The following is a 54,960-nucleotide window of genomic DNA, read 5'->3' as shown; positions in this document are numbered from 1 at the left end:
CCGCCGCCGCGGCGGCGCCCGCCATGGCACAGACCAAGCTCAAGTGGGCCCACGTCTACGAGACGTCCGAGCCGTACCACAAGTGGTCGGTGTGGGCCGGCGAGGAGTTCAAGAAGCGCACCAACGGCAAGTACGAGATCCAGGTGTTTCCCGCCTCCAGCCTGGGCAAGGAGAGCGACATCAACCAGGGCCTGCAGCTGGGCACGGTGGACATCATCCTGACGGGCGCCTCGTTCGCCGCCACCTCGTTCCCGCGGCTGGCCGTGAGCTACTACCCGTTCACCTTCCGCGACGCCGACCACGTCGTCAAGTACAGCAAGAGCGACGTGTTCAAGGAGCTCACCGAGGGCTACAAGAAGGCCACCGGCAACACCGTCACCGCCCTCACCTACTACGGCGCCCGCCACGCCACCAGCAACAAGCTGTTCAAGAACTGCGACGAGATGAAGGGCATCAAGATGCGGGTGCCCGACGCGCCCGCCTACACCGCGCTGCCGCGCGCCTGCGGCGCCAACCCGACGCCGATCGCCTTCGCCGAGGTCTACCTGGCGCTGCAGAACGGCACGGTGGACGCGCAGGAGAACCCGCTGCCCACCATCGAGGCCAAGAAGTTCTTCGAGGTGCAGAAGAACATCATCCTGACCGGCCACATCGCCGATTCGCTGCTGACCGTGGTGTCGCCCGGCCTGATGGGCAAGCTGTCGCCGGCCGAGCAGAAGATCCTCGCCGAGGTCACGCAGGAAGCGGCGGAGAAGGCCACCAACGACATCCGCAAGCGCGAAGGCGAGCTGGTCGAAGAGTTCAAGAAGAAGGGCCTCAACGTGGTCACGGTGGACCGCAATGATTTCCAGCAGCGCGTGCTCAAGGCGATCAGCTTCGAGTCGATGAAGCTGGACAAGAAGGACTGGGACCGGGTGGTCGGCCTGAAGTAAGCGCAGGACGGCCGGTGAGGAGGAGAAAGCCGTCGTCCCCGCGGAGGCGGGGACCCAGGGCTTCCTCCTCCTCGCCCGGACCCGATGAAGACGGAAGCACTGGATTCCCGCCTTCGCGGGAATGACGAAAAAAAAGCCAACCCGCTCTCCGCGGGATGACGAACTCAGAACTCTCCAACCCCCAGGAGCCGCCATGTCCGCCCATCTGGACCCGACGACCCGAAGCACCATCGACGACATGGCCCCCGTGATGGGGGCCGATGGCGAATTCCACGCGCAGGACGAGGCGGTGGTGCTCTCGGGCACGCCACCGGAGGCCTGGGTGGCCCTGGCCTTCTTCTGGATCCTGGGGAGCGTGGTCTTCTACCAGTTCATCACCCGCTACGTCTTCAACGACTCGGCGGCCTGGACCGAGGAGATCGCGCGCTACCTGCTGATCGCCACCGTGTTCACCGGCGCCACCATCGGCGTGATCAAGAACAACCACATCCACGTCGACTTCTTCTACCGCTTCATGCCGCACCGGCTCGGAAGGGTGATGTCGACGGTGGTGGACGTGGCGCGCATCGCCTTCTTCTCGGTGGCCACCGTGCTCACCGGGATGATGATGCTCAAGCTGGGGAGCAACTCCCGCATGACGATGGTGGACCTGCCGATGAACTGGGTGTACGGCGTCTGCCTGCTCGGCTTCGCCGCCATGGCGGTGCGCTCCGTGGGCGTGATGCGCATCCACCTGCGCCGCGGCTACTCCGTGCTGGAGCGGCCCGAGACCACGATCGACGACCGCTGATCCCCGCACCGGACCCCACCCCATGCTCAAGCTCATCTTCCTCGGCCTCATGGGCACCGGCCTGCCGGTCGCCGTCGCCATGGCCGGCTCCGCGCTGCTGTTCATCATGCTGTCCGACAGCACGCTGCCGCCCTTCGTGGTCATCCACCGGATGGTCAGCGGCATCGACAGCTTCCCGCTGCTGGCGGTGCCCTTCTTCATCCTGGCCGGCAACCTGATGAACAACGCCGGCATCACCAACCGCATCTACAACTACGCGCTGGCGCTGGTGGGCTGGCTCAAGGGCGGGCTGGGCCACGTCAACGTGGTGGGCTCGGTGGTCTTCGCCGGCATGAGCGGCACGGCCATCGCCGACGCCGCCGGCCTGGGCACGATCGAGATCAAGGCCATGAAGGACCACGGCTACGACACCGAGTTCGCCGTCGGCGTGACGGCGGCCTCGGCCACGCTGGGCCCCATCATCCCGCCCTCGCTACCGTTCGTGATCTACGGGATGATGGCCAACGTCAGCGTGGGCGCGCTGTTCCTGGCCGGCATCCTGCCCGGCGTGCTGATGGCGGTGCTGATGATGCTCACCGTCGCCTGGTTCGCGCACCGCAACGGCTGGGGCGGCGACATCCGCTTCGAATGGCCGCGCGTGCTCAAGGCGCTGTCCGAAACGCTGGTGGTGATCGCCTGGCCGACCGCGCTGTGGGTGCTGATCACCAAGTTCGGCCTGCCGGCCCAGGCCACCGTGGTCGCCGGCCTGGTGCTGCTGTTCGGCATGGACCGCGTGTTCCGCTTCCAGGCCGTGCTGCCCATCATGACGCCGGTGCTGCTGATCGGCGGCATGACGACGGGCCTCTTCACGCCCACCGAAGGCGCCATCGCCGCCTGCATCTGGGCCATGGTGCTGGGCTTCGCCTGGTACCGCACCCTGACCTGGAAGATGTTCGTCAAGGTCTGCCTGGACACGGTGGAGACCACGTCCACGGTGCTGCTCATCGTGGCCGCCGCCAGCATCTTCGGCTGGATGCTGACCGCCACCGGCGTCACCGCCGCCATCTCGCAGTGGGTGCTGGGCTTCACGCGCGACCCCTGGGTGTTCCTGCTGCTGGCCAACCTGCTGATGCTGTTCGTCGGCTGCTTCCTGGAGCCGACCGCGGCGATCACGATCCTGGTGCCCATCCTGGTGCCGATCTGCCAGCAGCTGGGCATCGACCTGGTCCACTTCGGCCTGGTGATGGTGCTCAACCTGATGATCGGCCTGCTGCACCCGCCCATGGGCATGGTGCTGTTCGTGCTGGCGCGCGTCGCCAAGCTCTCGGTGGAACGCACCACCATGGCCATCCTGCCGTGGCTGGTGCCCCTGCTCGGTTCCCTGGTCGTCATCACCTACTTCCCGAAGCTGGTGCTGTGGCTGCCCAAGATGTTCTATTGATCCCATGACACCCTTCATCCGACTCCATCCCCAGGACGACGTGCTGATCGCGCGGGCCCAGCTCGTGGGCGGCGCGATGGTCGAGAGCGTGCAGGCCAAGGGCCTGATCCCGCCCGGCCACAAGATCGCCATGCGCGACATCGCGGCCGGCGAACCGGTGCGCCGCTACAACCAGATCATCGGGTTCGCGAGCAAACCCATCGCCGCAGGCGAGCACGTGCACACGCACAACCTCTGGATGGGGCCCGACGGGGGCGCCTTCGAGCGCGACTACGCCTTCGGCGCCGACGTGAAGCCCGAGCCCGAGAGGCGCCAGGCCACCTTCATGGGCATCCGCCGCGCCGACGGCCGGGTGGCCACGCGCAACTACATCGGCGTGCTCTCCAGCGTCAACTGCTCGGCCACAGCGGCCCGCGCCATCGCCGATCATTTCTCGCGCCAGACGAATCCTGGCGCGCTGGCCGACTTTCCCCACATCGACGGCGTGGTGGCGCTCACCCACGGCACCGGCTGCGGCATGGACACGCAGGGCCTGGGCATGCAGATCCTGGAGCGCACGCTGGCCGGCTACGCCACGCACGCCAACTTCTGGGGCGTGATCGTGGTGGGCCTGGGCTGCGAAGCCAACCAGATCAACGCCTGGCTCGCGCACAGCAGCCTGCGCGAGGGCGAGACGCTGCGCGTGTTCAACATCCAGGACACCGGCGGCACGCGCAAGACCGTGGAGAAGGGCATCGCCCTGGTCAAGGAGATGCTGCCGCAGGCCAACCGCGTTCGGCGCGAGCCCTGCCCTGCCTCCCACATCACCATCGGGCTGCAGTGCGGCGGCTCGGACGGCTACTCGGGCATCAGCGCCAACCCGGCGCTGGGCGCGGCGGTCGACCTGCTGGTGGCGCACGGCGGCACGGCCATCCTGTCGGAGACGCCTGAGATCTACGGCGCCGAGCACCTGCTCACGCGCCGCGCGGTCAAGCGCGAGGTCGGCGAGAAGCTGATCTCGCGCATCAAGTGGTGGGAGCAGTACACCCGCGTCAACGAAGGCGAGATGAACAACAACCCCTCGCCCGGCAACAAGGCGGGCGGGCTGACCACCATCCTGGAGAAGTCGCTGGGCGCGGTGGCCAAGGGCGGCACCACCAACCTGCAGGCGGTGTACGAGTACGCGGAGCCGGTGACCGCGCACGGCTTCGTCTACATGGACACGCCCGGCTACGACCCGGTGAGCGCCACCGGCCAGGTGGCGGGCGGCGCCAACATGATCTGCTTCACCACCGGCCGGGGGTCGGCGTACGGCTGCGCGCCCTCGCCCTCCCTCAAGCTGGCCACCAACTCGGCGCTGTGGCAGCGCCAGGAGGAAGACATGGACATCAACTGCGGCGAGATCATCGACGGCAGCGCCTCCGTGCAGGCCATGGGCGAGCGCATCTTCCGCCTCGTGCTGGCCACGGCCTCGGGCGAGGCCAGCAAGAGCGAGAAGCACGGCTACGGGCAGAACGAATTCGTGCCCTGGCAGGTCGGGGCGGTGATGTAGCCATGGCCATCACCCTCCAAGCCCAAGAGATCGAGACGCGCGTCACCGCCATCCTGCAGGCGGCCGGCAGCTCGCCGCAGGAGGCCGCCCAGGTGGCGGCCAACCTGGTGCTGGCCAACCTCAGCGGCCACGATTCGCACGGCGTGGGCATGGTGCCGCGCTACGTCGACGCCGTGCTGGAAGGCGGCCTCAAGCCCAACACCTCGGTCGGCACCACGCTGGACGGTGGCGCGCTGCTCACGCTGGACGGCGGCCACGGCTACGGCCAGATCGTCGGCGTGCAGGCCATGGAACTGGCGATGGACCGGGCCCGCGAGCACGGCACCTGCGTGATGGCGCTGGCCCATGCGCACCACCTGGGTCGAATCGGACACTTCGCCGAGATGGCGGTGGCGCGCGGCCTGGTGTCGCTGCACTTCGTCAACGTGCTGTCGCGTCCCATCGTCGCGCCCTGGGGCGGCGGCGACGGCCGCTTCGGCACCAACCCCTGCTGCATCGGCATCCCGCTGGCGGGAGCGGAACCCTTCGTGCTGGACTTCGCCACCAGCCGCGTGGCGCAGGGAAAGATGCGCGTCGCGCACAACGAACGCAAGCGTGCGCCGGAAGGCCTCCTGATCGACGAGACCGGCCACCCGACCACCGACCCCGGCGTGGTCGTGGTGCAGCAGCCCAAGGGCGGCTTCGGCGCGCTCATGCCATTCGGCGAGCACAAGGGCTACGGCCTGGCTCTGGCCTGCGAGCTGCTCGGCGGCGCGCTCACCGGCGGCGGCACCTGGCACCGCCCGCCCGACAGCGCGCGGGCGGTCTACAACAGCATGCTGACCGTGCTGGTCGACCCGGCCAAGCTCGGCACCGCGGCGGCCTTCGAGCAGGAGGCCACGGCCTTCCTCGCCTGGCTGCGCCAGAGCCCGGCGGCGCCCGGCGCCGAGGGCGTGCTGATCGCCGGCGAGCCGGAGCGCGCGGCCCGCGAGGCCCGGCGCCGCGAGGGCATCACGATCGATGGCGCCACCTGGGGCGAGATCCTCGCCGCGGGCGAGAAGCTGGGATTGAAGACCGCCTGAAACCCGTCTGAGCCGCGGCGCTCAGGCCACGGGCAGGGGCGGCAGCGCCCGCACCACGCCCCCGGCCACCGGGAAGATGCGGTCGCCCGCGCCCGGATCGATCCGGTGCATGCCGGTGAAGCTGCCGAAGGCCGGCAGCACCCCCACCGCGCGGTCCGGCAGCGCCCCGCTGTCGTCGCCCAGCCAGAAGCACGGCAGGCGCAGCCGCTCGAAAGCGCGGCCGCTGACGCTGATGCAGGGGTGCCAGTGGCCCGCCAGCACGTAGGCGCCGGCGACCGGCCGCGGGTGGTGGCACAGGGCGAACGGGCCCATCGCCAGCGGCTCGTCGACGACCCGGATCAGCAGCGACCCCGGCGGATCGCCGGCGCGCGCATCGTGGTTGCCGCGCACCAGCGTCAGCCGCAGGCCGGCGTGGCGCTCGCGCCAGCCGTGCAGCGTGTCCAGCGTCTCGCGCGCGTGCGAACGGGCCGAATGGAGGAAGTCGCCGAGGAAGACGACCTCGCGGGCGCCGGTCTGGGCGATGGCATCCGTCAGCGAATCGAGGGTGGCCGTGGTGGTGGCCTCGGGCACCGGCACACCGAGCTTGCGAAAGCTCACCGCCTTGCCGAAATGGGCATCGGCGACGAGCAGCGCGTGGTGGGAGGAGAGGAACAGGGCGCCGCTCGGATGCAGCACCGCATCCTCGCCGGCCAGCGAAATTCTCAGCAAGTCACAACATCAGGGCGAGGCTGGCTTCCAGGTGCTCCGACGGGCTGCGGCGAAAGCCCGAGCGGGCAAAGCGCTGCAGCCGGCCGACCACGAAGGCGGTGAGCATGGAGGCGCGCACCTGGGCGTCCAGCGTCGGGGTGGCCGAGGCCTCGTCGACTTCGCCACGCAGGCACTGCTTGAAGGTGGATTCGATCTTGTCGAAGAACTGGTTCATCCGCTGCTGCAGACGCTCGTTCTCGTAGACCAGGGCGTCGCCCACCATCACGCGGGTCATGCCCGGGTTCTTCTCGGCGAACTGCACCAGCATGGTGGCGATGCGGGCGGCCTGGCGGCTGCCGGAATCGGCCGCGCCGTTGCCCGGGCCTTCGCGCTCCTGGATCTGGTTGACCAGGGTGAAAACGCTCTGCTCGATGAATTCGATCAGGCCCTCGAACATCTGGGCCTTGCTGGCGAAGTGGCGGTACAGCGCGGCTTCGCTCACTTCCAGCTTGGCGGCCAGCGCGGCGGTGGTGATGCGCTCGGCGCCGGGCTGCTCCAGCATCATGGCCAGCGCCTGCAGGATCTGGACACGCCGCTCGCCGGGCTTGGGCCGCTTGCGCGCGGGCGTCGCGGCCTCGGCGGCTTCTGCAGCTTCGGGGGTGGCGGGCGTGCTCAGGTCGGCTTCGGGCATGGCTTGGCAATGGATGGGTTGCAGGTCATTCTCGCATACCGTGACTTCGGGTTCACCCGTAGGAATGCACGGAAAGTCGCGGCCTGCAGGCCAAGTGCGCACTTACAACGTCAGATCGCCAGAGGCAGCGTGACCCGCAGCCCGCGGCCGCCCGCGCCGCTTCGCAGTTCGAGTTGCGTGTGGTGCACACGCGCGATCTCCTGCGCGATCGGCAGGCCCAGGCCGTTGCCCTCGCCGCCCGTGCCCTGCACCCGGTAGAAGCGCTCCAGCACCCTGCCGCGCTCGGCCTCTGGCACGCCCGGCCCGTCGTCCTCGACCTCCAGGAAGGCCTGGCCGGCGCGCAGGCCGCAGCGCAGCGTGACGGTGCCGCCGTCGGGCGTGTACTTGACGGCGTTGTCGACCAGGTTGGACAGCAGCTCGCGCAGCAGCCACTCGTGGCCCATGACCTGGACGGGCTCGGCCTCCAGCCCCAGGTCGATGCGGCGGGCGGTCGCGGCATCCAGGTGCACCTGCAGCAGGTCCTCGCACAGGGCCTTGAGGTCCACGCGCTGCCGCGGCTGCGCCTCCATCGTGCGCGCATCGGCGCGCGACAGCGCCAGCAGCTGGTTGGCCAGCTGCGAGGTGCGCCGGGTGGCGCCGCGCAGCTTGTCCACCTGGTCGGCCCGCAGCTCCACCCGCCCCTCGCGGCCGGCGCTGTGGGCCGCCTGCGCCCAGGCCTCCACCTGCGCCTGCAGGCCGGCCAGCGGCGTGCGCAGCTGGTGCGCCGCGTCGGCGATGAAGCGCCGCTGGCTCTCGGCCTGCGCGTTGACCAGCCCGAACAGCTGGTTGAGCGACCGGACCAGCGGGCGCACTTCCTCGGGCGAGGCGGCCTCGTCCAGCGCGCCCAGGTCGCGCGGCGAGCGCCGCTCCACCGCGTCCTTGAGCTCCAGCAGCGGCTTGAGCGCCCGCTCGACCGCCCAGCCGACCGCGAAGGCCGCCGCGGCGATCAGCACCAGGTTGGGCAGCAGCACCTTGAACAGGATGGAGCGGGCCCACTGCTGGCGCGGGTCGGACCCGTCGGCCACCGCCACCACCACCGGCCCGATGACGGTCTGCTGGCGCTGGCGGGCGATGCGCCAGGTGGTGCCGCCGTTCTCCTCGCTGTGGAACTCCAGCTCGTCGTCCGGCGGCGGCAGGCCGGCCAGCCAGCCCTCGCCGAACAGCAGCTTGCCGTCCGGGTCGGTGAGGGCGAAGACGCGCTGGCCGTCGAAGAATTCCGCGGCGGCCGGCGGCATGAGCACCACCGGCGGATCGGTCTTGAGCAGCCCCTCGCCGATCACCGAGTCGGCCAGCAGCGGCACCACGGCGGCGAGCTGGCGGTCCTGCTGCAGGGCGACGTTGTCGGCCGAGCGGTAGTCGAACCAGGCGTTGAGCAGGGCCAGGCCGACCAGCGGCACCAGCAGCATCACCAGCAGGCGCCGTCGCAGCCCCGAGAGCATGCGCTCGCCGGCGGCGCCCCGGCTCGCCGGGCGGCCGGGGCGAAAGGCGATCACGGTGCGCCGGCGCCCTGCAGTTCCAGCCGGTAGCCGAAGCCGCGGATGGAGCGCAGCGCGACGCCGTGCGGCTCCAGCTTGCCGCGCAGGCGCGAGATGTAGACCTCCACCGCGTTGGGCGTGATCTCCTTGTCCCAGCCGGTCAGGGCCTGCAGGAGCTTTTCCTTGCTGGCGGGCTTGGGCGCGTGGATCAGCAGGTACTCCATGACCGTCCACTCGCGCGGGCCCAGCTCCAGCGTCACCTTCTGCGTGCCGCGGTGCGCGGTGGCGCGCCGGTTGGCCGTGTCCAGCTCGATCGGGCCGAAGCTGAGCACCGCGCTGGTGGCCGCCTGCGACCGGCGCAGCAAGGCGCGCAGGCGGGCCAGCAGCTCCGGCAGCTCGAAGGGCTTGACCATGTAGTCGTCGGCGCCCAGGTCCAGGCCCTGCACCCGGTCCTGCAGCGCGTCGCGCGCGGTGAGGATCAGCACCGGCAGCTTCTGGCTGGCCATCTCGGGCTTGCGCAGGCGCCGGGTGAGCTCCAGGCCGTCCATGTGCGGCAGGCCGATGTCGATGATGGCGGCGTCGAACACCTCGGTGCGCAGCACCTCCTCGGCGCGCTCGCCGCTGCCGACCCAGTCGACCGCGTAGCCGGCGTCGGTCAGGCCCAGCTTGATGCCGCTGGCCACCATCACGTCGTCTTCGACGAGCAGCAGTCGCATGTCGGACCCGCCGTCATTCCCGCGGAGGCGGGAATCCAGTGCTCCCGCCTTCGCGCCGCGCCGCCTGGATCCCCGCCTTCGCGAGGATGACGAACCCCTGGCTCATTTCGAACGGATCATCGTGCCGTAGGCCTGATCGGTCAGGATCTCCAGCAGCATGGAGTGCGGCACCCGGCCGTCGATGATGTGGACCGAGTTCACGCCGCTGCGGGCGGCTTCCAGCGCGCCGCTGATCTTGGGCAGCATGCCGCCCGAGATGGTGCCGTCGGCGAACAGGTCGTCGATCTCGCGCGCGCTCAGGTCGGTGAGCAGCTCGCCCGACTTGTCCAGCACGCCGGGCGTGTTGGTCAGCAGCACCAGCTTCTCGGCCCGCAGCACCGTGGCCAGCTTGCTGGCCACCACGTCGGCGTTGATGTTGTAGCTCTCGTTCTCGTCGCCGAAGCCGATCGGGCTGACGACGGGGATGAAGTGGTCCTCCAGCAGCGCGCGCACCACGCCAGGGTCGATCTCCACGATGTCGCCGACCTGGCCGACGTCGTGCTCCTTGTTCGGGTCCTTGGTGTCGACCATCTTCAGCTTGCGCGCGCGGATCAGGCCGCCGTCGCGCCCGGTCAGGCCCACGGCCTTGCCGCCGGCCTTGTGGATGAAGCCCACGATGTCCTGCTGCACCTCGCCGGCCAGCACCCACTCCACCACTTCCATGGTCTCGGCATCGGTGACGCGCATGCCCTGGATGAACTCGCCCTTCTTGCCCAGGCGGTTGAGGGCCTGCTCGATCTGGGGGCCGCCGCCGTGCACCACCACCGGGTTCATGCCCACCAGCTTGAGCAGCACGATGTCCTCGGCGAAGTCGGCCTGCAGCTCCGGATCGGTCATGGCGTTGCCGCCGTACTTGATCACCATGGTCTTGCCATGGAACTTGCGGATGTAGGGCAGTGCCTGGGCAAGGATCTCGGCCTTGTCGCGCGCGGCGATGTGGGAGGTGTCGGTCATGGCGGCAGCGGATGGGGAGCGCAAATTGTAGGGTGGGCCCCGGGGCCTCTCAGCCGGCGCGCAGCCCCTGCGCCACCGTCGGGTAGCCCAGGCGCAGCCGCAGTTCGCGCTTGAGCCGCGAGTTGTCCAGGCGGCGCGACTCGCCCATGAAGCTCAGGAGCGCCAGGGGCAGGCTGCCCTGCGCGGTGGCGCGCGACACCCGCGGCGGACGCGGCAGGCCGTAGAGGTCGGCGGCCAGGTCGAACCAGTCGCCCATCTTCAGCTCGGTGTCGTCCACCGCGTTCACCACGCGCTGGGGCCGGCCGCGCCACAGCGCCGCCACCAGCGCGCGCGCCAGGTCGTCGGCATGGATGTGGTTGGTGTAGACGTCGTCCTGCGGCTGCAGCACGGGCGTGCCCTTGAGCAGGCGTTCGCGCGGCGTGCCGCCCTCGCGGTCGGGCGCATAGATGCCGGGGATGCGCAGGATGCTGGCGCGCACGGCGGCGGAGCGGCCGAAGAATCGCACGGCAGCCTCGGCATCGACGCGTCGCGCGGCGCGCGGGGTGCGCGGCGCCACCGGCCGCGACTCGGCCACCTTCTCGCCGGCGCAGTCGCCGTACACGCCCGTGGTGGAGCCGTATGCCAACGCCGCGGGCGGCGTGCGAAGGCGCAGGGCGCGCAGCAGGGCCGTGGTGCGCGGGTCGTGCCAGGTCGCGCCCGCGCCCTCGCCCGGGGGTGGCGCCAGGTGCACGACGCGTGTGGCCAGGCCGGCCAGCCGCGCGAGCGAGCGGGGGTCGTCCAGGTCGCCCTGCAAGGGCGTCAGGCCGCGATCGCGCAGCAGGGGCACGCGCCCCGGCGAGGAGGTCAGCGCCAGCAGCCGCACCCGGCCGCGCAGCGCCTGCGCCACGCGCAGGCCGACGTCGCCGCAGCCGACGACGAGGATGCGCTCCCGCCGGAAGCGGGCCGGCAGCGCGCCGAGGGGCATCGCGTTCGAGGGCAAAATAGGCCGTTCGTCGAGTGAAAAACCAGCTCCCGAGGATACCCAACCCATGACCACCGCCGAGGCCGCCGCAGGCCCTTTCCAGGTGACGGTGCAGCCCAGCGGGCGAGCCTTCAGCGCCGATGCCGATGAGGCCCTGCTGGCCGCGGCCATCCGCCAGGGCATCGGCCTGCCCTACGGCTGCAAGGACGGCGCTTGCGGCTCGTGCAAGTGCAGGAAGCTGGAGGGCCAGGTGGTCCACCGCATGCACCAGAGCAAGGCCCTGAGCGCCGAGGAAGAAGCCAACGGCTACATCCTCACCTGCAGCGCGACGGCGCTGAGCGACGTGGTGCTCGAGTCGCGCCAGGTCACCGACGAGTCGGCCTTCCCGATCAAGAAGATGCCTTCGCGCGTGATGTCGCTGGAGAAGAAGTCTCACGACGTGATGATCGTGAAGCTGCAGCTGCCCGCCAACGACACGATGCGCTTCCACGCCGGCCAGTACATCGAGTTCATCCTGCGCGACGGCGCCCGCCGCAGCTACTCGATGGCGAACGCGCCGCACATCGGGCCTGGCGTGGAACTGCACATCCGCCACATGCCGGGCGGCAAGTTCACCGAGCACGTGTTCAACGCGATGAAGGAAAAGGAGATTCTGCGGGTGGAAGGCCCGTACGGCAGCTTCTTCCTGCGCGAGGACTCGGACAAGCCCATGGTGCTGCTGGCCTCGGGCACCGGGTTCGCGCCGATCAAGGCGGTGATCGAGCACATGCAGTTCAAGGGCATCACGCGTCCCGCCATCCTGTACTGGGGCGGCCGCCGCCCGGCCGACCTGTACCTGGACGACTGGGTGCGGGCCCGCTGCGCCGAGATGGGCAACCTGACCTACGTGCCGGTGATCTCCAATGCCCTGCCCGAGGACAACTGGACCGGCCGCACGGGCTTCGTGCACAAGGCGGTGATCGAGGACTTCCCGGACCTTTCCGGCCACCAGGTCTATGCCTGCGGTGCGCCCATCGTGGTCGAGTCGGCGCGCGACGAGTACAGCGCCAACTGCAAGCTGCCGCCCGAGGAGTTCTACGCGGACGCCTTCACGACCGAGGCGGACAAGCACAAGGATCCGGGGACCTGAAAGCTCGCCGTCGCCACGGCGGCGTGCGGCTCAACGGATGATGAAGTCGGGCTCGCCGCGCGGCGAGCGCCGGCTGGCGCCTTCCAGGTCCATCATGGCCGTCGGGGTCTCGTCCAGCCCTTCCGGCGGGGGGGACAGCGTCTCGTGGATGCGATGCGCCACGTACCAGCTGGCCCGCAGTTGCGCCTCGCGGGTCTGCGAACCCAGCCGCGGCGTGAGGAACAGGTTGGGGCACTCGTGCAGCGGCGTGCCGCGCGCGGCGAAGCCGGCATCCGCCCCGTCGAGCAGCGCCGCCTCGATGCGGCCATCGCGCAGCGCCCGGGCCAGGGCCTCGGCCTCGAACAGCTGCGAGCGGCTGATGCCGACCCAGACCTGCCCGGGCCGGCAGTGCGCCAGCAGCTTCTCGTTGATGAAATTCCGGTACCTCGACGCGTACATCACCTGCACGCTGACCGCGTCGGAATGCGCCAACAGCTCCTGCAAGCCGACCGGCTGGATGTTCAGCCGCGACCAGATCGGGGCCGTGTGGTGCACGGCCGGGTCGTAGCCGATGAGCTTGGCGCCCAGGGCGTGCAGCATCCCCGCCAGCGTATGCGCGGTGGGGGCCAGGCCCAGCACGCCGATGACGCTGCCATTGAGTTCGCGGCCGAGCCGCAATTCGGCGTGGCGATCACCGTTGAGCGCGGCGCCGATGCCGCGACGGAACAGCATCAGCAGGCCGCCCAGAAGGTACTCGGCGTTGGACCGCACGCTGGCGGTGGTGGCCTGGATGACACGCACGCCGCGGTCGCGGCAGGCTTCGAGGTCGGTGTTGTCGGTGCCGCCGTGCATGCGCGCGATGGCCTGCAGTCGTGGAGCGAAGTCGAGGAATTCCCGCGTGACCACCACCTTGCGCGGCAGCACGACGGCCTGGGCCTTGTAGAGGGACTTGCGCAGCGCGCTGGGATCGGCGGCCAGCTCGGGGCGGCTTTCGACGGCGTGGCGCTCCTGGAGCCAGCCGAGCGCCTCGGGGACCACACGTTCGACCAGTAAGATGTCCACCGAATTGCGACCTTGTCCGACAGCGTAATCAGCCGATGCGAATGGTTGAGACGCCGGGCTCGTGAAACACTTCACGGACTTTAACGAAGAACATCTTTCCAGTCGATGAAAAATGTCACGAGGATCAACAAGGCCGTTTTTCCTGTTGCCGGCCTTGGCACTCGATTCCTTCCGGCCACGAAGGCCATTCCCAAGGAGATGCTGCCGGTCGTCGACCGGCCGCTGATCCAGTACGCCGTCGAAGAGGCCTACGAGGCCGGCATCCGGCACATGGTGTTCGTCACCGGGCGCAGCAAGCGGGCCATCGAGGACCACTTCGACACCTCGGTCGAGCTCGAGCTGGAGCTGGAAAATGGCAAGAAGAGCGCGCTGCTCGATCTGGTGCGCTCGATCGCGCCGTCCGACATGTCCTGCTCGTTCGTGCGCCAGGCGCGCGCGCTGGGCCTGGGCCATGCCGTGCTGTGCGCCGCCCCCATCGTGGGCGACGAGCCCTTCGCGGTGCTGCTGCCCGACGACTTGATGATCGGCCCCGCAGGCGGCTCGTCGGTGATGGCGCAGATGGTCCGCCAGTTCGAGCAGACGCCCACCTGCATCATGGCTGTGCAGGAAGTTCCTCGCGAACACGTCAAGCGTTACGGCATCGTCGCGGGCAACCCCGCCGGCGAACGCCTCACGAAGGTGAGCCGCATGGTGGAAAAGCCCGACCCGGACAGCGCGCCCTCGCGCATGGGCGTGGCCGGCCGCTATGTGCTGACGCCCGCGGTGTTCGACATGATCCGCACCAACCCGCGCGGCGCGGGCGGCGAGATCCAGCTCACCGACGGTATCGCCCGGCTGACGGACACCGAGGGTGTTCACGCCTACCTCTACGAAGGCCGCCGCTACGACTGCGGCAGCAAGGACGGCTTCCTCGAGGCCACGGTGGATTTCGCGCTGAAGAATCCGGAGCTCGGCCCCGGTTTCCGCGAGTACCTGAAGGGCCTCAAGCTCTGACGGGGCGAACTGCCGCAAAGCAAAAGGCGCCCGTGGGCGCCTTTTGCTTTATCGACGCGGGCGCGCCGGCTCAGCGCCGCCGCAGCACGTGGATGATCTCCTCGCCCTCTTGCTGCTGCTCGACCAGCTCGTTGCCGGTCTGCCGCGCGAACGCCTGGAAGTCGCGCAGCGAACCGGGGTCGGTGGCCACGACCTTGAGCAGCTGGCCCGACTGCATGTCCGTCAGCGCCTTCTTGGCGCGCAGGATGGGCAGCGGGCAGTTCAGGCCGCGGGTGTCGATTTGCTTGTCGATGTTCATGGTCCGCTCCCGGATGTGCTCGATTCTAGGCAGGTTGGCCCGGCAGCGCCTCGGGGGCATTTGCTATCGTTCGAGCCTTCTCCTGCGGAACCCATGATCCTCGTCACCGGCGGCTGCGGATTCATCGGATCCGCCTTCATCCTCGACTGGCTGGACCAGGTGCGCGAGCCGGTGCTCAACCTGGACCTGCTGACCTACGCCGGCCATCTGGGCAACCTGCGCGACCTGGACGGAAACCCCGCCTACCGGTTCGTGCGAGGCGACATCGCCGACATCGATCTGGTCTCGCGACTGCTGCGCGAGCACCGGCCGCGGGCCATCGTCCACCTGGCCGCCGAGAGCCACCTGGACCGATCGATCGCGGCGCCCGAGCCCTTCATCCAGGCCAACGTGGTGGGCACGTGCCGCCTGCTGCAGGCGGCCCACGACCACTGGCGCACGCTCCCGCCCACCGAGGCCGCGGCCTTCCGCTTCCTCAATGTGTCCACCGATGAAGTGTTCGGCTCGCTGGAGCCCGGCGAGGCGGCCTTCGACGAGGCCCACCCCCACCGTCCGAACAGCCCCTACGCCGCGTCGAAGGCGGCAGCGGATCACTTTGCCCGCGCGTGGCACCGCACATTCGGCCTGCCGGTCATCACCACCAACTGCTCCAACAACTACGGCCCGCGGCAGTTCCCCGAGAAGCTCATCCCGCTGATGGTCCACAACGCGCTGGCCGGCCAGCCGCTGCCGGTGTACGGCGACGGCCGCCAGGTGCGCGACTGGCTGCACGTAGTCGACCACTGTTCGGCCCTGCGCGCGGTGCTCGATCGCGGTCGCGTCGGCGAGACCTACAACATCGGCGGCCGGTCCGAGCGGACCAACCTCGAGGTGGTGCACGCGATCTGCAAAGTGCTCGATGAAGCAAGGCCCGGTGCCCACCATGCGGACCTGGTCCGGCATGTGGAAGACCGGCCGGGACACGACCGCCGCTACGCGATCGACGACACCAGGATCGCCACCGAACTCGGCTGGCGGCCCGCCATCGCCTTCGAGCAAGGCATCCGCGACACCGTGCACTGGTACCTCACGCATGCCGACTGGGTCGCCTGCGTCACCAGCGGCGCCTATCGGCATTGGGTCGAGCAGCAGTACCCCTCAATCCACGCGGCCGCATGAAGATCCTGCTGTTCGGCGCCATGGGCCAGGTGGGCTGGCAGCTTCGCCGCAGCCTGGCGGCCCTGGGCGACGTCATTGCGCTGGAGCGGTCGAGCCGGCCGCTGTGCGGCGACCTGTGCGATGCGCGAGGCGTGGCGGCTTCGGCGGCCGAGGTCGCGCCCGACGTGGTCGTCAACGCCGCGGCCTTCACCGCGGTCGACCGCGCGCAGGACGAGGCTGACCTCGCCTTTGCCGTCAATGCCGCCGCACCCGAAGCGCTGGCCCGGGCCGCGGCGCGGCAAGGCGCCTGGATGCTGCACTACTCGACCGACTACGTGTACGACGGCAGCGGCGAGCGGCCCTGGCAGGAGACGGACGAGCCGGGGCCGTTGAATGTCTACGGCCGCAGCAAGCTCGCGGGTGACGAGGCCGTGATGCGCGAGGCGCCGCGCCATCTGGTGTTGCGCACGGGCTGGGTGTTCGACAGCCGGGGACGCAACTTCGCACGAAGCATCCTCGATGCCGCCATGACGCGCGACTCGCTGACGGTGGTGGACGACCAGTGGGGCGCACCCACGCAAGCCGCCCTCATCGCCGACGTCACGGCGCAGGTCCTGCGAACGGTCGCGAGCACACCCGGGTCCGAGCGGCTGGCGGGCCTGTACCACGTGGCGGCGGAAGGCTTCGTCAGCCGCCACGGTTACGCGCAACAGCTGCTGCACGAAGCCGCAGCGCGCGGCTGGCCGCTTCGCGCCGGCGCCGATCGCGTGCAGGCCGTCGCCTCCATCGACCACCCCACCCGCGCCCTTCGTCCGAAGAACTGCAGGCTGGACACCCGCCGGCTGCGCGAGACATTCGGCGTGGCGCTGCCGCCCTGGCAGGACGGCGTCCGATCGGTCGTTGCCGAGCTGGCGCCGCAAGGCCCGACGGGCCCCTGAGATGACGGCCCCCCTCCTCGCCCGCAAGGGCATCGTCCTGGCCGGCGGCGCCGGCACACGGCTGCACCCGGCGACGCTCGCCATCTCCAAGCAGCTCCTGCCGGTGTTCGACAAGCCGATGGTGTACTACCCGCTCACCACGCTGATGCTGGCCGGTATCCGCGAGGTGCTGGTGATCAGCACGCCGCAGGACCTGCCACGCTTCGAGCAATTGCTCGGGGACGGCAGCCGCTGGGGCATGAGCATCGCCCATGCGGCGCAGCCGCGGCCGGAAGGCCTGGCCCAGGCCTTCCTCATCGGCCGAACGTTCCTGGACGGCGCGCCCAGCGCCCTGGTTCTGGGCGACAACCTCTTCTACGGCCACGACCTGGTCAAGCTGCTCAAGCAAGCCAACGCGAGGCGCGAGGGCGCCACCGTCTTCGCCTACCACGTGCGAGATCCGCAGCGCTACGGCGTGGTCGGCTTCGACGAGCAAGGCAATGCCACCTCGATCGAAGAGAAACCGCAGCGGCCCCGAAGCAGCAGCGCCGTCACCGGCCTGTACTTCTACGACGAAGAAGTCTGCGACATCGCCGCCGCCGTCCAGCCTTCGGCGCGCGGCGAGCTGGAGATCACGAGCATCAACCAGCACTACCTGGCACGCGGCCGCCTGCACGTCGAAGCCATGGGCCGCGGCTTCGCCTGGCTGGACACCGGCACCCACGAGAGCCTGCTGGAGGCCACGCAGTTCATCCACACGCTGGAGCAGCGCCAGGGCTTGAAGGTGGCCTGCCCCGAAGAGGTGGCCTGGCGCAACGGCTGGATCGGCGAGACGCAGTTGCTCGCCCTGGCGCAGGCCTTCGGCGAGGGCGGCTATGGCGCCTACCTCGCCGGGCTGCTCGAGGGCTGACGAGATGCAGGTCACGCCCACCCGACTGCCCGAAGTGCTGCTGGTCGAGCCGCGCGTGGCGAGCGACGCGCGCGGCTTCTTCATGGAGAGCTGGAACCAGCGCGACTTCGACGCTGCGCTGGGCACCAGCGTCGGCTTCGTGCAGGACAACCACTCGCGCTCTTCACGCGGCGTGCTGCGGGGCCTGCACTACCAGCTCACCCGGCCGCAGGCCAAGCTGGTGCGCGTGGCCAGCGGGCGGGTGTTCGACGTGGCAGTGGATGTGCGCCAGTCCTCGCCGCGGCGCGGCCAGTGGGTCGGTGTGGAACTCAGCGCCGACAACCGGCGGCAGCTCTGGGTGCCCGCGGGTTTCGCGCACGGCTTCCTCGTGCTCTCGGAGCAGGCCGACGTCCTGTACAAGGCCAGCGACTACTACGACCCCAGCGACGAGCGCATCCTGGCCTGGGACGACCCCCACGTGGGCATCGCCTGGCCTTTGCACGAGATCGGCGGCCGCCCCACCCTTTCGGCCAAGGACCAGGTGGCGCCGCGCTGGGAGGCGGCGCAGCTTTATCCCTGGTGAGAGGAGCGTCGCGCTATTCCGAGCGGCGCTGCCACTCGACGAACTCGGGCTCGTAGCCCTTCCCGCGCAGCCAGTCGGCCAGCGCATAGCCGGTGCCCGCGGGCCAGCACTTGACCTGGTCGTAGTCGTACAGGCGCCAGTCCACCAGCTCCGGCGACAGCTGCACCTCGCCTTCGGCGCGCACGTGGTAGGCGATGATCACCTGGTTCATGCGCTGGAAGTCGTAGACGCCGATCAGGTTGACCTCGAGCGCATCGAGATTGGTTTCTTCCTTCAGCTCGCGCCGGATGCCGTCCTGCGGCGATTCGCCGGCCTCCATGAAGCCGGTGATCAGCGCATAGACCTTGGCCGGCCAGGCGGCGTTGCGCGCCAGCAGGATGCGGTCCTGGTACTGCACCACCGCCGCGAGCACGGGCGTCGGGTTGTTCCAGTGGGTCCAGCGGCAGGCCGGGCAGCGCAGGCGCTCCCGGGGGCCGCTGTCCTCGATCTCGGTGATGGGCTGCAGCGCGGTCGCGCACTGCGGGCAGAACTGCCAGTCGGTGCTCACGCGGGGAACACCCCGGTGGACAGGTAGCGGTCGCCCCGGTCGCAGACCACGAACACGATGGTGGCGTTCTCCACCTGCGCCGCGACCTGCTGCGCGACCCAGAGGGCACCCGCCGACGAGATACCCGCGAAGATGCCCTCCTCGCGCGCGAGGCGCCGGCACATCTCCTCGGCGTCGTCCTGGCCCACGTAGACCAGCTCGTCGACGTGCGAGGGGTCGTAGATCTTGGGCAGGTACTCCTGCGGCCACTTGCGGATGCCGGGGATGCGCGAGCCCTCGTTCGGCTGCGCGCCGACGACGCGCACCTGCGGATTCTTCTCCTTGAGGTAGCGCGACACGCCGGTGATGGTGCCCGTGGTCCCCATGGCGCTGACGAAGTGGGTGATGCGCCCGCCGGTCTGCTCCCACAGCTCGGGACCGGTGGTCTCGTAGTGGATGCGCGGGTTGTCGGCGTTGGCGAACTGGTCGAGCACGCGGCCCTTGCCCTCGCGCTGCATGTTCTCGGCCAGGTCGCGCGCGTACTCCATGCCGCCGCTCTTGGGCGTGAGCAGCAGCTCGGCGCCGAAGGCCTTCATGGTCTGGGCGCGTTCGATCGACAGGTCCTCCGGCATGATGAGCACCATGCGGTAGCCCTTGATCGCCGCGGCCATCGCCAGCGCGATGCCGGTGTTGCCCGAGGTCGCCTCAATCAGCGTGTCGCCGGGCTTGATGTCACCCCGCTCCTCGGCGCGACGGATCATCGACAGCGCCGGGCGGTCCTTCACCGAGCCGGCCGGGTTGTTGCCTTCCAGCTTGCCCAAAATGACATTGCCGCGGCGCTTGTTGGCCTCGGCCCCGATGCGCTGCAGCGCGACCAGCGGCGTCTTGCCGACGGCGTCCTCGATGGTGGGGTAGGTGCGCGGGTCCATCGCACCACTGTGCCATAATTTTTCCGCGCTCTTCAACGCTGCCGGAGTGGCGAAATCGGTAGACGCAGCAGACTCAAAATCTGCCGGTGGCAACACCGTCCCGGTTCGATTCCGGGCTCCGGCACCAAGGCTCTCTAGCTATCAATTCGGGAGCGTTTTTCCGCTCCCCTACCGCGTGAGTTTCCGCAATGGCAATTGCGGCTCCGCGTCGCCCGCACGGCCCGTCAGTGCCACGAGCGCCCATGCTTGTAGCTGTCCAGGCGGCAGGTGATCCGCACCGTCCCAGGTCGGGCACGTCGTGCAGCAGCACCTCGGCCGCCGCCGGCTGGCCCGCCTGGGCCTGCGGCAGCTGGTCGATCTCCGCGGCCACGAACCGCGCCGGCACCCGCGCCGGGATGCCGTTGGCGGCCGGCTCAGCAGGAGCCAGGCCGAGTTGGAAGGCTTCGGAGCGGAAGGCAGTCCTGAGCCGGGCTGCCGCCTGGCTCGGCTCCATCAGCTTCTCCTTCTACCTCGCGCACGGCCTGGTGATCGGGGTGGCCTTCAAGCTGTGTGTCCACTTCGGGTGGAAGCCGTCCGGGATCAAGGACGGGCTGCTCTTTGCGATGCTCTGCCTGCCGCTGACCACCGCGGTGTCGGCCGTCACTTACTACCTGATCGAACTGCCGTTTCTGTCCCTGCGGCGGAACTACAGGCAGGCGCAGCGAGGCGGCGTTCTGGTCGCCGAACGAGAAAAAGCCCCGCCAGCCGAAGCCAGCGGGGCGAGCTGACCGGGGGCAACTTGCAAGCAGCCCGGCCAGAGGAGACTCGGCTTCAGCGCTCATGATCCAAGTAGGAAGAGGGCTCGCTCGGAATCACGCCTCCGGGTCAGGCCACGAAGCACCACCCCGCCGACCGTGTTCGGCTTGCGGATCAACTCCGCGGCATCATCCCAGCGTTGGCAGAGCTGTCGTTGGGGTCGAAGGGAATAAATGGGTTGCCCATGGTCGTGGCATCCTAACTCGCCGCTACATTCGTCCGGGGAGCGCTCCTGAATGAACAACTATCGGGCAGACATCGACGGGCTGCGAGCCGTCGCTGTCCTTGCCATCCTGCTTTTCCACGTTGACCACACCGTCCTGCCTGGCGGATATGTCGGGGTGGACGTCTTCTTCGTCATCTCCGGTTTCCTGATCACCAGGAACATCGTTGAGGCCGTAGCGTCCGGGTCATTCTCATTCGTCGACTTCTACACGCGCCGCGCGCGCCGCCTTTTCCCGGCGTTGTTTGTCACGCTCCTTGCGACATATGCCGCGGCCTTGTGGCTGTTCTCTCCTGTCGATCTGGAGAACTACGGCGCGTCCCTGCTCTACACAGTCATCTCGGCATCGAACTTCTTCTTCTGGAGCGGTACAGGGTATTTCGAGGCGGCATCCGAGACGATGCCTCTCCTGCATACGTGGTCGCTGTCGGTCGAGGAGCAGTTCTACTTGCTCTGGCCGGCGCTGCTTGTGGGGCTGGCCATGCTCCGCAGGAAGTACGCCGTCCCACTCGCCCTCGCCCTGCTAGGGCTGGGTTCGTTGGCTGTGGCTGCGGTCGTGTCTTTCAAGTCGCCCGCGGCCACGTTCTACCTGCTCCCGTCCAGGGTATTCGAGTTCGCCATCGGGGCTGCGTGCGTGTGGTTGGTGAGGATCAGGCTAAAGCCCAGCCTCCCACTCGAGGCACTCACCGCTCTTGGGCTGGCTCTGATCGCCTGGTCCGCCTACACCTACACGCCCCAGACGCCGTTCCCCAAGTTCGCCGTCCTGCCTTGCCTTGGCACGGCGCTGCTGATCTACGCGGGGGAAGCCCATCTCGCCGGCGTGCTGCTTCGAAATCCAGTGTCCGTGGGGATAGGTCGAGTCTCGTACTCGGTCTATCTAGTTCACTGGCCGCTGATCGTCTTCTACAAGTACTGGAAGTTCACTCCATTGAACCAAGCGGAAAAGGGCGCTCTGCTCGCCTTGTCGCTGGTTCTCGGCGCGCTGATGTGGCGGTTCGTCGAGGAGCCGTTCCGGCGGCCCGCAAGCGCGCGCGCGGGATTTCCATCGATCCGCTTCGCAGGCCCTGCGCTCGCGCTGGTGCTTTCGTTCGTCGCGGCCAATACGTGGGGACACAAAGGCTTCCCGGCGCGCTTTCCGCACGACTTCTTCATGACCAGCGACGAGATCGCGGCCGAGCGCTCCCGCTACTGGGCAGCATCCGGAGTACCCAAAGGGCCGGCCAGCTTCGTTGGTTCTGGACCCAAGACCGTCGTTGTGATGGGCAACTCCCATGCGGTGGACCTCGTGTACGCGCTGCGGCAGAACGGCGCGACGGCGCACTTCGCGTTTCTGCAGACCGGCTACAAGTGCCTGAACTTCGGCTCGCCCGTGGTGCCCGCAGATCGCGAGTACTGCTCGAAGATGAAAGCGGCGAACCTCTCGGACGCGGTGTGGAGGAAGGCGGATGCCGTTTTCCTGCACGACAACTGGCCCAGGATGGACGCGGCCGACTTGCACCAGCGGTTGCTCGAAATCCGCAGCGTCACGAAGGCGGACATCTACGTCTTCGGACCGAAGATGACGTACAGCAAGGATCCCGGTGAATTAGCGCGCGCCCACATGCGAAAGGCCACCCTCAACCAGTTCAGCCAGGAGTTCACACATCGAAAGGACCGCACCGCGGTCAATGAAGCGCTGAAGCAGATGCTAGATAGCGAAGAGATGAGGCGCACCAACGTCTTCTTCGTCGACGTCCTGGGCACTCAGTGCGGGGAGGATGCTAGTCACTGCGAGATCGTGTCCAGCCGCGACTCTCGGTTCCTTTACTTCGATGCTGGTCATTTCACCGCGGTGGGAGCGGCCGAGTTGGGGGAGAGGCTGAAGGCCAAGCATCCAGAGGTGTTCCAGTAGAAAAGCCACGCCAGCCGAAACCAGCGGGTGAGGTGATCGGGGTGCAGAAACTCGAAGATGCGCCCGGCCAGAGGAGATCAGTACAAGAAGGAGATGTCGCGATTGCGGCGTCCGCCGCCCTTGCGAGAGCCAGGCAGGCGCGTCTCGGTCCACTACTTCGAGGCGAGCGCCGAGACCGAGCAGACGCGCTGCGCGGCTGCGTGCGCCCCAACGACGTCCTGCAGCAGCCGCCAAGGCTAGCCATCGTGATCCCGGAGGAGGACACTCGGGTATGAACGAACCGATCAAATCAGGCGACCTCTGCGAGGTCATCGCCGGCGCACTGGGCAGCACCGGCCCGAACATCGGCAAGCAGGTCACCGTCGGGCTCCTTCGTGGCGACCACAGCGTCCACGGCCGCATCTGGCGCTGCCACGGCGAAGGCCTGGTGACCGAGTACGGCGCCCTCGGCAGCGAAGCGGACTTCGCCCAGGCGTGGCTTCGCAAGATTCCGCCCCAGGGCACGCCGCCGAAGGAGGTCGAGCGCCCCGTGGAGGTGTCCAGCGATTGAGGCCCCCCCAAAAAAGACGCCCGGCGCGCGGCCGGGCGAAGAACCTCCATGGCTGGGACCGTAACCAAGGACCGATCCCGACTGAATAGTGGTCGAACAGCCGAGCCAGCGCAGTAAGGCTGAGCCTCGAGCTGTGGCTCGGCAGTTTCCGACCGCCGTGTAGGCGAAGGCGCCGTCCGTTCGCCCTGGCCCGCCAGCTCTTCAGCGCACCTCGAAGTCCTCGAGCTTCCTGCCCTTGGCCAGCGCGTCCACCACCCACTGCGGCTTGCGGCCGCGGCCGCCGGACCAGGTCTCGCCATTCGGGCCGCGGTACTTCGCGGCGGCCGACTTGGCCGCGGCCGACCGGCGCGGCGCGCGCGGGCGACCCCCCGAAGCGGTCGACAGGCCCAGGTCCTGGGCGGTCAGGCCATAGGCCTGGATCCTGGCCTTGATGTCGGCGATGACGTCCTCGGTCTCCTGCCGGCGCATCTGCTCCGCCTGCGCGAGCAGCTTCTCGGCCTGCTCCTTGAGTTCCAGGTAAGTGGGCATGGGCGAACGCTCCTGTTCACGGTTGTGCGGGGCGGATTCTAGGCGGCGGATGGGGTGCTTTCCGATGCGGTTGCAGGGTCACCGGCGAAGGCGCATCCTTGCGGACCCGCCCTCGCAAGGAGCCGCCATGTCCTCCGACCGCCTGGTGACGCTGGCCCGAACCGCGTGCCGCTGCTGCGTCGCCGCAGCCCTTGCCGTCGGCGCGGTGCCCGTCGCGTTGCCGGCCACGCCCGGCCCCCAGCAGCAGGCCGCCGTGGAAGCGCTCACGCGCGCCCATGCCGCGGTCGTCGGCGTCGAGGTGAGCGCGACCGCAGGAGCGCGCTCCGCCGAGACGCTGGGCCGCCAGCGCAGCGGCTCCGGCGTGGTGATCGGCCCCGACGGGCTGGTGCTCACCATCGGCTACCTGATGCTGGAGGCGGAGAACATCCAGCTCGTCACGCAGGACAAGCGCAGCGTGCCCGCCCGCGCCGTGGCGTACGACCTGGCCACCGGCTTCGGCCTGGTCCGCCCGCTGCTGCCCCTGCGCGGCATCGCGCCGGTGCCGCTGGGCTCGGTGGCCGACCTGAAGGCGGGCGACGCGGTGATGGCCGCCACCGGCGGCGAGGACGGCGACGTCGACCTGGTCCAGGTGATCGACAAGCGCCCCTTCTCGGGCTACTGGGAGTACCACATCGAGACGGCGCTGTTCACCAGCCCGCCGATCGACAACCACAGCGGCGCCGCCGTGTTCAACCAGCGCGGCGAACTGCTCGGCGTGGGCAGCCTGCTGGTGGCCGACGCCACCGGCCAGGGCCGGCCGCTGCCCGGCAACATGTTCGTGCCGATCGACCTGCTCAAGCCCATCCTGGCGGAGTTGCAGCAGAGCGGCATCAGCCGCCAGAGCCGCCGTCCCTGGATCGGGCTCACGTCCAGCGAACAGGGCGGCCGCGTGCAGGTGGTGCGCGTCAACCGCGACAGCCCCGCCGAGGCCGGCGGCATGCGGCCGGGCGACGTCGTGCTCGCGGTCGACGGCGCACGCGTGGCGACGCTGGAGGAGTTCTACAAGAAGCTCTGGGACCGCACGGCGCCGGATGCGGAGGTGAGCCTGACGGTGCTGCAGGGCGCGGACATCCGCACCCTCACGCTCAAGCCCGTCGACCGGATGAACACCATGGCCCGCCCGGCCGGCATCTAGGCCCGCGCGGCCGCGCCGGTGGCTTCCGACGCGGCGACGGCGCCCGGGCCGACAGGGCCAAGCCCAGCCGTGCGTACGCTTGGAACCAGGTCCCGCGCGGGCCGGAGGGAACCACAGTGCAGCCACCACCCCCGAACGATCGGCCCTCCGGCCGCTTTCGCCGGTTCGTCGTGCGCTGGGCCGGCGTGGTGATCGCCACGGGGGTGCTCCTGGGCCTCTCGCAGGCGCTGTGGTGGTGGGAGACCTGGCCGGTGCGCCAGCTGCTGGACAAGCCGGCCGCCACGGGGGGCCAGGGATGAGCCGCTGGCGATCGCTGCTCGCGCGGCTGCGCGGGGTTCGCATCGACGTGCGCCAGGTCGCCATCGCGCTGCTGGCGGTCTGGTTCGTCGGCCTGGTCGGCGCCGCCGTGCAGCTCGAGCTCTGGCAGGCGCAGCTCACCCGCACGCTGCTGCAGCTGGAGGCCGACAAGGAGTTCCGCGCCCGCGTGTCGCAACGCGACCAGATCGATCCCCAGTGGTACCGGCGCAAGGCGCTGGGCCTGCTTGCCGCGCTGGAGAAGGTGCGCCGCGACACCTGGTGGACGCTGTCCATCCCGGGCTCCTGGAACTATTTCGACGACCTGGAAGAGCGCCTGGCCGAGCGGATGGAACGCGAGTTCGCCGACATCGTGCTGGACACCTTGCGGCGCGAACTGCTGGTGCGCGCTTCGCGCCTCACTGGCGCCCCGCTCACGCCCGGCGGCTCGGCCCTGCGCGAGCCCATCGAGTGCGCCGCGCCGGGCCCCTCGCGCTCGTCCAACGCGTCCGGCAACACGGCGGACAGCCTGCCCGAGTTCGCCGCGCTGCGCGACTGGGTCACGGCGCTGGGCGAACTGGAGGCGGCCGTGCAGTCCTGGCAGGCGCTGCACCAGGACCCCGGCACCGAGGGCATCGTCCACCTGCGGCGCCTGGTGCGCTACACGCTCGACGCCGACCTGCCCGGGCCGCTGACCCGCAGCGTGCAGCTGTTCAACGCCATCGCCCGCGGGGGCGGCACGCCGCCTTCGCTGCTGGTCAACGCGATGCAGGCGGCCTCTCGCTGCACCCTGCTGCAGGGCGCGGCGGCGCTCGATGCGCGCCTGCTGGCCCAGAACGAACTGCTGTCGCTGGAGCAGGCGCTGCTCGAGCGCAGCACCGGCCTGTTCGACACGCGCCGGCAGGAGCCCTTCGTGCCCGGCGTGCAGCGCCTGGCGGCCGTGCTGGCGCTGCTGCAGCGGCAGGACGCGCTGCTGGCCCGCGGCGACACCGGCTGGATGCGCGAAGGCCGGCTGCCGCTGGTGCCCGCGCAGCAGGCCCTGCTGGACCGCGCCGCCGGCATGGCCCTGCTCGGGCCGGACGTGGTGCAGCAGGTGCGCACGCAGTCGGACGTCGCCTTCGCCAAGTTCCGCAGGCAGTTCGACGCCCTGTTCGGCAAGCGGGGCGAGCCGGGGCTGGTGTGGGACGAGGCGAAGGGCCGCTACCAGCTCTCGCCGCAGCGCGCCGCCCTGCGCAACGGCCTGGCGCTGCTGCTCCAGGAGCCCGCCTTGCAGCTGCGCGCCGACGGCACGCCCGCTCCTGCGCCCGCGTCCTTCGAGGAAGCGCTGGCGGTGATGGACGCGCGCCGGCGGCTGCGCCGCGACGTGCTGCCGGCCCTGCCCGACTTCGCCCGCCCGTCCGTGGCCCGCCTGATCGACGCCCGCCTCGCCCTGCTGGCGCACGACGCGGCCGCCAATGCGATCCGCGCCGCCCTGCCGCAGGACCCGCGCGCGCCTTTCGATGCCACTGCGTTTCGCGCACAGCGGGAAAAACTGGCGCAGGTGCGCGGCGTGCTCCTGACCCTGGGCGCCCCCGACCTCGCCAACCGGCTGGGCACGCAGCAGGGCGCCGAACTCGGTGCCCGGCTGGCGCGGGCCCGGGAGGAACTGCGGGCCATGCCGCTCTTCTCCAGTCGTGCCGCCGACTTCAGCTGGTGGCGCGGCGAGCCCGCGCCACTGCTGCGCGCGCTGGGCGTGGCGGACGCGGCGGGCCTGCAGGCGCTGCTGACCGGCCAGTACCGGCAGCTCGAGGCGCTGTCACGCCAGGCCGGCCAGTTCCTGGCCGCCGCCGACGGCGCGCTGGCCGCCGACCCCGCAGCCCAGGACTGGGAGCGCCTCGTCCGCGAAGTGGACCGCTACCGCGCCCACCTGCCCGACAGCAGCCTGCTGGCGATGGAGCGCTACCTGCTGGCCGTGGGACCGCAACTGCAGCGGGAGAACTGCCTGGAGCAGCTCACGGCGCAGGTCCCGCCCCGGCACGACGACGAGGTCGCGCAGCGGCTGGTGCAGTGGCACAACGCGCTGGTGCAGCGGTGCGGCCAGTTGCGGGCGGAAGGGGCGGCGGGACCCGGGGTCCGGCAAAACTAGCGTTGGAGGGCACCCCGAAGCATGGGTGCAACGCGGCCGCGGATTAAGCGCCCCCTGTCGGATCGGCTGGCCGATGGGCTCGTCTAAACTGCGGGCCCCAGCCCCACGATCGCAGGCCCGGCCGTTTGACCGGCAAGCGCGTGCGGCGACCGAAACTGCCGCTTCGAGCCCTCGCCGTGAACGGACGGCGCCCGTGCCCAAGATGACCAGCCCCACCCCAGTTCCCGACCCGCGCCAGAGCGCCTGCCCCGCATGCGGCGGCGCCTGGAAGCGGCTCTACCAGAAGAACGGTTGCGAGGTGAGCCGGTGCACGGTCTGCGGGCTCGGGCGGGCGGAGCCCGGCCAGTTCGATCCGGCCAGCTACTACACGGAGGACTACTTCAACGGCAGCCACTCCGACGGCTACTCCGATTACGCGGCGAGCGAGCAGGTGCTGCGGCACGAGTTCTCGCGGGTCGCGGACGTGTTGCGCCGCTACTGCAAGCCCGGCGCTCGGCTGCTGGAGATCGGCTGCGCATACGGCTTCTTCCTGAAGGAGGCCCGCAGCACGTTCGAGGTGCAGGGCATCGAGATCGCCGAGGAAGCCGTGCAGGCCTGCCACCGCGCGGGGCTGCACCAGGTCCGGCAGGGGAGCGCCGACGAGGCGACGCTGCGGCGCATCGGTGAAGTGGACGCCATCGTCATGCTGGACGTGGTCGAGCACCTGGTCGACCCGTTCTCGACCCTCGAGACCTGCAGCCGGCAACTGACCCCCGGGGGAGCGCTGTTGATCACAACCGGCGACTTCAACGCCTGGGTCGCACGCCTTGCCGGCCGCCGCTGGCGCCTGATGACGCCGCCGCAGCACCTTTGGTACTTCACGCCGGAGAGCCTGCGCCGCATCGCGAGCCGCCTGGGCCTGGAAGTCGTTGCCTGCACCCACCCGTCCAAGATCGTCCCGCTCTCGCTGATCTTCTTCCAGGTCGGCCGCATGCTCGGATTGAAGGGCCGCGCTCCCGGCGCCGGCATGAGCAAGGTGGGCGTTCCCGTGAACCTGTTCGACGCGATGCGCGTCGTCCTGCGCAAGCCGCAAGCGGCGGCGCAGCCGGCCTGAAATGAGCGCGCTGCACGTCGGTCTGCTGCTCGCCTACGCCGCCGGCATGTCGGCCGGCCAGCTGCTGTTCAAGCTGGCGGCCGATTCCACCTTCGCTCCCGGCGGAGCCGGGGGCGTCGTGGACCAGGCGCTGAGGCTGGTGGTGAACCCGTTCTTCGTCTGTGCGATGGCCATGTACTTCGCGCTCTCCGTGATGTGGGTGTGGATCCTCAGCTTCACGCCGCTGTCGCGCGCCTACCCGTTCGTGGCCGCGGCCTTCATCGTGACGCCGCTCCTGAGCCATCTCTTCTTCAAGGAGGCCCTGGACCTGCGGTTCGCCGCCGGCGTCGCGCTTATCGTCTGCGGGCTGGTGCTCGTGGTGGGGAGACCGGCATGACGGACTCGAACGCGGCTACTCCCGCCGTGGCCCCCACCCTGGACCCCTCGATCTGGGCGGTCATCGCCGCCTACAACGAGAGCGAGACGATCGCCGAGGTGATCGCCGGGCTGGCCGAGCACGGTTGCAGCATCGTGGTGGTGGACGACGGTTCGCGTGACGAGACCGCGGAGCTCGCCCGGGCGGCCGGAGCGCATGTCGTGCGCCATCCCATCAACCTGGGTCAGGGCGCGGCCCTGCAGACGGGCATGGAATACGCACTGCGGCGCGGTGCCGCCACGCTGGTGACGTTCGATGCGGATGGCCAGCACCTCCCGAGCGACGTCCACGAACTGGTCGGGACGCTCCACCGCTCCGGCGCCGACATGGCGTGCGGCAGCCGCTTCCTGGGGCGGACGGAGAACATGCCGCGCCTGCGGCGCGCCACGCTGAAGCTGGCGACGGTGTTCACCTACCTGTCCACCGGCCTGCGCATGACGGACGCCCACAACGGGCTGCGGGCGATGACCCGCGCCTGCGCGCTGCGCATCCAGATCCGCCAGAACCGTATGGCGCACGCTTCGGAGATCATCGACCAGGCCGCCCAGCTCAGGCTCAAGCTGGTCGAAGTGCCGGTGACCATCCGCTACAGCGCCTACTCGCTGCGCAAGGGTCAGAAGATCAGCAACTCCCTGACCATCCTGCTGGACCTCCTGGTGAAAAGGCTCTACCGATGACGATCAAGATCCTGCTCAGCGTCGGCCTGTTCCTGATCGTGGCCTACGCGTCCACCCAGCGCGGCAAGTCGCCGCTGGTGAGCGTCTTCACGCTGTTCTGCGCGGCCGCGGCGATCTATTTCGTCTGGGCGCCCGAGAGCGCGAACCTGATCGCCCACCACCTGGGCGTGGGCCGGGGCGCCGACCTGGTCTTCTACTGCTGGGGGCTGATCAGCTTCGCGGTGCTGCTCAACCTGCACTTCAAGATGCGCAAGCGCGACGAACAGGTGACGACCCTGGCCCGCAAGCTGGCGATCCTCGACGCGGAATTCCAGCAGCCCGTGCCGCCGGGCTCCCGAGGCTAGGGGCTTGCCCGGCGCCCCACGCGAGTCGCGAACGATGACGTCCATCCCCGCCGCCAAGGCGCTTCCTGCCCTTCTTTTCGTGCTGGTCGCGGCCATCGCCGCGCACGTGTACGTGAACTTCGCGCCGGGGGCCATGTCGCCCGACTCGCTGAGCATCCTGGGCCAAGCCCGCGCCGGCGTGTTCGAGGACGGCCACCCGCCCCTGATGACCGCCGTCTGGCAGTTGCTCGACCGGATCGTGCCCGGCCCCGTCGGGATGCTCGTGCTGCACCTGGCGATGTTCTATGGCGGACTCTTCCTGATCTTCCGGACAGCCTTGAAGCAGCACGGCCCGCTGGCGATCGCCGTGTGCGTTGGCGTGGGCCTCTATCCCCCGCTGCTGGGGATCCTGGGCGTGATCTGGATCGACATCACGATGGCCGGGCTGTTCCTGCTCGCGGTGGGCTGCTGGCTGTCGTCCGGCGATTCGCGGCCGCGGCCCCCCCTGCTCCTGCTGGCCCTGGTGCTCACCGCCCTCGGGATTTCCGCGCGCCACAACGCCGCCGCGGCGGCCTTCCCGCTGCTGGCGCTGTTCCTGCTGCGCGATGCCCGCCCCGCAAGCGCCTGGCCGAAAGCCGCTGCGCGTGCCATCGCGCTGGGCGCGATCGCCACGGTGCTGCTCTTCGTGGCCGGCAAGTGGGTGTCGGCCCAGTTCGTCGACCAGCCGCGCCACCTGTGGAGGGCCGCGGCGCTTTACGACATCGCCGGCGCCTCCCATTACGAGAACCGCGACCTGTTCCACCCGGGCGTGCTGACCCGGCCGTCGCTGGACGAAGTCCACCGGCTGTACTCGCCTCGCTCCTACTTCCCGCTGATGACGGGCGAGCAGATCCACGGGAAGCCGGGCACGGTGCCCGAGCCCGGCGCCCCGCTCGAGCTGGACACCCGGAATCCGCGCCTGAGCGAGGTGCTGGGACGCAACTGGATCGAAGTCGTGCTGGAGCATCCGGGGGCCTACCTGCGCCACCGCACCGAGTTCTTCAGGTCGATGGTCAGGCGCGAGCCCTGGGGCCTCTGGGCCCCGCACTTCGACGCGATCTATCCCAACCAGCTGGGCGTTCCCCAACGCTCGAGGGCGAACTATTCGGAGGTGTTCTTCCACGTCCGCTGGCTCGCCGTCACGAGCAGCATCTTCGAACCCTTGCCCTACCTGGTGCTGAGCGCCCTGCTGTTCCTCCCGGTCCTGGCCTTCGGGCTGGCCTTGCGCGACCGGCTCCTGCAGGCCGCCGCCGCGCTCTACGCCAGCGGCGTCTGCCACATGGGCGGGCTCTTCTTCTTCGCCGTCACGCCTGACTTCCGGTACTCGCACTGGCCGATCACGGCCGCGGCCGTGGCCACGGGCCTGCTCGTCGTCACGCTCGCGCGGCCGGCCGCCGTGGTGCTGCGCCGCAGATGGGCGGACCTGCGCGGCAGCGGCGCCCGGGCGATCAGGCGATGACCTGGCTGGTGACGGGCGGCGCCGGCTACATCGGCGCGCACACGGTGCAGGCGATGGCCGCTGCCGGCCACCGGCTCGTCGTGCTGGACGACCTGAGCACGGGCCACGCGCAACGGATCCCCGAGGGCGTTGCCCTGGTGCAGGGCTCGATCCTGCACCGGCCCACGCTGGACCGGGTCATGCAGGAGCACCAGGTCCAGGGCGTGCTCCATTTCGCCGCGCGCAAGCAGGTGGAGGAATCCGTCCGCCTTCCCCTGCTGTACTACGAGACCAACGTCCAGGGCCTGCAGACGGTCCTGCAGTCCACGGTCGCGGCCGGGGTCCGCCGCTTCGTCTTCTCGTCATCGGCCGCGGTTTACGGCATGCCCGACGTCGACCTGGTGACGGAGGACCTGCCCTGCGCACCGATCAACCCCTATGGCCAGAGCAAGCTGGCCGGCGAATGGATGGTGCGCAGCGTGGGCGCGGCCCACGGGCTCTCGACGGCCTGCCTGCGGTATTTCAACGTGGCCGGGGCCGCGTCGCCCCTCCTCGCGGACGACGGCATCTCCAACCTCGTCCCCATGGTGTTCCAGCGGCTCGACGCGGGACAGCGTCCACTGCTGTTCGGCACCGACTACGCGACAGCGGATGGGAGCTGCGTGCGCGACTTCATCCACGTCGAGGACATCGCCGCGGCCCACGTCGCTGCCGCGCAGCGGCTGTCGGCGGATCGGCCGGAAGCGCTGCTGCTGAACATCGGACGTGGTGAAGGGGTCTCGGTCCGGCAGATGCTCGAGGTGATCGGCAAGGTCACCGGTCATGACACGACACCGCAGGTCGCGGCACGCCGCGCAGGCGATCCCGCCCGGGTGGTTGCATCCGCGGCGCAGATCCGGGACGAGCTGGGGTGGACCGCACGCCACACCGTCGAGGACATGATCGCCTCGGCCTGGGCCGCCTGGCGGTCACGCCGCGCCGCGGCCTGAGGGCGTCAGCGCCGGCGCCGCGTGATCAGCCACTTGGCCGACCGGAACTTCACGATCGACCAGTAGAACCAGATGTAGAAGGCGGTGAAGCAGAGGAAGACGATCTGCAGCGCGAAGCTGTTGCGCCAGAGCAGGACGGCGGGGAAGACGGCCAGCGAGGAGATCAGCCAGAGGTACGGCGCCGTCATGGAATTGCGGGCGGTGAGGTGCCGCGCGTGCTCGCTGCCGACGCTCCAGCGCACCAGCCGGCGGAAGATCAGCTGGTGCAGGTGCACCGCATCCGGCAGCCCGGGATGGCTGCGGCGCACGACGAGGCGGCGGTAGATGGAAAACAGCGTCTCCACCACCGGGTAACCGACCAGCACCAGCGGGAACCAGGGCGAGACCTCCGGATTGCGCGCCACCAGCAGCAGCGACAGCTCGCCGATCCAGAAACCGATCAGGTACGCACCGCCGTCGCCCATGAAGATGCGCCCCCAGGGCCAGTTCCACAGCAGGAAGCCCAGGATGGCCCCCGTCATGGCCAGGCAGGCGCGGAACACCAGCACGTCGCCCAGCAGGAAGGCCACGTAGCCCAGGCCGGCCAGGATGACGCAGCTCACGACCCCGCTCAGGCCGTTGTAGCCGTCGATGATGTTCATCGCGTTCGCCACGCCGCCGATGGCCACGGCGGTGACCAGCAGCGCCACCGGCCACCACCGCAGCGCGGCATCGACGAAGCCCACGTCGATGCGGTTGAGCGAAGCGCCCAGCAGGAAGTAGCCCAGGACCGCCGAACCCATCGTGAGCACCAGCCGGTGCAGCACGCCCACCTTCTTGGTCAGGTCTTCCGCCAGGCCGCCGAGGAAGGCCGGCGCCGCGCACAGCAGCAGCAGCAGGAACGACCGCGTGTAGGGATCCTTGATCGCCAGCATCACCAGCGCCACGCCGACCAGCGCCACGCCGATGCCCACGCCGCCGACCCGCGGCACCACGTAGCTGTGGAACTTCTGCACGCCGGTCAGGTCGGCGTCCCCGGTCCAGCGCTGGTGCACGTGGTTGTAGCGCAGCACCGCCGTGGTCACCACGAGCGACACGAGCAGGGCGACGATGAACGCGAACATTCAGGCCTCCCGGCTCCGGCGGACGGCGCCGCTCATTGGAGCCACACCCGGCGCTTCACGAACCCGCTGTAGCTCAGGATGATCCGCAGCACCTTGTCCGACACGTTGTCGGGCGCGTAGTCGCGCACCAGGTGCAACAGCCTTTCGGCGCCGCGCGGCTGGTCTTCCAGGATGGCCAGCCCCTGCAGCACGCGGTCGACGTCGAATCCGACGAACATCACAGCCGCCTCCTCGAAGCCTTCCGGGCGCTCGTGCACTTCCCGCAAATTGAGCGCGGGGAAATTCAGGATCGAGGATTCCTCGGTGATGGTGCCGCTGTCGGACAGCACCGCCCGAGCGGACGTCTGCAGGCGGATGTAGTCGAGGAAGCCGAAGGGCTTGTGGAACTGCACGGCCGGATGGGCCTGCAGCCCCGCCGCTTCCATCCGCTTGCGGGTGCGCGGGTGGACCGAGACGATCACCGGCAGCCCGAACTTTTCCGCGACGGCGTTGAGCACGCCGAACAGCTGCGCCAGCCGGGCCGGATCATCCACGTTTTCTTCCCGGTGGGAGCTCACCACGAAGTAGCCGCCCTCCTTCAGGCCGAGCCGGCCCAGGACACCCGACCCCTCGATTCCCGCGCGGTAGTGGTCCAGCACCTCCCGCATCGGGCTGCCCGTGCAGATGACCTGGTCGGGCGGCAGCCCTTCGCGCAGCAGGTAGCTGCGCGCGATCTCGCTGTAGGTCAGGTTGACATCGCTGACGTGGTCCACGACGCGCCGGTTGATCTCCTCCGGCACGCGGAAGTCGAAGCAGCGGTTGCCGGCCTCCATGTGGAAGATCGGGATCTTGCGGCGCTTGGCGGCGATGGCCGCCAGCGAGCTGTTGGTGTCCCCCAGCAGGAGCAGCGCCTGCGGCTCGTGCCGGGCCAGCTGCGCATCCGCCGCGATGATGACCTTCCCGATGGTCTCGGCGGCGGTGGCACCCGCCGCATCGAGGAAGGCATCCGGCTTGCGGATGCCCAGTTCCTGGAAGAAGACCTCGTTGAGCTCGTAGTCGTAGTTCTGGCCGGTGTGGACGAGGACGTGGTCGCAGTACGAGTCCAGCTTCGCGATGACACGTGACAGGCGGATGATCTCCGGCCGCGTGCCGACGATGGTCATGACCCGAAGCTTGTCACCCATTCACCGCCTCGCGGATCAGGGACAGCTTCATCAGCACCGCCTTGACTTCGTCGACGCTCAGGCGGTGCGTGTTGTGGGACGTGTAGTCGTCCAGGCGCGAGATCTCGGTCTCGCCTTCCACGAAGTACTTGTTGTAGTTCAGGTCGCGGGAGTCGGCCGGGATGCGGTAGTAGCCACCCAGGTCCTCGGCGCGGGCCATCTCCTCGCGCGACACCAGCGACTCGTACAGCTTCTCGCCGTGCCGGGTGCCGATCACCTTGACCTGGGCCTGGCTGGATAGCAGCTCCTTCATCGCCTGCGCCAGGTCGCCCACGGTGGACGCGGGGGACTTCTGGACGAAGATGTCGCCCGGCTTGGCGTTGTTGAACGCATAGAGCACGAGGTCGACCGAGTCCTCGAGCGACATCAGGAACCGCGTCATGTTCGGGTCCGTCACGGTCATGTCCTTGCCGCTGCGCAGCTGCTCCAGGAACAGCGGGATGACCGAGCCGCGCGAGGCCATGACGTTGCCGTAGCGGGTGGCGCACAGCGTGGTCTTGCTGGGGTCGCACAGGCGCGACTTGGCGACCATCACCTTCTCCATCATCGCCTTGGACATGCCCATGGCGTTGATCGGGTAGACCGCCTTGTCCGTGCTCAGCACCACGCACCGGCTGACCTCGTTCTCGATGGCGGCGCGCATCACGTTCTCGGCGCCGATCACGTTGGTGCGAACCGCCTCCATCGGATAGAACTCGCACGACGGCACCTGCTTCAGGGCCGCCGCGTGGAACACGTAGTCCACCCCCCGCAGCGCGTCGCGGACCGAGTCGTAGTCTCGCACGTCGCCGATGTAGAACTTCACCTTGTCGCTCTTGAGCTGCAGGCGCATGTCCTCCTGCTTCTTCTCGTCGCGGCTGAAGATGCGGATCTCGGCCAGCGGGGAGTCGATGAATCGCTGCAGCACGGCGTTGCCGAAGGAGCCGGTGCCGCCCGTGATCAGGAGGGTCTTGTCTTTGAACATCTTTCGGGATCTTTCCGGTTCAGCGGAATTCCGCCATGCGTCGCACCAGCTCGGGCCAGGCCGGCGGTTGGTAGCCGGTGGCGCTGCGAAAGCGCGAGGAATCGAGGGAGCGGTCGATGACCAGCTGGCCGTCCGGCACGATGCGGGTCAGCCGGCCATAGGCCTGGGCCAGGAGGTTCAGCAGGGAATGCTTGTCGATCGGCGCGGCGGACACGTGGTAGACGCCCCGCAGCTGTGCAGCCGGCAGGACGCGGTCGCGGATCACGGCCGCCAGCTCCACGGTGGGCAGGCCGGAGAAGATGGCCTTGGTGAAGCCCTTCACCTGGTCCTTCTGCGCCAGGAACCACTCCACCAGGCCATGCGCGCTGCCGCCCAGCTCGTGCCCGATGATGGACGTGCGCAAGGTGACGGCGTGGGGATAGTCCACTTCGCCCAGGCTCTTGGAGCGGCCGTAGAGGTCGATGGCGTCGGGCAGGTCGCTCTCGAGGTACATCCCCTTGGCTCCGGTGAACACGCAGTCGGTGCTGACGTGGACCAGGCGCGCCCCCACCAGGTCGCACATCCGGGCCAGGCGGTGAGGCAGCATCGCGTTGATCGGCAGCGTGGTCAGCGGATCGGACGCCTCCTGCAGCTGCTTGACGATGCCCACGCAGTTGATCACCGCGTCCGGCCGCACCCGGCCCAGGAGCGCGGCCAGGCTGTCCTGGTTCTCCACGTCCACGCCCGTGACGATGCGATCGCGCAGTTCGGCGGGCAGCAGCCGCACCGCGGCGGCGGACCGCACCGAGCCGAACACCTCGTAACCGTCACTTGCACTCAGCAACCGCAGCACGGCGTTGCCGAGCATGCCGGATGCACCCAGCACCAGCACTTTCATTCTTCTTCCCCTGGAACGCCCGCCAGCCGGCGGGCAAACGCGTGATTATCCCCGACTCGCTGCGGTCCTCATCCACGCCGCCAGCCGCTCGGCCAGGGCGAGGGGTTCGTAGTGCCGGGCGAAGAACTGCCGCCCCGCCGTCCCCAGCCGGGCACGCTCCTCGGCGGGCATGTCGCGCAGCCGCAGGATGGCGGACGCCAACGCCCCGGCGTCCTCCGCCGGGCACGCGAGGCCGGCGCCGGCCTCCACGACCACCCGCGCGCCTTCGCCGTCGAGCGAGGCGATGATGGGCGTGCCGCCGGCCAGGTAGGTCTGCAGCTTGCTCGGCACCGTCTGGGCGAGGATCGGCTGGCGCGACAGCGTCACCAGCAGGGCCGACGCGCGCCGCATCAGGTCCGGCATCGATGCCGAAGGGTATTTCCCGGGCAGCTGCACATTGGTGAGCCTGCGGCGCGACACCTCCTGCTGCACCCACTCCGCCCGGCTGCCGCCGCCGACCAGCACGATGCGGATGTCAGGGTGTTCGCGCAGCCGGTCCGCGGCCTCGACCACGGTCTCCAGCGCCTGCACCGTGCCCAGGTTGCCGGCGAAGACCACGTTGAAGGCGCCCTCGTCGAGCGGGACGCGCGGTGCGGCATCGCCGGCCGCCCCGTGCTCCTGCATCGCCTCGCCGGGATTGGGGTGGTAGACCACCCGGGTCCCCCCCGCCATGGCACTCACCGGCGGGATGAACGCCTCGGACTGCACGAGCAGCAGGTCGGCGCGCCGGTAGATCCACCGGACCACGGCCGCGACCGCGCCCAGGAGGCGCCTGTTCCGCACGAAGCCCGTCACCTCCAGGCTTTCGGGCCAGAGGTCCTGCACCCAGATCACCAGCCGCGCCCGCTTGAGCAGCTTGAGCAGCACGGCGGGGATGGCCTGCAGGATGGGCGAGGTGCCGTACACGAACACGGCGTCGAACCTGCGCCCGCGCAGCAGCCAGGGGCCCAGGATCGAAGCCGAGAAGATGAAGGACAGGTAGTTGGCGGCCAGCCGCACGGCGCTGCCGGGCCCGCGGGCCGCCAGCGGCACACGGTGCACGGTGATGCCGGACCCGTACGCCTGACGGCCCATCGAGAGCGCCTTGTAGCCGGGGAAGACCGAGCCTTCGGGGTAGTTCGGCTGCCCCGTCAGGACCTCGACCTCGCAGCCGACGCGCGTGAGGTCCACGACCACGTCGTTGATGCGGAAGGACTCGGGCCAGAAGTGCTGGCTGACGACCAGGACCCTCACTGGCGGTCCTCCGCCAGCAGCTTCCAGAACCGGTCGGCCTGCACGATGGGCACGCGCGGCTCGGGCGCGCCCAGGTGGCGCCGTACCGCGCGCGCGATCGACACCGGCGAGGCCGGATCGAAGGTCTGGGCCGGCTCGCACACGTCGCGGACGTAGTCCAGCTCCGGTGCGAGCACCGGCAGGCCCGCATCGGTCGCCTCCAGCAACGGCAGCCCGAACGACTCCAGCGTGGAAGGGAAGATCAGCGCGCCGCTCTGCCGGTACAGGTCCGCGACCTGCGCGCGCGTGAGCGGCCCGGTGTTGTGCAGCTTCAGGCCGTGCCGGGCCGCCAGCGCCTCGGCCTGGGCCGCCAGGGCCGCATGGCGCGGACCCAGCGTCAGCGCCAGGGACGGCCGCACGCCCTGCTCCGCCAGCAGCACCCAGGCCTGCAGCAGGGCCAGGTGGTTCTTGTGCGCCTCGCCGTCGGACACGTAGACGAAGTCCCAGGCCTTGGGAAGCTCGCCTGCGGCCCCGGCCATCGGCTCGCGGAACGGCACGACATGCACCGGCGGACATCCTTCGCCGCGCCACCACTGCCGAACGCTGCGGGCCATGCTGGGCGTCTGCACCATGTAGGCGCTGACGGTCCCGCTCAGGCGCCCGGCCAGGAAGCGTTCGAGGCGAAGGCGCATCGCGCTCTTCCAGGGGTACCCGTGCAGCGGGGTGCGCTCCAGCAGCAGCCGGTTCTGCTGGAACACCAGCACCCTTGCGCCGCGCGCGAACAGCGGGGGCAGGTTGTGGAAGCACAGCACCGTCGAACCCGGCCCGGCCCACGTGGCCAGCAGCTTCTCGGCGCGCCAGCGCGCCGCCGCCGAATGTGCGGTCCAGGAGACCTGCGCCCCCTGGGGGATCGTCAGCGCGCGGCGGGCCCGCTCGTCCAGGATCAGGCGCAGGTCGGCCGTGCCCGGCGCGGCGCGCAGGAGCGCTTCCAGGAGGGTGAGCCCCCCTCCCGTGTGCACGTTGGGCGCGAAAAGCACGAGCCGCATCAGCCCTCCTGCCCCAGTCCGCTGCCGTTCACGACGTGGCCACGCCGGCGACGGTCCCGTCCCAGCTCGCGCCTCGCTTGCGCAGGTGGGCGCTGACCTGCTCCGGGGCTGCGGCCACCGTCTCGAGTCCGCCGACGTACGCCCGTCCACCGGCGGCGGTCGGGCGCAGCATCCGCTTGGCGACGCGGGCCAGCTCCTGCAGCCGCACCCGGCGCAGGTCGGCCGCCACGCGCGCGTCGAATTCCGCGCGGCTGACGCCCTGTAGTGCAGCCGCTTCGGTGGCCGCCGCGTCGATCTCCGTCCCGTATTCGGCGTGCCGGATCCTGCACAGCGAGATCAGCCGGACGAACCCGTACCGGGGCACGGCGTCGGGCAGGATCCGGCCCAGGGTCTCCAGCGCCGCGTGCGCCCAGACCGTCTCCACGGAAAAGAAGCGGGGCACGCCCGCGCTCCAGCCCTTCTCCCGGAAGCCCTTGGTCTGTTCTTCGGCCTCCAGCTTGCCCTTGTGCTGGTTCAGGGCGCTGCGGCCGGTGTTGCTGCCGCCCGAGGCACCGGGGATGGTGAGCGGGTAGTCGACCACCAGGAACTTGCGGGCGCACACCGCCAGTCCCACGGCGCCGGACACGTCGGGGCTGGAGCCGTGGAAGTAGGCACCCGAGCGCTCGCGGATCGTCTCCAGCAAGGAGCGCCGCACCAGCCCGTGGTAGATCTTGGGCAGGCCGTCGGTCCCCTGGATGGCATTGCGCAGGGCCTGGTCGAGCGCGCCCTCGGCGCGATGGACCGTGGCCGCCCCCATCTCCCGCGCGAAGTAGACGCGGCTGGAATGCCGGGCGCCGAACCAGCGCGACCGGAAGTCCGGCCAGACGTAGTTGGCGACCACGTTGGGGGCGATGACCTCCATGTCGTGGGCGGCCGCCCACCTGGCGGCAGCCAGGGCGTCGGGCGAGATGGTGTCGTCGTCGCCGATCAGGCAGACATATTCGCCCGTGGCCAGGCCGACCGCCGCGTTGTGGTTGCCGGTCATGTCCAGCCGTTCGGCGGGGCGCACGTAGCGCAGGCGCCGGTCGTCCAGCAGCCCCTGCTCGCGCAGCAGGCGCTCCAGTTCCGGTTCGGGGCTGGTGTCGGTGACCACCACTTCCAGCCCTTCGTCCCGGATGTCCAGGAGCGAGCGGATGGCATGGATCGCATAGCGCGCGCGGTTGTGGGTCGGCACGGCGACGGACAGGATGGGTGTCATCGGGAGATCGGGGAAGGCCACGCCGTGCGGCCGGCATCCGCGGCGCACTTGCGGGCGCCCCAGATGCCCAGCACCAGGTAGAGGTTCATCGGAAATGCCTCGAACACGACGGTGGTGAAGGAAAACAGGACCAGGACCAGCACGCAGGGAGCGGCGCGCCCCCAGTCGATGTGGTCCATGCGGAAGGCGGCGAACAGCGCCACCAGGAACAGCAACGGCAAGGCGGCCAGGCCGAAGTTGCCTACCCAGGCCGCCACCAGCGAGTCCACCGCGACCTCGCCCGCCGGATTGTCGGCCTGCAGGTTGGCGGCGTTGGTGTAGCGGCCGAAATTGTCGACGGACGTCATCGCCTCGCGGACGATGTCCACCAGCACATCGATGCGACCGCCGCCGGACTCCGCCAGGTAGTCCAGTTCGCGCCCCATCAGGTGCTCGAGGTTGGGGAACACCGCCAAGATGGCGAGCAGCGCCAGCGACCAGAACACGAGGGGCTGCCCCGCGGCGATCCACCGCAGGGCCAGCACCATCGAGACGATCACACCGGTGCCGGACTGCGCGAGGGCGCTGGTGACGATCGAGCCCAGCACGGCCCAGCGTTTCTGGGCCGGCGAACTGTCCGGGAAAGCCAGGATGCAGGCCGCGCTGGCGCAGCCGAAGAAGGCCGCGGAATTGGGCAGCAGGAAGATGCCCGGCGTGCGGGCCGGGATGCCGGGCAGCACTTCGCCGTACACCGGCGGCATCAGCGCGAGCTGCACGAACTGGGCCGCCACGGCCAGCCCCAGGCCGCCCAGGATCCAGCGGCCCGCAACGCGCGTGTCCAGCTCCGCCGCCCAATGGCGCAGGACGAAGAACAGCAGGAAGGGCAAGGCCCACCGCACGCCGATCAGCGCCACGAACGCGCCGTTCTGCACCAGGGACACCGCGAACAGCATGCCGATGACCAGGACGATCAGCATCGCGAAGTCCTCCAGCGGCGAGCGCCGCTCGACCAGTCCGTCCCACAGGGCGACCGCGAAGAGCAGGAGGTAGACGAAGTCCTTGCCCAGCTTCAGCAGGATCGGCCCCTGGTACGTGTAGAGCGCCAGCGGCTGGCCCGCGAAGATGGCGCTCAGGTCGTAGTAGTTCTGCGGGAGGGTGGCGAGCAGCAGCAGCGGGAACAGCCAGCGGCCGCGAGCCGCGCGCTCGAGGCCCTGCGGATCCGATGCGCCGCGCAAGGAGGGCGCGCTCACGCCGGACCTCCCCGAGAGCGTTCCTGCGAGAGCAGCCGCCATTGCCGGGCGGCCAGGAAGGCCGTGCCCCCCACCAGGGCGACCGCTACGGTCACCCGGGGCGCGAGGTCCGGCAGGGCCGACGCCGCGAAGGCCAGCAGGGCGGCCACGAGCCAGGCGGCATCGCTCACATCCCAGCGGCCTTCCACCGGGCCGGGCAGCGCGCGCGGCGCGAACACGAACATCGCCACGGTGTCGAACACCATCCGCAGGAGCCAGGCCACCGTGGCGCCCAGGACCCCGTGGCTCTGCGTCAGCCACCACATGAGGCCCATGAAGACGGGCAGCTCGAAGCAATGGACCAGCGCGGTCGTGCGCGAATGGCCCGCGCCCTGCAGCAGGGTGTAGGGAATCGTCGCCACGCCGTTGAGGAACACGCCGACCGCGAACAGCTGCAGCAGCGGCGCGCAGTTGCGCGCCATCTCGGGCCCCAGCCAGGCGTTGAGCAGTTCCGGGGCGAACAGCGACAGCGCGGCGGTGACCGGCAGCATCGCCAGGGCCATGCCGCGCACCGCGCGGCGGAACAGGCGCCCGCCGCCACCGGTCCCGCGCGAGGCCTGCACCACGAATGCCGGGAAGAGCACGGCGGTCAATGCGCCGGGCACGACCCAGAGCTTGCTCACGAGTTCATGCGGCACGGCGTAGTAGGTCACGGCCGTGGCGGAGAGGAGCGCCGCGATGATGAAGCGGTCGGCATTGCCCATCAGCGGCCCCACGACGTTGCTCACCGACATCCAGCCGCCGGTGCGCAGCATCGGCCGGACCGCATCGCGCGACCATTCCAGCCGCGCCGGCGCATGCGGGCCGCGCAGCACGAACCCCGCATGGGCGAGGCAGGCGACGATGCGGCCGAACGAGAGGACTGCGGCCATCCAGTCGAGCCGCGGACCGACCCACCAGACCACGAGCAGCGGCCCCAGGTAGGTGAAGAGCCCCATCGGCACGCGGATGGCGTTGACGATGCCGAAGGCCTGCCGTGCCTCGAGGGCGCCACGCAGGCCCGATGTGGCCACGATCGCGGGCATGGCCAGGGCCATCCAGAGGATCGCCCTCGCGCCCTCGGCGGCATCCGGAAGCCTTCCCATGTAGGGCAGCGCCCTCTCGGCCCCAAGAGCCATCAGGACCCCCGTGACCACGCCGATGCCGGTCATGAGCGCGAGCGCGGTGCCCAGCACCCGGCCAATGCCCGAATCGGGCTGGGGATCGGCATACCGGCTCGCCAGCTGGTGGGTGACCGCGCGACCCAGGCCCAGGTCGAACAGGCCGAAGTAGCTGACGAGCGCCCACATCAGCGCGAGGAAGCCGAAGCGCTCCGTCCCCAGCGCGGTCAGCAGCGCGGGGATGGTGGCAGCCGCCACCAGCAGGGGAGCGCCCAGCCCGAACAGGTTGAGGGCCGCGTTCCTCAGCAGCATCGTCGGCAGCCTGGCGTGCGAGCGGAGGGCCGCAGCGTGGGCTGTGCTGGCCACGGGTTCAGAAGGCGCCGCCTTGCGCGGGGCCGTGCGGCCCTTTGGCGGCTGCGGTCAGGCTTCGGTACCGGTGGCGCAGCAGCAGCGCGAGCAGCAGCGCGAACAGGGCGATGACCGCGCCCGCGACCGCCACCAGGGCGAAGTGCGGCTGGCGCGGCTTGGCCGGAAGCGACGGCGCCTGCCGGATCACGTCCCGCGGCATGCCTTCCAGGCGGCGGCTGGTCACCTGGACGATCGTGAAGATGCGGTCGGCCGCCTCGCTGAGGGTCGCCATGCGCACCATGGCTTCGGTGGAGACAGCTTCGCGCGAGGCCATGGCGCGGGTCACCGCCTCCATCCCGGCCTGCACGTTCTTGAAATCGGTGACGGCGCGATCGCGCCGCGCGATCAGGTCGGCCTTCTCGACCTCTCCCGGGGCGGTGGAGCGGATCCAGGCCTCGATCAGCGCCTTGGCCGCCTGCTGCGCCTCCTGCGGCGTGTCGCCGGAGACCTCCACCCGGACCATCCCGTCCCGGCCGACGCGGGCGGCGACGCGGCCCGCGGAGATCTCAGGATCGGTCGACGGATCCATCGCGCGCAGGATCGGGTCCGCCCGCATGATGGCGGCGACCTGGTTCGAATTCATCACCTCCGAAGGGATCAGCAGCAGGGTCGTGCTCACATAGGATTTCGGCCAGGCCAGGGCCACCAGCAGGGCCAACGCCCCCACCGTCAGGGGCACCAGGACCAGGAGCTTCAGGTGGCCGGCCAGGAAATCGAAATAGCCGAAAGGGCCCGCGGGCACTGGCCCGCGGGCGTACGTCTGTTCTCGCATCCAGCTATTTTCGCCGAAACGTCGAGGTGACCCGGCCCGCGGCCCGGCCCGGGTCGGGGCAGTTCGGCATGCACTTCACGAAGACGGGGGGCCTGCTGTGGCGGGATCGCCGCGGCCGGGGGCCGTCACTGCCGCGTCAGGCCGCCCTGCGCTCGAACGCCACGACCAGTTCCTCGCCCACCGGGGCGAAGGCGTTCACGGCCGTGAGGCCGGCCCAGGACACCAGGGCGGCCGCGTGCCGGGCCAGCTTGCCCGCCGGATGGCGCCAGAAACCGTTCCTGAGCGACTCGTGGAAGATGCCGAGGTACATGGACTCGGAGGTGAACACGCGCTTCATGGCCAGGTCCGACAAAGCCGGCAGCCGGGCCATCGCCTGCACGCTGGCCGGCGTGAACACGTGCAGGTGGCGGGGTGTCTCCCAGCCCCGCCACGCCGGGCCCAGGCTGCGGCTCAGCACCGACCGCGCATTGGGCGTGCGGATCACGAGCCGGCCGCCGGGGCGCAGCATGGAGCCGAGCCGGGCCAGGTCGCGCGGCGGGTCGACCATGTGCTCGATCACATGGTTGAGCGTGATCACGGCGAACGGCCCGAGCGCGGGCAGGTCCTCCTCGCTTTCGGCCACCTGCGCGCCGACCAGCCGGGCCGCCTTGCGCGCCTGCGGATCGAAGTCGTAGCCCGCCAGGCGGGTGTAGCCGCGCTCGCGCAGTTCGGCGAGGAAGGAGCCGTCGCCGCAGCCGAAATCCAGCACCGGCTCGTCCTTGTGCGAAGGCACGAGCGACTCGAACTCCCGCAGCATCACGCCGCGCGACGCGCGGGCCAGCAGCGGCAGCTTGCGTTGCGTGTGCTGGCCGTGGGTGGAGTAGCTCGCGTAGAACGACGGGATGTCGGCAACGGGGATCGGATCGGCGAACACCAGCCCGCAGGCGCGGCACCGGTGGTAGTCCAGCTGGACCTGGATGCCGTACTCATAGTCCGGTCTCTGGCGCAGGACGGGATCGGACGGGGCGCGGCAGAAGGGACAAGGCGCACTGTGCATGGCGGCAAGGATAACTGCGCGCCCCGGCCGTCCCGTGCGGGGGAGGCGCCTAGAAGTGAATCCCCCTCATCATCTGCTGCATCGCCACCGCCTCCGCCGACAGCTGCCCCTTCCCCCCATTCCCTGCCCCCTTCGCCGCCGTTGAATCCGGGAACATCCGGAAGCTCGTGTTCATCACGATCTGCGCGATCCTGGGCACCAGCGCGTGCAGCACCTGCCCGGTGATGCCCAGTCGCGTCGCGATGCGCACCGGCTTGTAGATGCAGGCCTCGGCGATCATGTCGGCGGCCTCCTCGGGTGCGAGGGTGGGGACGTTGTTGTAGATCTTGGTGGGCGCGATCATGGGCGTGCGCACCAGCGGCATGTTGATGGTGGTGAAGGTGATGCCCAAGTCCTGGAACTCGCTGGCCGCGCAGCGGGTCCAGGCGTCCAGCGCGGACTTGCTGGCGACGTAGGCCGAGAAGCGCGGGGCGTTGGTCAGCACGCCGATGGAGCTGATGTTGACCACGTGGCCGCGGCGCTTGGCCACCATCCCAGGCAGCAGGCCCATGGTGACGCGCAGGCAGCCGAAGTAGTTCAGCTGCATCGTCCTCTCGAAGTCGTGGAAGCGGTCGTAGCTGGACTCGATGGCGCGGCGGATCGAGCGGCCGGCGTTGTTGACCAGGAAGTCCACGCCGCCGTGCTTTTCCTCCAGCAGCTTCACGAAGCGGTCGCAGTCCGCCATGTCGGCCAGGTCGGCCGGGTAGGCGGCGAAGCGGTGGCCGCGGGCCTCGGCTTCGCGGCAGGCCTCGTCCAGCTTGTCCTGGTCGCGCCCGCAGATGACGGTGACGGCGCCCGCTTCGGCGAACTTGTGCGCGGCGGCCAGGCCGATGCCCGACGAGCCGCCGGTGACCAGCACCACCTTGCCGCCCACCGTGCCCCTGAGCGAGCGGTCGATGTGCAGGTCCGGGTCGAGGTGGCGCTCCCAGTAGTCCCACAGCCGCCACGCGTAGTCCTTCAGGTTCGGGCATTCGATGCCCGTGCCCTTGAGCGCCGCAAGCGTCTCGCGGCAGTCGAACCGCGTCGGGTAGTTGACGAAGGCCAGCATGTCCTCGGGCAGGCCCAGGTCCTTCATCACCGCTTCGCGGATTCGGCGCACCGGGGCCACCGCCATCAGCCCCTTCTTCACGCTCTTGGGGATGAAGCCCAGCAGGGCCGCGTTGACGAAAAGGTTCATCCGGGGCGCGTGCGCGGCGCGGCTGAAGATGTCCAGCACGTCGCCGACCCGGTAGCCCACCGGGTCGACCAGGTGGAAGCACTTGCCGGCTGTATCGGCGCGATGGCTGATGTGGTCCAGCGCGTCCACCACGAAGTCCACCGGCACGATGTTGACGCGGCCGCCCTCCAGGCCCACCGTGGGCATCCAGGGCGGCAGCAGCTGGCGCATGCGCTGGATCAGCTTGAAGAAGTAGTACGGCCCGTCGATCTTGTCCATCTCGCCGGTGCGGCTGTCGCCCACCACCATGGCGGGCCGGTAGACCGTCCACGGCACCTTGCAGGCCTTGCGCACGATCTTCTCGCTCTCGTGCTTGGTCATGAAGTACGGGTGCTCGTGGTTCTCGGCCTCCTCGAACATGTCCTCGCGGAACACCCCTTCGTACAGGCCCGCCGCCGCGATGGAGGAGACATGGTGGAAGTGCGCGGCCGCGATCGTGCCGGCGAAATCGACCGTGTTGCGCGTGCCCTCGATGTTCACCGCGACCTGGCTCTCCTCGTCCGCGCCCAGGTCGTACACCGCCGCCAGGTGGAAGAAGTGGTCGATGCGGCCCTTCAGCTTCGCGATGTCCTCGGCGGCCACGCCCAGCCGGGCCGCGGTCAGGTCGCCGACGACCGGTACGGCGCGCGATGCGGGCACGCCCCAGGCCTCGTGCAGCTCGCCCACCTTGCCTTCGCTCTCCTTGCGGACCAGGAAGTACACGACCGCGCCTTCACGCTCGAGGAGCTTGCGGACCAGGCGCTTGCCGATGAAACCGGTGGCACCGGTGACGAAGTAGTGCATGGGGAAGACCTCCGGGAGGGTTGCGCGGGCCGGCCGCATCGGCGGCGCGGGCGGTTGTTTGCGCGGCATTCTGGTCCAAAGCCGGGGCCGACGGTTCCGCACAAACCCGCGCGGCCGAAGAGGTGCGAGCGGATTAGGAGCACCCCCCTAACCCGCGCGCCGGCCCGGCCGTAAAGTGGAAAGGTTCATCACTTCTCCTGGAGACGCAGCATGGTCAAGAAGACCTATTCCACCGGCGACGCCCCCGACGCCAAGGGCATGCCCCCGCTGGGCAGCGTGAAGGAATCGGCCAGCCAGATCTGGCTGGCGGGCCTGGGCGCCTTCGCCAAGGCGCAGGAGGAAGGCACCAAGGTGTTCGACACCCTGGTCAAGGAAGGCCTGTCGATCCAGCGCAAGACGCAGGCGGCTGCGGAGGAGAAGATCTCCGAGGCCACCACCCGCATGGCCAGCATGGCCACCGACATCTCGTCCAAGGCGTCCGGCCAGTGGGACAAGCTGGAGACCATCTTCGAGGAGCGGGTCGCGCGCGCACTCAACAAGCTGGGCGTGCCCTCGTCCAAGGACATCGATGCGTTGATCGCGCGGATCGACGAGCTCAATCGCAGCGTGGCCAAGCTCAGCGCGCAAGCGGGTCCGAGGGCGCGCGCCGCGCGGCCGACGGCCGGAGCGAACGCGGCCACCAAGCCGGTGCGCAAGACCGCCCGCGCGGCCAAGAAGTCGGCCGGCTGACGCCCCCTTCCCGTCATTCCCGCGGAGGCGGGAATCCAGTGCTTCCATGCCTCTCCACGTGGAAGCCCCGGGTCCCCGCCTCCGCGGGGACGACGGCCCGTTGGGTTTGCTGCATCGCAATAGTTCCGCAGCGCTTCGCCTCCTAAACTGCGCGCATGAGAAGAAGAACGACGTCCCAGCCACGGATCGCCCTGGCGCTGGCCGGCGGCGGGCCGCTAGGCGCGATCTACGAGATCGGCGCGCTCTGCGCGCTGGAGGAGTCGCTCGACGGCTTGGCCCTGCACCGGCTGGACCACTACGTCGGCGTGTCGGCCGGCGGCTTCATCGCCGCGGGGCTGGCCAACGGCATGACGGCGCGCGAGCTGTGCGCCGCCTTCATCGACCCGCAGGGCGGCGGCGACGTGTTCGATCCGGCCTGGCTCATGGTGCCGGCCTACGGCGAGTTCCTGCGGCGCGGCCTGATGGTCCCCGGCCTGGCCGCGTCCGCGCTGTGGCGCGCCACGCTGGGGCGCAAGTCGATCCTCAGCTCGCTCGAACGCCTGGGCCCGAGCCTGCCCACGGGCCTCTTCTCCAGCGAGGAGATCGACCGTCGCCTGGCGGACCTGTTCTCGCGGCCCGGCCGCACCAACGACTTCCGCCGGCTGCGCACCCGCCTGACGCTGGTGGCCACCCACCTGGACACCGGCGAGGCGGCGCCCTTCGGCCGCCCGGGCTGGGACCACGTGCCCATCTCCAAGGCGGTGCAGGCCAGCGCCGCCCTGCCGGGCCTCTTCGCGCCGGTGCGCATCGGCGACCACCACTTCGTCGACGGCGCGCTCAAGAAGACGCTGCATGCCACCGTGGCGCTGGACGAAGGCGTGGACCTGATGCTGTGCATCAACCCGCTGGTGCCCTTCAACGCGACGGACCCGGCGCGCGGCATCCCGCGCATCGTCGACGGCGGCCTGCCCGCCGTGCTGTCCCAGACCTTCCGTTCCATGATCCATTCGCGCATGGCCCTGGGCATGAAGCACTACGAGCGCGCCTACCCGGACACCAACATCGTGCTGATCGAGCCCGACCAACACGATGCGCAGCTGTACCAGGCCAACACCTTCAGCTACCGCCAGCGGCGCGAGCTGGCCGAGCACGCCTACCAGCAGACCCGCGCCCTGCTGCTCGCGCGCGCGCCGGCACTCGCCCCCCGGCTGGCGCGCCACGGCGTCGACCTGCGCGAGGACGTGCTGCGCGAGCCCCGGCAACTCGTCGCCAGGCGCCCGCACGCCACGCGCGTTGGCCGCGCGATGGCCAGCCTGCAGCAGTCGATGGACGACCTCGCCCGCCTGCTGCCGCCGCCGGCGCGGCAGGCGCTGTGACATGGCCAAGAAGGCGCCTCGCCGCACGGCCGAACGCATCCTGGAGGTCACGCTCGACCTGTTCAACCGCTTCGGCGAACCGAACGTCTCCACCACGCTGATCTCGGCCGAACTGGGCATCAGCCCGGGCAACCTGTACTACCACTACCCGGCCAAGGACGAGCTGATCAACTCGCTCTTCGACCGCTACGAGCGCGCCCTGACGGAGCTGCTCAACGCGAGCGACGGCGTGCGCGACGTGGAGGACGCCTGGTTCTTCATGCACACGCTGTTCGAGCTGATCTGGCAATACCGCTTCCTCTACCGCGACCTCAACGACCTGCTGTCCAAGAACCGCCGGCTGGAGACGCACTTCCAGCGGGTGCTCAAGGACAAGATCCGCGCCATCCGCGCGATGCTCGACGGCATGAGCCGGGCCGGCGCGGTGAACATCGATTCGCGCGAGGTCGAGCCCACGGCAGACAGCATGGTGGTGGTGCTGACCTATTGGCTGAGCTTCGAATACGTGCGCGATCCGCGCCGCGCGCTCGAGCCCGAGAGTGCGCAGGCCGCGCTGTTGCGAGGTGCGCACCACGTGCTCCATCTGCTGGTACCCTATCTCGAACACGGCCAGCGAATGCACCTGCTGGGCCTGGTGGGTGCGTACACGGCCGGGCAGGAAGAGAAGTAACGACAGGAGACAAACGTGGGCAAGTGGGCGTCGTTCCCGCACCCCGGGGAGTTCGATTTCAGCCCGGCCGACGTGCGGGCCCGCTGGGCCCGCCTTCACGCCGGCGACGCCGAGCCGCTGCCGGCCGACGAAGCCGTGCTGCAGGCCTGGACGCTGTTCCACCGGGGTGAATTCCAAAAGGCGGTCGAGGCCGGCCTCAAGGCCGGTGGCCCGGGCATCACCGTGGCCAACCGGGCCACCTGCATCCACGCCACCTACCTGGAGAAGAAGGAGAAGGTGCGGCTGGAGCTGTTCCAGCAGGTCGCCCACAGCGCCCTGGAGCAGGCCCAGCGGGAGCCGCGCAACGCCTCGGCCTTCTACCTGCAGGGCTATGCGCTCGGCCGCTACAGCCAGGCGATCAGCGTGGCCAAGGCGCTGGCGCAGGGCCTGGGCGGCAAGGTCAAGGAATCGCTGGAGCAGGCGATCAGGCTCAGCCCCCGCCATGCCGACGCGCACATCGCGCTGGCCGCCTTCCACTCCGAGGTGATCGACAAGGTCGGGCCGCTGATCGGCGGCATGACGTACGGGGCCAAGAAGGAGACAGGACTCAAGCTGTTCCAGGAAGGGCTGCGGCTGCATCCGCAGTCGGCCATCGGCATGATCGAGTACGCCAACGGCCTGGTGATGCTGGAAGGCGAGTCGCGGATGGCGGAGGCGACCGAGCTTTACGAACGGGCGGCGGCCAGCACGCCCTGCGACGCCAAGGAGCGCCTGGACGTGGCGCTGGCCCAGGCCGAACTCCAGGAATAGGCGCTGCTGGGCCGGAGGCTGCGGCGCCGGACTACACCCTGGGCACGGCGGGCCCCCCAGACTGCCGCCCATGGACATCTTTCAAGCCCTTCTGCAAAGCCATGAACGTCAGCGCGCGATCTGCAAGCGCCTGCTGTCGGGCATCGGCGACCACAACGAGCGCAAGCAGGCGCTCGACGAGCTCCGGTCCGAGATGGCCGCCCACGAAACGGCCGAGGAACGCGCCTTCTACGTCCCGCTGATCGAGCACGACGACACGGTGGACGAAGCCCGCCACGCCATCGCCGAGCACCACGAGATGGACGAGATGGTGGAAGAGCTCGACAAGAGCAAGGAAGGCTCGGCCGAGTGGCTGGAGATGATGGGCAAGCTGGTCCACAAGGTGGGGCACCACCTGCAGGAGGAAGAGCAGAAGTTCTTCCCCGAGGCGAAGAAGGTGCTGGAGCCCAGGCAGCGGGAAGAGCTGGGGGCGCTGTACCTGCAGGAGCATGAGCGGTTGTTCGAGAAGGAAACTCAGTAGGCCGGAAGGCCAGCCCGTCGTCCCCGCGCAGGCGGGGACCCAGCGCAGCGCGCCTGCGCGGCTTCTCGGAGACGGAAGCTCTGGATTCCCGCCTCCGCGGGAATGACGGGTTGCCGTCGGGCCTACGCGCCGCGCGGACGGGCGATCAGCCCTCGCTGCCCCAGGGCAGCATCAGCGTCACCAGCGACAGCCGCGCGAATTCCGGCAGGAACTCGTCGATGATCTTCTGCGGCTGCGGGCACAGGCCGGTGTCGGTGATCACACCGAACTGCACGCCGCCGCCGTAGCTCAGGATCGACACGCCCAGGCCGATGTTGCCGGACTGGGGCACCCAGAACATGGTCTGCTCCAGTGTCGAGCCCAGGAAGCGCAGCTTCTCGCGCGGGCCCGGCACGTTGGTCATCACCGCCGTGGTCTTGTTGCCGAACAGGCCCATGATCGCGTCCTGCGCCGGCTTGACCAGCAGCCCCGCCAGCGTCAGCACGCCGAAGGCCAGCAGGGGCTGGGTGCTGCCCTTGAGAGCGTTCATGCGCCGGCGCACCTCGTACACCCGCTCGATCGGGTTCTCGATGCCGATCGGCAGCACCAGCGGCACCAGGCCGAAGCGGTTGCCCAGCTTGTGGGCCTGGTCCAGCGGACGCAGGTTCACCGGCACCATGGCGCGGATCTCCTGGCCCTCCACCGCATCGCCCTGCCCGCGCAGGTACTCGCCGATGGCGCCCGCCACGCACGACAGCAGCACGTCGTTCACCGAACAATCCAGCGCCTTGCCCACCGCCTTGACCTCGTCCAGCGGCAGCGGTTCGCACCAGGCCACGCGCTTGCGGCCGACCGGCTGGCCCTTGAGCCGGGTGCGCGAGTCGTCCGGCATCAGGGCCAGTGCGGCGGCGTCGCTGAGCACCTGGTAGGCCAGGCGCGCCAGTTCGACCGAGCCCGACAACCCGGCCTGCGGGTTCTGCAGCAGGTGCATCGACCGGGCCGCGCCTTCGCCCGCGGCGTCCAGCGCCTTGAGCGCGACGTCGGTCAGCGGCCGCAGCAGCGTGTCGGCGATCCAGTCGTCCGCACCCTGTGGCGCGCCGCGCGGCTTGCGCTGCGGCGGCGCGGCACCGCCGTCCACCAGCGACATCGTGACCGAGATCAGCGCGATGCCATCGGCGATGCAGTGGTGGATGCGGATGATCATCGCGCTGCCGCCGTCGTAGTCTTCCACCAAGTGCAGCTGCCAGAGCGGCCGGCGGCGGTCCAGCGGCTGCACCGCGAGTTCGCCGATGCGGGCCTGCAGCGCCTCCTGCTGCGAAACCTTGCGGCCGCGGGCGAGCTTCTCGCGCACCACCATCTGCCGCACGTCGAGCTTGCCGTCGTCGACCCAGGTGGCGCCGGCGGCGTCCTCCACCACGCGCTGGCGAAAGCGCGGGTACTGCAGGAGCCTTTCCTCGACGCGCTGGCAGAGCGCTTCGTACGAGATGCCGGGGCGCAGCGTCCACACGCCCAGGATCATCATCAGGTTGTGGTCGCAGTCCATGCGCAGCCAGGCGGTGTCCACCTTCGCCATGCGCTCGCCCGCCAGTCCCAGCAGGCCCGTGGCCATGCGCGAGGCGTTGCCCACCACCTTGCGGGTGGCGCGCTGGGCCGCTTCCTGGGCGGCGGTGCGGACGATGCGGGTGACCATGCAGGGCCTTTGCGTCAGTGGACGTCGGCCTCTATTGTGGGCGGGGGGTGCCGCTTAAGATACCGCGAACTTTCCCGAGAGGAACCCCACGTGTCTGACCTGAAAGCCGATTTCGACGCCGCCGTCGCCAACTCCAAGAACCTGAGCGAGCGGCCCGACAACGCCACGCTGCTGAAGATCTACGGCCTCTACAAGCAGGCCACCGTGGGCGACAACGCCGAGAAGAAGCCCGGCTTCGGCGACATGGTGGGCCGCGCCAAGTGGGACGCGTGGAACGGGATGAAGGGGACGTCCAGCGACGACGCGATGCAGCAGTACGTGGACCTGATCAAGTCGCTCAGCTGAAGAACCGCGCGCTGCGCGCTGTGTTGGAAAGCACTGGATCCCCGCCTCGCGGGGATGACGGATTGAACCTCAGGCCTTGCGCGTGCGGGCCGGCTTGGCCGGGGTCTTCCCGGCCTTCCTGGCGGCGTGCTGGGCGACGCCCTCCTCGAAGGCATGCACCGGATCGTCCTGGCGCAGCAGGTCGTCGAGGTTGCGCTCGATCTCGGTCTCGATGCGGTCCTTGAAGGCACCCATCAGGAAGCCCAGGCGGGCATGCAGTTCGAAGCGGTCCTTGGTCACGCGCAGTTCGCCGTTGGCGCCCGAGCGGGTGAAGCTGACCAGGTCCGAGGTCTTGCCTTCCTCGTAGGTGCACGCCATGCCGAGCCGGCTCTCGGCGGCCTCGGCCCACTTGAACGCCAGCTCGCGGGCGCGCGGCAACCCGAGGCTGTGCTCGCGTTCGATGTGGATGTCAGGCACGTGGCGTCTCCTTGCGCTTGAGGTATTCGTGGCGTTCGAACCGGGGCAGCGTGGCCAGCCGCTTCGCTTCATCATAGAACCGGGTCCAGTCGCGGCCGACCGATTCGAACAGGCCTTCGAAGCCGGGCACCAGGTCGTCGTAGGCGGCCTGCGCGCCAAACGAAGCGTTGTTGGCGTTGGCCACCCATTCGTCGGTGGTGCGAAGCCGCGCTGGCTCCAGGTTCCAGCCGTCGCGGATGCGCGCGTACTCCGCGCGAAAGCCCGCCAGCACCTGGTCCTTGCGTCCGCGCCGCTGTTCGTCGGTCAGCCCGTTGCCCCGTTCGTAGATCGCCTCCAGGCCGGCGCGCGTGGCGCGCGTGAGCTTTCGGAACTGGTTGCGGCGCTCGTTGTAGCGCTCGTAGTCGCTGCGCGCCTGCGCGGTCGCCTGCGTCTGCAGCCAGCGCTCCACGCCCAGGCGCTCGACCGCGGTGGCGAACGACTCGTTGAACATGGTGTCGTCCTTGGCGTAGATCACCTGGTGCGCCAGCTCGTGGAAGATCAGCCGGGCCAGCTCGCCCTCGGGGTAGTGGATGAAGGTGTTCAGCAGCGGGTCGCCGCCAGCCCAGTTCATCCAGCCCAGCGTGGAATAGGCGGGCACCGCGTAGGTGGCCGCCTCGTAGCCCTGCGACCGCAGGCTCTCGGCCTCGGCGCGCGCTTCCGCTTCATCGAAGTAGCCGCGGTAGCCGACGCAGCCGGTCACCGGGAAGCACCAGTTCTTGAGCTTGAGCGAGAACTCCGGCGCGGCCACCACGTTCCACACCACGGCCGTGCGCTGCAGGTCGGCGTAGCGGCGGTAGCTGGGGTTGTCCGGCAGGTGCAGCTCGCTGGAGGCGAAGGCGCGGATGCGCTGGCTCAGGGCCAGGCGCTCCTTGAGCCGCTGCGGGGCGTGGTCGTCGACCATCCACTCCTGCACCGGCCGGGCCGCCTGCAGGATGCGCAGGTGCCCCGTGGCCGACTGCCAGTAGTAGCCCATGTTGGAGCAGCCGCCCAGGCAGGCGAGCGTGCCCGCGACGACCAACGCAACCAGACCCGACGCCACCAGCCACCTGCCCTTCACGCCGGTTGCACGTCCACCAGGCAGTCGTAGAACACCGGTCCGTTGCCCAGGTCCGTCAGCCGCTGGCTGGTGAGCTGGTTGACGTTGGTGCCGGCCAGCCCGAACTTGCGCCACCAGATCCCGAGGCCATTGACCACGCCGGGGCGCGCGCGTTCACAGACTTGCGCCTTGCAGTGGTATTCGCCGCGTTCGTTGAACACCCGCACCACGCCGCCATCCTGGATGCCGCGCGGCTGCGCGTCGAGGGGATGGATCTCCAGCACCGGCTGGCGCTCGATGTCGCGAAGGCTGCGCAGGTTGACGAAGGTGGAATTGAGGAAATTGCGCGCCGGCGGCGAGATCATCGCCAGCGGGAAGTGTTGCGACGCGCCGGCCACCTCGTAATTCGGCAGGTGGTCGGGCAGGCCGTCCAGGCCCTGCCGCGCGAGCGCCGCGCTGAAGAACTCGCAGCGGCCCGACGCCGTGGGGAAGCCGCCGTGCGCGAAAGGCGCGTCCGGCACCGGCAGCGAGGTGAACCCCTTGTCCAGCAGCTCGTCGAAATCGATGCGGCTGCCGCAGCCCTGGCGGCACATCTGCTCGTCGGTGTCGGAGAAGCAGGGATCCTGGAAACCCATGCGCGATGCCAGATCGCGGAACACCTGCGTGTTGGGCCGGGCCTCGCCCAGCGGCGCCACGGCGGGCCGGTTGAGCAGAACGTCGGTGTGGCCGTAGGCGGTGTGCAGGTCCCAGTGCTCCAG

Annotated in this window: 56 protein-coding genes and 1 tRNA gene (2 of these 57 running past the window's edge); 30 read left to right on the top strand and 27 right to left on the bottom strand. The window is 69.7% G+C overall.

Features of this window, described 5'->3' with window-relative positions; genetic code table 11:
- From ASG30_RS02145 to ASG30_RS02125, 5 genes are all read left to right on the top strand, one after another.
- A protein-coding gene (locus ASG30_RS02145; protein WP_055891834.1) for a sialic acid TRAP transporter substrate-binding protein SiaP crosses the window boundary here: on the top strand, positions 1 to 932 show its 3' portion. It extends 46 nt beyond the left edge of the window; the window shows 932 of its 978 coding nt (coding positions 47-978); its start codon lies off the left edge, out of view; the stop codon is at positions 930 to 932.
- 193 nt (positions 933 to 1,125) lie between these two features.
- Complete coding sequence (locus ASG30_RS02140; RefSeq protein ID WP_082521819.1) at positions 1,126 to 1,722, top strand: TRAP transporter small permease; 597 nt, start codon at positions 1,126 to 1,128, stop codon at positions 1,720 to 1,722.
- A 22-nt stretch (positions 1,723 to 1,744) separates the two neighbouring features.
- Entirely contained in the window at positions 1,745 to 3,142 is a 1,398-nt protein-coding gene (locus tag ASG30_RS02135) for a TRAP transporter large permease (protein ID WP_055891831.1), read from the top strand.
- A 4-nt stretch (positions 3,143 to 3,146) separates the two neighbouring features.
- Positions 3,147 to 4,673 carry a UxaA family hydrolase gene (locus ASG30_RS02130; RefSeq protein ID WP_055891828.1) on the top strand — a complete coding sequence of 509 codons (1,527 nt, stop codon included), beginning with the start codon at positions 3,147 to 3,149 and terminating at the stop codon, positions 4,671 to 4,673.
- 2 nt (positions 4,674 to 4,675) lie between these two features.
- A complete protein-coding gene (locus tag ASG30_RS02125; protein WP_055891827.1) occupies positions 4,676 to 5,734 on the top strand; it encodes a malate/lactate/ureidoglycolate dehydrogenase in 1,059 nt (352 codons plus the stop codon).
- A gap of 21 nt (positions 5,735 to 5,755) precedes the next feature.
- On the opposite strand, the gene pdeM is transcribed toward ASG30_RS02125, so the two are convergent.
- The 6 genes from pdeM to ASG30_RS02095 all read right to left on the bottom strand — a co-directional run bounded on the left by pdeM (position 5,756) and on the right by ASG30_RS02095 (position 11,314).
- A complete protein-coding gene (pdeM, locus tag ASG30_RS02120) occupies positions 5,756 to 6,442 on the bottom strand; it encodes a ligase-associated DNA damage response endonuclease PdeM (protein ID WP_055891823.1) in 687 nt (228 codons plus the stop codon).
- A gap of 1 nt (position 6,443) precedes the next feature.
- The gene (slmA, locus tag ASG30_RS02115; RefSeq protein WP_055891820.1) at positions 6,444 to 7,112 is read right to left on the bottom strand and encodes a nucleoid occlusion factor SlmA; all 669 of its coding nucleotides are present in this window, start codon (positions 7,110 to 7,112) and stop codon (positions 6,444 to 6,446) included.
- Positions 7,113 to 7,222: 110 nt separating this feature from the next.
- Complete coding sequence (locus tag ASG30_RS02110; RefSeq protein WP_055891969.1) at positions 7,223 to 8,590, bottom strand: ATP-binding protein; 1,368 nt, start codon at positions 8,588 to 8,590, stop codon at positions 7,223 to 7,225.
- A 50-nt stretch (positions 8,591 to 8,640) separates the two neighbouring features.
- Positions 8,641 to 9,342 carry a response regulator transcription factor gene (locus tag ASG30_RS02105; RefSeq protein ID WP_055891817.1) on the bottom strand — a complete coding sequence of 234 codons (702 nt, stop codon included), beginning with the start codon at positions 9,340 to 9,342 and terminating at the stop codon, positions 8,641 to 8,643.
- A 102-nt stretch (positions 9,343 to 9,444) separates the two neighbouring features.
- Positions 9,445 to 10,335: an acetylglutamate kinase gene (argB, locus tag ASG30_RS02100; protein ID WP_055891815.1), complete on the bottom strand. Its 891-nt coding sequence runs from the start codon at positions 10,333 to 10,335 to the stop codon at positions 9,445 to 9,447.
- 49 nt (positions 10,336 to 10,384) lie between these two features.
- Complete coding sequence (locus ASG30_RS02095) at positions 10,385 to 11,314, bottom strand: SDR family oxidoreductase (protein ID WP_055891812.1); 930 nt, start codon at positions 11,312 to 11,314, stop codon at positions 10,385 to 10,387.
- A gap of 49 nt (positions 11,315 to 11,363) precedes the next feature.
- Between ASG30_RS02095 and ASG30_RS02090 the strand changes: the two genes are divergently transcribed.
- Positions 11,364 to 12,425 (top strand): CDP-6-deoxy-delta-3,4-glucoseen reductase, encoded by a 1,062-nt coding sequence (locus ASG30_RS02090; RefSeq protein ID WP_055891809.1) that lies wholly within the window; start codon positions 11,364 to 11,366, stop codon positions 12,423 to 12,425.
- A 30-nt stretch (positions 12,426 to 12,455) separates the two neighbouring features.
- On the opposite strand, the gene ASG30_RS02085 is transcribed toward ASG30_RS02090, so the two are convergent.
- Positions 12,456 to 13,466: an NAD(P)-dependent oxidoreductase gene (locus ASG30_RS02085; protein ID WP_055891807.1), complete on the bottom strand. Its 1,011-nt coding sequence runs from the start codon at positions 13,464 to 13,466 to the stop codon at positions 12,456 to 12,458.
- 105 nt (positions 13,467 to 13,571) lie between these two features.
- On the opposite strand from ASG30_RS02085, the gene galU reads away from it, so the two are divergent.
- Positions 13,572 to 14,459 (top strand): UTP--glucose-1-phosphate uridylyltransferase GalU, encoded by an 888-nt coding sequence (gene galU / locus ASG30_RS02080; RefSeq protein WP_055891799.1) that lies wholly within the window; start codon positions 13,572 to 13,574, stop codon positions 14,457 to 14,459.
- A 70-nt stretch (positions 14,460 to 14,529) separates the two neighbouring features.
- Here the strand turns inward: galU and ASG30_RS02075 are convergent, their stop codons facing one another.
- Positions 14,530 to 14,757, bottom strand: coding sequence for a sulfurtransferase TusA family protein (locus ASG30_RS02075; protein ID WP_055891797.1), 228 nt, complete (start codon positions 14,755 to 14,757; stop codon positions 14,530 to 14,532).
- A gap of 93 nt (positions 14,758 to 14,850) precedes the next feature.
- Here ASG30_RS02075 and rfbB point away from each other — a divergent pair, with 93 nt between their 5' ends.
- The 4 genes from rfbB to rfbC are packed head-to-tail and all read left to right on the top strand — an operon-like array spanning position 14,851 to position 18,283.
- Positions 14,851 to 15,915 carry a dTDP-glucose 4,6-dehydratase gene (gene rfbB, locus ASG30_RS02070; protein WP_055891794.1) on the top strand — a complete coding sequence of 355 codons (1,065 nt, stop codon included), beginning with the start codon at positions 14,851 to 14,853 and terminating at the stop codon, positions 15,913 to 15,915.
- Complete coding sequence (gene rfbD / locus ASG30_RS02065; protein ID WP_055891791.1) at positions 15,912 to 16,832, top strand: dTDP-4-dehydrorhamnose reductase; 921 nt, start codon at positions 15,912 to 15,914, stop codon at positions 16,830 to 16,832. The genes rfbB and rfbD overlap by 4 nt, the downstream gene beginning before the upstream one ends.
- A gap of 1 nt (position 16,833) precedes the next feature.
- Entirely contained in the window at positions 16,834 to 17,721 is an 888-nt protein-coding gene (rfbA, locus tag ASG30_RS02060) for a glucose-1-phosphate thymidylyltransferase RfbA (RefSeq protein ID WP_055891788.1), read from the top strand.
- Positions 17,722 to 17,725: 4 nt separating this feature from the next.
- A complete protein-coding gene (rfbC, locus tag ASG30_RS02055; protein ID WP_055891786.1) occupies positions 17,726 to 18,283 on the top strand; it encodes a dTDP-4-dehydrorhamnose 3,5-epimerase in 558 nt (185 codons plus the stop codon).
- Positions 18,284 to 18,296: 13 nt separating this feature from the next.
- Here the strand turns inward: rfbC and ASG30_RS02050 are convergent, their stop codons facing one another.
- Together ASG30_RS02050 and cysM are read right to left on the bottom strand one after the other, a co-directional pair.
- Positions 18,297 to 18,830, bottom strand: coding sequence for an NUDIX hydrolase (locus tag ASG30_RS02050; RefSeq protein WP_055891783.1), 534 nt, complete (start codon positions 18,828 to 18,830; stop codon positions 18,297 to 18,299).
- Positions 18,827 to 19,738, bottom strand: a complete 912-nt coding sequence (gene cysM, locus ASG30_RS02045) for a cysteine synthase CysM (RefSeq protein ID WP_055891781.1) — start codon at positions 19,736 to 19,738, stop codon at positions 18,827 to 18,829. The genes ASG30_RS02050 and cysM overlap by 4 nt, the downstream gene beginning before the upstream one ends.
- Positions 19,739 to 19,778: 40 nt before the next feature.
- Between cysM and ASG30_RS02040 the strand changes: the two genes are divergently transcribed.
- From ASG30_RS02040 to ASG30_RS02025, 4 genes are all read left to right on the top strand, one after another.
- A tRNA-Leu gene (locus tag ASG30_RS02040) sits at positions 19,779 to 19,865 on the top strand.
- Between the two features lie 115 nt (positions 19,866 to 19,980).
- Positions 19,981 to 20,505 (top strand): acyltransferase family protein, encoded by a 525-nt coding sequence (locus ASG30_RS02035; RefSeq protein ID WP_156385380.1) that lies wholly within the window; start codon positions 19,981 to 19,983, stop codon positions 20,503 to 20,505.
- Positions 20,506 to 20,769: 264 nt separating this feature from the next.
- Positions 20,770 to 22,647, top strand: a complete 1,878-nt coding sequence (locus ASG30_RS02030; protein WP_055891776.1) for an acyltransferase family protein — start codon at positions 20,770 to 20,772, stop codon at positions 22,645 to 22,647.
- 271 nt (positions 22,648 to 22,918) lie between these two features.
- Positions 22,919 to 23,197 (top strand): hypothetical protein, encoded by a 279-nt coding sequence (locus tag ASG30_RS02025; protein ID WP_055891773.1) that lies wholly within the window; start codon positions 22,919 to 22,921, stop codon positions 23,195 to 23,197.
- A 201-nt stretch (positions 23,198 to 23,398) separates the two neighbouring features.
- Here ASG30_RS02025 and ASG30_RS02020 read toward each other — a convergent pair whose 3' ends face one another.
- Entirely contained in the window at positions 23,399 to 23,725 is a 327-nt protein-coding gene (locus ASG30_RS02020) for an H-NS histone family protein (RefSeq protein WP_055891770.1), read from the bottom strand.
- 127 nt (positions 23,726 to 23,852) lie between these two features.
- Between ASG30_RS02020 and ASG30_RS02015 the strand changes: the two genes are divergently transcribed.
- The 9 genes from ASG30_RS02015 (at position 23,853) to galE (ending at position 32,292) form a co-directional block, all read left to right on the top strand.
- A complete protein-coding gene (locus ASG30_RS02015; protein ID WP_055891767.1) occupies positions 23,853 to 24,899 on the top strand; it encodes a S1C family serine protease in 1,047 nt (348 codons plus the stop codon).
- A 116-nt stretch (positions 24,900 to 25,015) separates the two neighbouring features.
- A complete protein-coding gene (locus tag ASG30_RS22325; protein WP_156385379.1) occupies positions 25,016 to 25,198 on the top strand; it encodes a hypothetical protein in 183 nt (60 codons plus the stop codon).
- A complete protein-coding gene (locus ASG30_RS02010; protein WP_055891764.1) occupies positions 25,195 to 27,318 on the top strand; it encodes a hypothetical protein in 2,124 nt (707 codons plus the stop codon). The genes ASG30_RS22325 and ASG30_RS02010 overlap by 4 nt, the downstream gene beginning before the upstream one ends.
- A 202-nt stretch (positions 27,319 to 27,520) precedes the next feature.
- Complete coding sequence (locus ASG30_RS02005) at positions 27,521 to 28,411, top strand: class I SAM-dependent methyltransferase (protein ID WP_162243702.1); 891 nt, start codon at positions 27,521 to 27,523, stop codon at positions 28,409 to 28,411.
- A gap of 1 nt (position 28,412) precedes the next feature.
- A complete protein-coding gene (locus ASG30_RS02000) occupies positions 28,413 to 28,787 on the top strand; it encodes an EamA family transporter (RefSeq protein ID WP_055891759.1) in 375 nt (124 codons plus the stop codon).
- Entirely contained in the window at positions 28,784 to 29,503 is a 720-nt protein-coding gene (locus ASG30_RS01995; protein WP_055891756.1) for a glycosyltransferase family 2 protein, read from the top strand. Before ASG30_RS02000 ends, ASG30_RS01995 begins: the two co-directional genes overlap by 4 nt.
- Positions 29,500 to 29,847 carry a DUF2304 domain-containing protein gene (locus ASG30_RS01990; RefSeq protein ID WP_055891753.1) on the top strand — a complete coding sequence of 116 codons (348 nt, stop codon included), beginning with the start codon at positions 29,500 to 29,502 and terminating at the stop codon, positions 29,845 to 29,847. Before ASG30_RS01995 ends, ASG30_RS01990 begins: the two co-directional genes overlap by 4 nt.
- 34 nt (positions 29,848 to 29,881) lie before the next feature.
- Positions 29,882 to 31,324, top strand: a complete 1,443-nt coding sequence (locus ASG30_RS01985) for a hypothetical protein (RefSeq protein WP_055891750.1) — start codon at positions 29,882 to 29,884, stop codon at positions 31,322 to 31,324.
- Positions 31,321 to 32,292 carry a UDP-glucose 4-epimerase GalE gene (gene galE, locus ASG30_RS01980; protein WP_055891966.1) on the top strand — a complete coding sequence of 324 codons (972 nt, stop codon included), beginning with the start codon at positions 31,321 to 31,323 and terminating at the stop codon, positions 32,290 to 32,292. The genes ASG30_RS01985 and galE overlap by 4 nt, the downstream gene beginning before the upstream one ends.
- A gap of 5 nt (positions 32,293 to 32,297) precedes the next feature.
- On the opposite strand, the gene ASG30_RS01975 is transcribed toward galE, so the two are convergent.
- From ASG30_RS01975 to ASG30_RS01920, 12 genes are all read right to left on the bottom strand, one after another.
- On the bottom strand, positions 32,298 to 33,395 hold the full coding sequence (locus tag ASG30_RS01975) for an MraY family glycosyltransferase (protein WP_055891747.1): 1,098 nt from the start codon (positions 33,393 to 33,395) through the stop codon (positions 32,298 to 32,300).
- Positions 33,396 to 33,427: 32 nt separating this feature from the next.
- Complete coding sequence (wecB, locus tag ASG30_RS01970) at positions 33,428 to 34,558, bottom strand: non-hydrolyzing UDP-N-acetylglucosamine 2-epimerase (protein ID WP_055891744.1); 1,131 nt, start codon at positions 34,556 to 34,558, stop codon at positions 33,428 to 33,430.
- Positions 34,551 to 35,561 carry a polysaccharide biosynthesis protein gene (locus ASG30_RS01965; RefSeq protein ID WP_055891737.1) on the bottom strand — a complete coding sequence of 337 codons (1,011 nt, stop codon included), beginning with the start codon at positions 35,559 to 35,561 and terminating at the stop codon, positions 34,551 to 34,553. Before ASG30_RS01965 ends, wecB begins: the two co-directional genes overlap by 8 nt.
- A 19-nt stretch (positions 35,562 to 35,580) precedes the next feature.
- A complete protein-coding gene (locus tag ASG30_RS01960; RefSeq protein WP_055891735.1) occupies positions 35,581 to 36,438 on the bottom strand; it encodes a dTDP-4-dehydrorhamnose reductase family protein in 858 nt (285 codons plus the stop codon).
- 45 nt (positions 36,439 to 36,483) lie between these two features.
- Positions 36,484 to 37,710: a glycosyltransferase family 4 protein gene (locus ASG30_RS01955; RefSeq protein ID WP_055891733.1), complete on the bottom strand. Its 1,227-nt coding sequence runs from the start codon at positions 37,708 to 37,710 to the stop codon at positions 36,484 to 36,486.
- Positions 37,707 to 38,735, bottom strand: coding sequence for a glycosyltransferase (locus ASG30_RS01950; RefSeq protein ID WP_055891728.1), 1,029 nt, complete (start codon positions 38,733 to 38,735; stop codon positions 37,707 to 37,709). The genes ASG30_RS01955 and ASG30_RS01950 overlap by 4 nt, the downstream gene beginning before the upstream one ends.
- Positions 38,736 to 38,763: 28 nt before the next feature.
- Complete coding sequence (locus ASG30_RS01945; RefSeq protein ID WP_055891726.1) at positions 38,764 to 39,972, bottom strand: glycosyltransferase family 2 protein; 1,209 nt, start codon at positions 39,970 to 39,972, stop codon at positions 38,764 to 38,766.
- Positions 39,969 to 41,201, bottom strand: coding sequence for a hypothetical protein (locus ASG30_RS01940; RefSeq protein ID WP_055891724.1), 1,233 nt, complete (start codon positions 41,199 to 41,201; stop codon positions 39,969 to 39,971). The genes ASG30_RS01945 and ASG30_RS01940 overlap by 4 nt, the downstream gene beginning before the upstream one ends.
- Positions 41,198 to 42,652, bottom strand: a complete 1,455-nt coding sequence (locus ASG30_RS01935; RefSeq protein WP_055891721.1) for a flippase — start codon at positions 42,650 to 42,652, stop codon at positions 41,198 to 41,200. The genes ASG30_RS01940 and ASG30_RS01935 overlap by 4 nt, the downstream gene beginning before the upstream one ends.
- Before the next feature lie 58 nt (positions 42,653 to 42,710).
- Positions 42,711 to 43,520 carry a hypothetical protein gene (locus ASG30_RS01930; protein ID WP_156385378.1) on the bottom strand — a complete coding sequence of 270 codons (810 nt, stop codon included), beginning with the start codon at positions 43,518 to 43,520 and terminating at the stop codon, positions 42,711 to 42,713.
- 136 nt (positions 43,521 to 43,656) lie between these two features.
- Entirely contained in the window at positions 43,657 to 44,556 is a 900-nt protein-coding gene (locus tag ASG30_RS01925) for a class I SAM-dependent methyltransferase (RefSeq protein ID WP_055891713.1), read from the bottom strand.
- Positions 44,557 to 44,605: 49 nt separating this feature from the next.
- Positions 44,606 to 46,594: an SDR family oxidoreductase gene (locus ASG30_RS01920; RefSeq protein ID WP_055891710.1), complete on the bottom strand. Its 1,989-nt coding sequence runs from the start codon at positions 46,592 to 46,594 to the stop codon at positions 44,606 to 44,608.
- Between the two features lie 210 nt (positions 46,595 to 46,804).
- On the opposite strand from ASG30_RS01920, the gene ASG30_RS01915 reads away from it, so the two are divergent.
- From ASG30_RS01915 to ASG30_RS01895, 5 genes are all read left to right on the top strand, one after another.
- Positions 46,805 to 47,323, top strand: coding sequence for a phasin family protein (locus ASG30_RS01915; protein ID WP_055891707.1), 519 nt, complete (start codon positions 46,805 to 46,807; stop codon positions 47,321 to 47,323).
- Between the two features lie 155 nt (positions 47,324 to 47,478).
- Positions 47,479 to 48,678, top strand: coding sequence for a patatin-like phospholipase family protein (locus tag ASG30_RS01910; protein WP_055891704.1), 1,200 nt, complete (start codon positions 47,479 to 47,481; stop codon positions 48,676 to 48,678).
- Position 48,679: 1 nt separating this feature from the next.
- The gene (locus ASG30_RS01905; RefSeq protein WP_055891701.1) at positions 48,680 to 49,348 is read left to right on the top strand and encodes a TetR/AcrR family transcriptional regulator; all 669 of its coding nucleotides are present in this window, start codon (positions 48,680 to 48,682) and stop codon (positions 49,346 to 49,348) included.
- A gap of 15 nt (positions 49,349 to 49,363) precedes the next feature.
- Positions 49,364 to 50,137 carry a hypothetical protein gene (locus tag ASG30_RS01900; RefSeq protein ID WP_055891699.1) on the top strand — a complete coding sequence of 258 codons (774 nt, stop codon included), beginning with the start codon at positions 49,364 to 49,366 and terminating at the stop codon, positions 50,135 to 50,137.
- A gap of 70 nt (positions 50,138 to 50,207) precedes the next feature.
- Positions 50,208 to 50,657 carry a hemerythrin domain-containing protein gene (locus tag ASG30_RS01895; protein ID WP_055891697.1) on the top strand — a complete coding sequence of 150 codons (450 nt, stop codon included), beginning with the start codon at positions 50,208 to 50,210 and terminating at the stop codon, positions 50,655 to 50,657.
- A 145-nt stretch (positions 50,658 to 50,802) separates the two neighbouring features.
- On the opposite strand, the gene ASG30_RS01890 is transcribed toward ASG30_RS01895, so the two are convergent.
- Positions 50,803 to 52,326: a wax ester/triacylglycerol synthase family O-acyltransferase gene (locus tag ASG30_RS01890; protein ID WP_082521817.1), complete on the bottom strand. Its 1,524-nt coding sequence runs from the start codon at positions 52,324 to 52,326 to the stop codon at positions 50,803 to 50,805.
- 90 nt (positions 52,327 to 52,416) lie between these two features.
- Between ASG30_RS01890 and ASG30_RS01885 the strand changes: the two genes are divergently transcribed.
- A complete protein-coding gene (locus ASG30_RS01885; RefSeq protein ID WP_055891694.1) occupies positions 52,417 to 52,671 on the top strand; it encodes an acyl-CoA-binding protein in 255 nt (84 codons plus the stop codon).
- 69 nt (positions 52,672 to 52,740) lie between these two features.
- Here the strand turns inward: ASG30_RS01885 and ASG30_RS01880 are convergent, their stop codons facing one another.
- The 3 genes in view from ASG30_RS01880 to ASG30_RS01870 are tightly spaced (each overlapping or abutting the next) and all read right to left on the bottom strand, a layout consistent with a single transcriptional unit that may run on beyond the window.
- Positions 52,741 to 53,127 (bottom strand): polyhydroxyalkanoic acid system family protein, encoded by a 387-nt coding sequence (locus ASG30_RS01880; RefSeq protein ID WP_055891691.1) that lies wholly within the window; start codon positions 53,125 to 53,127, stop codon positions 52,741 to 52,743.
- Entirely contained in the window at positions 53,120 to 54,223 is a 1,104-nt protein-coding gene (locus ASG30_RS01875; RefSeq protein ID WP_235579712.1) for an aminopeptidase, read from the bottom strand. The genes ASG30_RS01880 and ASG30_RS01875 overlap by 8 nt, the downstream gene beginning before the upstream one ends.
- Positions 54,220 to 54,960, bottom strand: partial view of a molybdopterin-containing oxidoreductase family protein gene (locus ASG30_RS01870; RefSeq protein WP_235579711.1) — the 3' end only. The gene runs 1,326 nt beyond the window's last position; the window shows 741 of its 2,067 coding nt (coding positions 1,327-2,067); the start codon falls outside the window, past its right edge — the gene reads right to left on this strand; it ends in the stop codon at positions 54,220 to 54,222. Before ASG30_RS01870 ends, ASG30_RS01875 begins: the two co-directional genes overlap by 4 nt.

This window comes from Ramlibacter sp. Leaf400 (assembly GCF_001424545.1).
Taxonomy (GTDB): domain Bacteria; phylum Pseudomonadota; class Gammaproteobacteria; order Burkholderiales; family Burkholderiaceae_C; genus Ramlibacter.
This window is presented reverse-complemented; position numbering and strand designations above follow the sequence as displayed.

Excerpts from the sequence above, each read along its gene's own strand:
- ASG30_RS02140 (WP_082521819.1), top strand. The coding sequence starts at position 1,126 with ATGTCCGCCCATCTGGACCCGACGACCCGAAGCACCATCGACGACATG.
- ASG30_RS02135 (WP_055891831.1), top strand. The coding sequence starts at position 1,745 with ATGCTCAAGCTCATCTTCCTCGGCCTCATGGGCACCGGCCTGCCGGTC.
- ASG30_RS02130 (WP_055891828.1), top strand. The coding sequence starts at position 3,147 with ATGACACCCTTCATCCGACTCCATCCCCAGGACGACGTGCTGATCGCG.
- ASG30_RS02125 (WP_055891827.1), top strand. The coding sequence starts at position 4,676 with ATGGCCATCACCCTCCAAGCCCAAGAGATCGAGACGCGCGTCACCGCC.
- slmA (WP_055891820.1), bottom strand. The coding sequence starts at position 7,112 with ATGCCCGAAGCCGACCTGAGCACGCCCGCCACCCCCGAAGCTGCAGAA.
- ASG30_RS02110 (WP_055891969.1), bottom strand. The coding sequence starts at position 8,590 with ATGCTCTCGGGGCTGCGACGGCGCCTGCTGGTGATGCTGCTGGTGCCG.
- ASG30_RS02105 (WP_055891817.1), bottom strand. The coding sequence starts at position 9,342 with ATGCGACTGCTGCTCGTCGAAGACGACGTGATGGTGGCCAGCGGCATC.
- argB (WP_055891815.1), bottom strand. The coding sequence starts at position 10,335 with ATGACCGACACCTCCCACATCGCCGCGCGCGACAAGGCCGAGATCCTT.
- ASG30_RS02090 (WP_055891809.1), top strand. The coding sequence starts at position 11,364 with ATGACCACCGCCGAGGCCGCCGCAGGCCCTTTCCAGGTGACGGTGCAG.
- galU (WP_055891799.1), top strand. The coding sequence starts at position 13,572 with ATGAAAAATGTCACGAGGATCAACAAGGCCGTTTTTCCTGTTGCCGGC.
- ASG30_RS02075 (WP_055891797.1), bottom strand. The coding sequence starts at position 14,757 with ATGAACATCGACAAGCAAATCGACACCCGCGGCCTGAACTGCCCGCTG.
- rfbB (WP_055891794.1), top strand. The coding sequence starts at position 14,851 with ATGATCCTCGTCACCGGCGGCTGCGGATTCATCGGATCCGCCTTCATC.
- rfbD (WP_055891791.1), top strand. The coding sequence starts at position 15,912 with ATGAAGATCCTGCTGTTCGGCGCCATGGGCCAGGTGGGCTGGCAGCTT.
- rfbA (WP_055891788.1), top strand. The coding sequence starts at position 16,834 with ATGACGGCCCCCCTCCTCGCCCGCAAGGGCATCGTCCTGGCCGGCGGC.
- rfbC (WP_055891786.1), top strand. The coding sequence starts at position 17,726 with ATGCAGGTCACGCCCACCCGACTGCCCGAAGTGCTGCTGGTCGAGCCG.
- cysM (WP_055891781.1), bottom strand. The coding sequence starts at position 19,738 with ATGGACCCGCGCACCTACCCCACCATCGAGGACGCCGTCGGCAAGACG.
- ASG30_RS02035 (WP_156385380.1), top strand. The coding sequence starts at position 19,981 with ATGCTTGTAGCTGTCCAGGCGGCAGGTGATCCGCACCGTCCCAGGTCG.
- ASG30_RS02030 (WP_055891776.1), top strand. The coding sequence starts at position 20,770 with ATGAACAACTATCGGGCAGACATCGACGGGCTGCGAGCCGTCGCTGTC.
- ASG30_RS02025 (WP_055891773.1), top strand. The coding sequence starts at position 22,919 with ATGAACGAACCGATCAAATCAGGCGACCTCTGCGAGGTCATCGCCGGC.
- ASG30_RS02020 (WP_055891770.1), bottom strand. The coding sequence starts at position 23,725 with ATGCCCACTTACCTGGAACTCAAGGAGCAGGCCGAGAAGCTGCTCGCG.
- ASG30_RS02015 (WP_055891767.1), top strand. The coding sequence starts at position 23,853 with ATGTCCTCCGACCGCCTGGTGACGCTGGCCCGAACCGCGTGCCGCTGC.
- ASG30_RS02010 (WP_055891764.1), top strand. The coding sequence starts at position 25,195 with ATGAGCCGCTGGCGATCGCTGCTCGCGCGGCTGCGCGGGGTTCGCATC.
- ASG30_RS02005 (WP_162243702.1), top strand. The coding sequence starts at position 27,521 with ATGACCAGCCCCACCCCAGTTCCCGACCCGCGCCAGAGCGCCTGCCCC.
- ASG30_RS02000 (WP_055891759.1), top strand. The coding sequence starts at position 28,413 with ATGAGCGCGCTGCACGTCGGTCTGCTGCTCGCCTACGCCGCCGGCATG.
- ASG30_RS01995 (WP_055891756.1), top strand. The coding sequence starts at position 28,784 with ATGACGGACTCGAACGCGGCTACTCCCGCCGTGGCCCCCACCCTGGAC.
- ASG30_RS01990 (WP_055891753.1), top strand. The coding sequence starts at position 29,500 with ATGACGATCAAGATCCTGCTCAGCGTCGGCCTGTTCCTGATCGTGGCC.
- ASG30_RS01985 (WP_055891750.1), top strand. The coding sequence starts at position 29,882 with ATGACGTCCATCCCCGCCGCCAAGGCGCTTCCTGCCCTTCTTTTCGTG.
- galE (WP_055891966.1), top strand. The coding sequence starts at position 31,321 with ATGACCTGGCTGGTGACGGGCGGCGCCGGCTACATCGGCGCGCACACG.
- ASG30_RS01975 (WP_055891747.1), bottom strand. The coding sequence starts at position 33,395 with ATGTTCGCGTTCATCGTCGCCCTGCTCGTGTCGCTCGTGGTGACCACG.
- wecB (WP_055891744.1), bottom strand. The coding sequence starts at position 34,558 with ATGGGTGACAAGCTTCGGGTCATGACCATCGTCGGCACGCGGCCGGAG.
- ASG30_RS01965 (WP_055891737.1), bottom strand. The coding sequence starts at position 35,561 with ATGTTCAAAGACAAGACCCTCCTGATCACGGGCGGCACCGGCTCCTTC.
- ASG30_RS01960 (WP_055891735.1), bottom strand. The coding sequence starts at position 36,438 with ATGAAAGTGCTGGTGCTGGGTGCATCCGGCATGCTCGGCAACGCCGTG.
- ASG30_RS01950 (WP_055891728.1), bottom strand. The coding sequence starts at position 38,735 with ATGCGGCTCGTGCTTTTCGCGCCCAACGTGCACACGGGAGGGGGGCTC.
- ASG30_RS01945 (WP_055891726.1), bottom strand. The coding sequence starts at position 39,972 with ATGACACCCATCCTGTCCGTCGCCGTGCCGACCCACAACCGCGCGCGC.
- ASG30_RS01935 (WP_055891721.1), bottom strand. The coding sequence starts at position 42,652 with ATGCTGCTGAGGAACGCGGCCCTCAACCTGTTCGGGCTGGGCGCTCCC.
- ASG30_RS01930 (WP_156385378.1), bottom strand. The coding sequence starts at position 43,520 with ATGCGAGAACAGACGTACGCCCGCGGGCCAGTGCCCGCGGGCCCTTTC.
- ASG30_RS01925 (WP_055891713.1), bottom strand. The coding sequence starts at position 44,556 with ATGCACAGTGCGCCTTGTCCCTTCTGCCGCGCCCCGTCCGATCCCGTC.
- ASG30_RS01920 (WP_055891710.1), bottom strand. The coding sequence starts at position 46,594 with ATGCACTACTTCGTCACCGGTGCCACCGGTTTCATCGGCAAGCGCCTG.
- ASG30_RS01915 (WP_055891707.1), top strand. The coding sequence starts at position 46,805 with ATGGTCAAGAAGACCTATTCCACCGGCGACGCCCCCGACGCCAAGGGC.
- ASG30_RS01910 (WP_055891704.1), top strand. The coding sequence starts at position 47,479 with ATGAGAAGAAGAACGACGTCCCAGCCACGGATCGCCCTGGCGCTGGCC.
- ASG30_RS01905 (WP_055891701.1), top strand. The coding sequence starts at position 48,680 with ATGGCCAAGAAGGCGCCTCGCCGCACGGCCGAACGCATCCTGGAGGTC.
- ASG30_RS01895 (WP_055891697.1), top strand. The coding sequence starts at position 50,208 with ATGGACATCTTTCAAGCCCTTCTGCAAAGCCATGAACGTCAGCGCGCG.
- ASG30_RS01890 (WP_082521817.1), bottom strand. The coding sequence starts at position 52,326 with ATGGTCACCCGCATCGTCCGCACCGCCGCCCAGGAAGCGGCCCAGCGC.